This is a genomic window from Actinophytocola oryzae (assembly GCF_004364325.1).
Classification (GTDB): domain Bacteria; phylum Actinomycetota; class Actinomycetes; order Mycobacteriales; family Pseudonocardiaceae; genus Actinophytocola; species Actinophytocola oryzae.
In genome coordinates, this window is sequence record NZ_SOCP01000020.1 from 1 (window position 1) to 57671 (window position 57671).

The following is a 57671-nucleotide window of genomic DNA, read 5'->3' on the forward strand; positions in this document are numbered from 1 at the left end:
CTCAACGCGTTCGACCTCGCGTTCGACGGACGCCTGTCCACCGGCCGCAACTAACCAAATTCAAAATCCAGTTACACCGAAAACTTGACAGCCCCACCCGGTACTTGACAGTGTTCGGTGTGGGCGGCGGGTTGGTCGCCAGGTCGAGGTTGAGTCGGTCAGCGATGGGCTGGTAGCCGAGGCGCTCCTCCAGCCGCCACTTGAAGATCCGCTTGACGACCGGGGCCTCGGCCGGGTTGGGCTCGAGGAAGGTCTTCTTCTGGCCCTTGGCTCGCTTGGCCGGGACCGGGTGCGGCACGTGTTTGGCTTGGTACCCGTAACACGGCTTGCCGATGTTGAAGCCCTCCTCGGTGTGCACGGCGATGCCGTCCCAGGACTTCTCCAGCATCTCGACCACGTAGAACTCGGAGATGCCCTGCTTGACCCGTCGGGTGAGCAGTTGGGTGGCGACCTTGGCTTTGCGGCCGGTGCCGTTGTGGGCGAGGTTGAACGGTTCATCGGCGGCGAGCAGTCGAACCCCGGCGCTTTCGAGGCGGTTCTCGATGTCGGTGGCGATGTAGGTGCGGCGGGCGATGCGGTCGATGGACTCGCAGATGACGAAGTCGAAACGCCGGTCGACGCGTTCGGCTTCGGCAAGCAGGTCCTGGATGCCGCCGTCACGCGGGATGGGGATGCCGAACTGCTCGTGCGCGGTGCCTTTGCCGCGGGCGGCGAGTTCCTTGCGACCGGACTCGATGTCATAGAAGTGCGCCACGATCAGCGCGTCCTCAGGCAGCACGAGCTGCGACGCTCGGAGTTGCCGGGGCAATGACAGGGTCGGGTCCTGCTGGTCGTAGGTCGACGTGCGCCCCGCCCAAGCGAAGCGCAGCAGCCGGGGACGCGCTTCGGCGGCTCCGGTGTCGTCGTCGTGACGGCGATAGGGGCTGCGTGGGCGCCTACTGGTTGGTCGTCCGCCCACTTGCGGACGAGTTCTGGGCCAGCCATTCGGTCACCTCCCTCAGCACGCGCGCCTGCTGCTGCGCGAGCGCTTCGCCTTCGGGTCCGTCGAGGAGCTGGACGTCAAAGACCACTTCCGGCGCCTCGGGCTCGAACTGCTCCGCGGTCCTTTTTCGACGCCGACCAGCAGCGGACGACGGCCTTGTCGGATCGTCGCGGCCGGGCGGGCGTCGGTGGCCGTCGTGCTTCTTCGTCATCGCACCTCACCCCGTGTGCCCGCCGTCGGGCTGCAGATCAGTTGGCGCATCAGGTTGTGCACCTCGGCCGACTGGTCCGAGGCCCCGAACGGCCATGCGTGCGACGAAGAGGTGGGCGATGTCGAGAAGTCCTGTGGGACGGCGGTGGTGAGGGTGGCGACGCGCACTCCGCACTCCGCGAACTCCTGGAGAACTGCTTGGTGCTCGGATAGCCGCCGGGGCAGTCGTGACTCGTCGACACAGGCCACCACGTCGAACCCGCGATCGCGGTCATGTGCCCGCTGGAGCAGTTCGACAAGACCGCCGTGCACTCGACGCCCTGCCAACGACAGGACTCGCGGCGTGTGGTCGCCCCGCCGGTTCCACACGCCGATGTCAGCGAAACAGGCCGAGATCAAGGCGGGGTCGAGCAGGGCAGTTGTGACCGCGTGGAGTTGCCGCAACAGCGACAACGGAGCGCCCAAAACAAGCTTAATCGCAAGTGTGGTCAAGATCAGTTGCTCCCAATTTGCTCACACAACGCAGAAACGGCCTGTCGGTGATGATCATCAACAGGCCGTCTGACCAGTCTATATAACTGGTGGTCGATACTGGGATTGAACCAGTGACCCCTACCTTGTCAAAGTTGCGGCAGCGACCCGCTGACCTACGACGGCGGCTGCCGGTGCAGGTCGGAGCGCTCCGTTTCACCAGGTTGTTCCTTCTTCTGACGCTTCGAGACGCGTTGTCATCGCCATAATTTCGCCAGTTGAATCCGTTCTGGTAGGCGCTTGACCAGTCGAAGGCTTCACCCACCGCCGAGGATGTTCTCCGCAGAGTCCGAAAACCTATCGAACTGGCCAACGCGCTCCCCTCCGGCCTGGCCGAGCGTTACGGCACCTCCCCTCGCGCATGCCGCGTGGGCGCGTTCAAGTCTGTCCGCAGTGGATCAGTTGAGATGACTGGAGTCATTCCCGACCGGGGTCGCGGCCTCTCCGGCGCCGACGCGACCACGACGGGAGCGTCCGCACGCACCTTGTCCAGCGGCCGCGGGTCTGGATGGCCCAGCCCGCCGCACGTGTGTCACATTCCTTCGGCGATTTCTCTGACCAGGGCGATGTCCCGGACTCGTTGGGCCGGGTGCCGTGCGATGGGGGTGAGGTTGAGGGTGGTGACCCCGCTGGCCGCGTACGCGGCGATCCGTTCCGCGATGTGCTCGCGGGGGCCGATCAGGTTGGTCTCCGCGACCAGGCTGGCGGGGACGGCGGCCGCGGCCTCGGCCTTGCGGCCGGACAGGTAGAGGTCCTGGACCAGACCGGCCTGGCCCTCGTAGCCGTAGCGTACGGCGAGGTCGTGGTAGAAGTTGCGGCCGCGGGCGCCCATGCCGCCGAGGTAGAGGGCGAGCTGGTGGCGCGGGATGTCCATCAGCCCGTCGACGTCGTCGCCTATGGCCAGTTGCGCGCCGGCCACGATGTCGAGGGGTGGGAGCGTCGGGGAGCGGGCGGCGGCACCCGCGGCGAGGGCGTCGCCCCAGACGGTGTCCGCTTGTTCGGGGCGGTAGAACATGGGCTGCCAGCCTTCGGCGATCTCGGCCGCGAGTGCGACGTTCTTCGGGCCGATCGCGGCGAGCATGATCGGGATCTGCTCGCGTACCGGGTGGTTGATCAGCCGTAGTGGTTTGCCCAGGCCGGTGCCCAGGTCGGGGAGCATTGGGACCTGGTAGTGCCGGCCCACGTGGCTGACCTTCTCGCGTTGCCAGACCTGGCGGCAGATGTCCACGACCTCGCGGGTGCGGCCGAGCGGGTCGTCGTAGGCGACGCCGTGGAAGCCCTCGATCACCTGTGGGCCGGACGCGCCGAGCCCCAGGGTGAACCGTCCACCCGAGACGTAGTCCAGGCCCGCCGCGGTCATCGCGGTGAGCGTGGGGGTGCGGGTGTAGATCGGGAGGATGCCGCTGGCTATCTCCACGGTTCTGGTGTGGGCCGCGGCGTAGCCCAGCTGGCTGACCGCGTCGAAGGTGTACGCCTCCGGTACGAACAGGATCTGCAACCCGGCCGCCTCGTACTCGACGAGGTCGTCCACGGCCTCCAGAAACCCTCCGCTGTACGTCAGCGACATTCCCACTCGCACGTCAGCCTCCTGAGATCACGTAGTCGGCGAGCCGGAACCGGCGGGTGCGGAACCGGTACTCGATCATGTAGCCGGGCCAGTTGTTGGTGTTGCGGCGGCCGTCGAGGTACCAGCTGTCGCAGCCGCCCGTGTTCCACACCGTCGTGGTGAGCCGCCGCTGTGTCCGTTCGTCGAAGCGGTCGAGCACGTCCGCGCGTACGTCCAACGTGCGGGCGCCGTCCCGCAGGACCCGTGCGGCCCGGACGACGTAGGCGATCTGGCTCTCCAGCATGTGGACGATGGAGCCGGAACCGACGTTGGTGTTCGGGCCGTACATCAGGAAGAAGTTCGGGAAGCCGCTGACCGCGAGACCGAGGTAGGCACGTGCGCCGTCGCGCCACACCTCGTTCAGCTCCCGGCCGTCGGGGCCGGTGACGCGCATCGGCGCGACGAAGTCGTGTGAGCGGAACCCGGTGGCGAGGATGATCGTGTCCACGGGGTACTCGGCGCGGGCGGTCACCACCCCGGTCGGGCGTACCGCCACGATCGGGTCCTCTACCACGGAGACGTTGGGACGGTTGAGGGTCCGGTAGTAGTCGTTGGAGGTGAGCACCCGCTTGCAGCCCACCTCGTAGTGCGGACGCAGCCGGCGGCGCAGCGCGGGGTCACGCACCCAGCGCAGGGCCAGCAGGCACAGCAGTCGTATGTGGGCGGACAGGACGCGGCGGCCCCTCGGGGAGACGAGACCGGGGTTGAGCAACAGTTCGAACCACACGAACACGGCCAGCCGCGAGAGCCTCTGCAGGCCCGGTACGCGGCGGTTCAGCACCGCGCGCAGCCGGGGGTAGCTGCGGTCCGGCTTCACCGAGATCCAGTGCGGGGTGCGCTGGAAGACGTGCATCGCGGCGACGTCCCCGGCGATGCGGGGCACGAACTGGATGGCGCTGGCACCGTTGCCGACCACGGCCACGATCTGACCGCGCAGGTCCACGGTGTGGTCCCACTCCGCGGAGTGGAACGTCGCGCCCGCGAAGGTGTCGAGGCCGGGGAGCGCCGGGCGGGCTGGTCGGCTCAGCTGCCCGCACGCCGACACGAGGAGGTCGGCGGTGTGGGTGCGGCCGTCCCGGGTGCGGATCCGCCAGGCGCCGGCGTCGAAGTCGGCGTCGGTGACCTCCGCACCGAACACGATGTGTCCGGTGACCCCGTGCTCGTCGGCGCAGCAGCGCAGGTAGTCGAGGATCTCGGATTGCTCGGCGAAACGGCGCGACCAGTTCGGGTTGGGGGCGAACGAGTACGAGTAGAGCAGCGCGGGTGCGTCGCAGGCCGCGCCGGGGTAGGTGTTGTCGCGCCAGACACCGCCGAGATCACCGGCCTTCTCGAAGATGGTGATGTCGCTGAAACCGGCCTGCTTGAGCCTGATCGCCAGGCCGATGCCGGAAAAGCCGCTGCCGACGATGGCGATGGACGGCTGCCCCATTCGTTTGGTCTCCTGCTCGACGTGGATCCCGACGATGTGGCGAACGGTAGGAAGCGATGGTCGGTCGTGGCCATGCTCTGCGCGGACACGTCGGTGCGAATTGCGGCCAGGCACGGACCCGCGGGTTCGGACTCGGGCCCGGCGGCTTGACGCCGGACCGGCGGACGTCCCATTCTGCCCCTAGTCAACCGACACCAATGTCGGTTAGGTGCGGAGGTGTGGCGGGCGGATGATCACTGCGGAACAGGTGAGCGCCGCCGTCGGCGCGTGGACGCTGCCGCGCCTGCTGCGGCACAACGCCGTCCGGCACGGCGACCGACCCGCGTTGACCGGGACCGACGGGCGTACCCGAACCTGGCGGGACGTCGGGGAGGAGGTACGAGCCGTCGCGGGCGGGTTGGCAGCGCTGGGCCTGCGCCGCGGCGACCGCATGCTGATCGACATGTCGAGCCGCCCGGAGCACTGGGTCGTCGACTTCGCCGCGGTCTCGGTCGGCGCGATCCCGTGCACGACCTACGCCACGCTCAGCCCCGAGCAGATCCGGCAGGTGGCACTGCACAGCGGGGCCACCGTCGTGGTGCTGGAGGGACCGGCCCAACGGGCCCGCTGGGCCCGCGCGCTCGCCGAGATGCCCACGCTGACCGCGGTCGTGGTGCTCGACGGTGCGGGGCACGCGCGTTATGCCGACCTGGTCGCCGCGGGCCACGACGCGCCGCTCACCGAGCCCGGCCAGAACGACCCGGTCGCGATGATCTACACGTCGGGTACGACCGGCGACCCGAAGGGCGTGGTGCTGACCCACCGGAACGTGCTCTACCAGTGCGCGTTCACGAATCTCGCGCAGCCGACGCCGCCGCACCCCAGGACGGTGGCCTACCTGCCGCTGGCGCACATCGCCGAGCGTGTGCTCGGCATGTACCTTCCGGTGTACACGGCGGGGCATGTGACGATCTGCCCGGATCCCGGCCAGTTGCCCGCCACGCTGGCCGCGGTGCGGCCGCAGGGGTTCTTCGGCGTGCCACGGGTGTGGGAGAAGTTCGCCGCCGTCGCGCGACTGGCGCTGTCCGGCATGGACGAGGAGCGCCGGGCCGCGCTGGACAACGCGCGCGCCCTGGCCACGCGTGCGTACCGGATCCGTGCGAGCGGCGCCGCGCTGCCCGCGGAGTTGGCCATGGAGCTCGAGCGGGCCGACGCCGCGATGCTGCGGCCGCTGCGCGAACGGTTCGGGCTCGCCGAGGCGACCCGGCTGGGCAGTGGCGCCGCCCCGGTCCCGGCCGAGGTGCTGGAGTTCTTCGGCAGCCTGGGCATGCCGATCATGGAGGTGTGGGGTCTCTCCGAGACCACGGGCACGGCCACCAGCACGCTCCCCGACCACTACAGGGCCGGCACGGTCGGACTGCCCGTGCCGGGGATGGCGGTCCGGCTCGCGGCCGACGGGGAGATCGAGGTGCGCGGTCCGCTCGTGTTCCTCGGCTACCTGCGCGCCGACGGGCGGATCGAGCCGGCGGTGGACGCGGACGGCTGGCTGCCGACCGGCGACATCGGCACGTTCGACGACGACGGGCTCCTGCGGATCACCGACCGCAAGAAGGAGATCGTCATCACCGCGAGCGGGAAGAACATCGCGCCCAGCAAGGTGGAGTCGCTGCTGCGGGCACACCCGATGGTCGGCTACGCCGTCGTCGTGGGAGAACGCCGCCCGTACCTGACCGCACTGCTGGTGCTCGACGAGGAGGCCGCGCCGGCCTGGGCGGCGGCCAATGGTCTGTCCACTGTGGAGCTGAAGGACCTGGCGGCCGACCCACGGGTGCACGCGGAGCTCGCCGCCGCGGTCGCGCGGGCCAACGAGGCGTTGTCGCGGCCGGAACAGGTGAAGTCCTTCCGCGTGCTCGACCACGCGTGGGGCCCGGAGAGCGGTGAGCTCACCCCGACGCTGAAGCTGCGGCGACGAGTGATCGAGCAGCGCTACACCGACGTGATCGAGGAACTGTACACGGGAGGTTCGGCGACGTGACCCTGACCGACGAGCAGCGTGACTTCGTGACCGCGATCGACGACTTCTGCGGACGCGAGGTCGGCGCCCGCGAGCGGTGGCTCGAGCTCACCGACGGCGGCGAGACACTGCACAACGCCGAGCTGTACAAGAAGATGGCCGACCTGGGTTGGCTCGGTGTCGCGGTGCCGGAGGCCTACGGCGGTGCCGGGCAGAGCATGGTCGAACTGCTTCTGTTCCTGGAGACCACCGCCTACTGGCAGGCGCCGATCAACGGGTTCGGCACGTCCGCGATCACGGCCGCCTCCATCGAGAAGTTCGGCACCGAGGAACAGAAGCGCAGCGTCTTGGGCGACTTCCTCGCCGGCACGGTGCTGGCGGTGTCGATGTCGGAGCCCGGCGCCGGGTCCGACGTCGGCGCGCTCACGTGCAAGGCCGCACGGCACGACGGCGGGTGGGTGGTCAACGGCCAGAAGACCTGGTGCTCCAACGCGCATCTCGCCGACCACGTACTGCTCGTCGCACGCACCTCCACCGAGGGCGGCAAGCACGACGGGCTCACCATGTTCCTGGTGCCGGCCGGTGCCGAGGGCCTGGCGGTGCACGGCATCGACACGATGGGCGGCCGCGAGGTCAACGACCTGTACTTCACCGACTGCTTCCTGCCCGACGACGCGGTGGTCGGCGAGGTCGACAAGGGCTGGCGCCAGCTGATGGCCGGACTGAACATGGAGCGGATGATCCTGGCCGGCCTGATGCTCGGCACCGCACGCAGGGCGTTCGACGACACCGTGACCTACGTGCGGGAGCGGCACCAGTTCGGCCGCCCTGTCGGTACCTTCCAGGCGCTGCGGCACCGGCTCGCCGACCACGCGACGGAACTGGAGTGCACCCGCCTGCTGGTGCACGACGTGGCGCGCCGGATCGCGGCCGACCCGGCCCGGCTGCTGCCACGCGAGGCCTCGATGGCCAAGCTGAAGGCCACGGAGGTCGCGAAGGCCATGGCGCTGGACGGCATGCAGATGATGGGCGGCTACGGCTACGCGACGGAGTACGGCATGGAGCGCCTGTTGCGCGGTACGGTCGTGTCCACTGTGTACGGTGGGACCAGCGAGATCCAGCGCGACATCATCGGGAAGACCTACGGTCTGTAGTACCCCGAGGATTCAACAGCGCGGGTCGAGCCCGTGCCACAGCAGCCGCATCGCCGCCGTGACGAGCTCGTCCCGCGTCATCTCGCCGCGTCGCGCCCACCACTGGGCCAGTCCGTCGATACCGGTGATGAGCAGCTCGACGACGGCTTCCGTTGCGGAGGAGTCGGGGCCGAGCCCGATCCGCCGCAGGTCCGGGGACAGCAGCGCGGTCACCGCCCGGGTGCGGGCCTCCCGGATGCCCCACCGAACGGCCTGGATCTCCGCGTCGTCCTCGTCGGACCAGTCGAACAGCAGGTGCCGCGCGGCGGGTTGTGACTCGGCGAAGCTGAAGTACGCGTCGATCGTGGCACGCATGCGCTCCTCGGGCGCGCCGGTGCCGGTGATGCGCGCGCCGACGTACTCGATCAGCGCCGCGTTCTGCTCCTGGAGCACGGACAGCAGCAGGACCCGCTTGTTCGGGAAGTGGTCGTACAGCACGGATCGGGTGACTCCGGCGGCCTCGGCGATCGCGCTCATCGCCGTCGCGTGATAGCCCGTCGCCGCGAGCACGTCGAGCGCCGCTTCGAGGATCTTCGCCCGCCGCTGTGGCCCCCGCAGGCGAGACCGGCCCGGCCGTGTCGTGTCCGCCATGCCCCTCCCTCTGCCCGCTCACCAGCACCTTAGCCGACGTCGATGCCGGTATCGGCCGCCACGCGGACGGGCGGCGCGCCAGGGCGGTCCCCCGTCACCGGAGTTCGGCGACCTCGGGCAGGTCGTCGCCGAAGTACTGGTGCAGGATCCTCCGGAAGGACCGGTCGCCGCGGCGCTCGAGGTAGCGGCGGCCCGCGGCGCTACGGCCCAGGACGTGGTAGCGAAGAAAGTTGAGCGCGAGCAGCGGCGGGATGGCCCAGGGAAGCCGGTAAGGGAGCTCCAGGTCGTGCACGCCCTTGCGGCCGATGAAGTAGCCGAGCATGCTGAGCAGCCGTTCCCGGGCGTACGTTCCGCGCTGGCGGGCGAAGCGCCGGAAATGGAGGGAGCGCTGGGCGTCGACGGCGGCCCTCGCCAAGGGCGGCCCGGACGGCCCACCGTAGCTCTGGGTGAGCAGCAGGTGGTAGTTGAGCCGGTGTTGGCCACGTTCGCTGTGGTGGAGCCAGTCCTCGTCGATGCCCAGCAGCCAGCCCACGTATCGCCACATGTGCATCACGGCGCGGGACTCGGCCCGGGTGACGCGGACGCCAAGTAGCCGGACCCCCAGGAGTGGTACGGCGTTGAACAGACCCAGCGTCGCGGCGAGGTCGGAGCGGTTGATCGGCAGCCCCCACCGGCCGGTGTCCCACTCCCCTCGGGTTTCGAACCGGTAGTTGACCAGTGCGTGCATGAGACGGACGTGGACGGTGAGCCGGAAGCCCGCGCCGGTGCGCCGCATCGCGTCGTGCCCGGAGATCGTGGTGGCCCAGTGTTGGGTCTCGGCGAGCCTGCGGCGGGTCCTGGAGCCGGTCAGCGCCCCGGTCTGAACGAGCACGTCGGCCGCGCCGCCGAACCGGTAGGACCCGATCAGGGACAGCTGGAGCAGGACATCGGCGGCGTTGCGGCCGAAGCGCCGGAAGACCCGGCCGCCGTCGTTGACCAGGTCGAAGTCCACCCAGTCCGGGACGGTGTCGACCGCGGAGAAGAAGTCCCGCAGCGGCCGCGCCGCGTCGGGTACCCGCTCGATCCCCTCGGTGAGCGCCTGCGTGAACTGCGCCATCGAGACCTTGTCCGGATCGTCCGGGTTCCGGCTGGTGATCGCCCGGGCCAGCGCGGCACCGGGCTCGTCCCGGGCGTGGAGGCGCCTGCCGATCGTGTCCAGCAGCGCGGGGTCGGGGTCGTGCAGTCGGATCAGCCGCCGCAACGGGCGGCCGATCCGGCGGTTGACGGGCTCGGTCTCGCGGAACCGCTGTGGGTAGGTGCCGGTCATCGTGGCTTTGGTCCAATCGTGGGCATTCGCGTCGGCGAGACGAGCCTGGGTGACGCGCCACGGGTGCGGGCCCCTGCGCCTCGGCACCCGTGGCGCGCCTGATCAGGGGTTGGGCAGCGGCACGGTGTCGAAGGCGTTGGGCAGCCCCAGGTCGAACCGCCGGTCGTCGTCGTCGAAGATCCCCTGGAAACCCTCCGGCAGCCAGAGGTCGTACAGCGTGGCGTGGGTCATGCCGCCACCGGTGTTGTCCATGATCGCGTTGGCCGCCTTACGACCGGCCTCGTTCGCGCCCTCCATCGTCGCGAGGTTGATGTTGGCCTTGACGTAGTCGGAGGCGATGTAGAGGTTGGGAATCGCGGTGGTCGCCTCCGGCCTGCTGTTCCACGAGTCGGGCGAGTTGATCAGCAGGGGTTCGTCGTTGGCGACGCCCGGGGTGCCGGGCGCGGTGATCGCGGGGTCGATGAAGGTGGAATGGATCATGGCGTCCGGCAGGGCGAACGGACCGAAGGGGATCGACCGGCGCAGCTGTTCCTTGATCTCGGCGATGATCTCGGTCGGCGTGCAGTTCTTGGCCGCCTTGCCGTAGAGGACACCGGGCTTGTCCCAGGCGGACACGTCGATCGAGAGGCAGTCCTGGACAGAGCCGTCCCCGTAGGTGGTGGCGAACTTCCTCTTCCAGAACTGGTTCTGGTTGATGGAGGTCAGCGCCCACGGCTGGGCGGAGTAGGCGACGTGTCCCTTGCTCAGGTTCAGCGGGCTCCGCAGGTACATCATGACGCCGTTCATCCAGTCCCAGGTGAGGTTCCGGATCCTGGCAAGACTGGGGTCCGCGGCGAGGATGTCGTTGCTGAGCAGGGGAATGGCGCGCTCGACCGGGACGGCGAGCACGTAGTGGTCGGCGTCGACCACGGTGTCACCGGTGCTGGTCGAGACGCGGGCGCCGCTGATGGTGCGGTTGGTGACCTGGAGTTCGGTCAGGGTGGCGCCCATGGTGAACGTGACCCCGCGGGTGCGCAGGTAGTCCACCCATGGGTCGACGAGCGCCTCGTTCGTCGGCGCGTTGAGCACCCGGTCGGGTGCGCTGTAGCCGCCGAGACCGAGCGTGCTGTAAACCCATGCCTCGGCCATGAGCCCCATGGTCCTGGCGTTCGCCTTGTCCGGTTTCGCCGCGACGAGGGTGCTGGTGAACATGTCCACGAGGATGTCCCGGTAGTTCTGGGACATCCTCGCCGACTGGACGAACTCGGCGAAGCTCAGCTTCTCCCACTGCCCGAGGCGGCGCTTGGGACCGCTCGTGACGAACACGATCATCTTCTGCAGGAAGTAGAGGATCTCGTCGATCGGCACCAGCGTGCCGAGCGAGATCGCGGTCTGCAGGAAGGCGAGCAGGGAGTCGGGGGACAGCGTACCGATGAGGCTGCCCCGCGCGGGCAGCCGCAGCGTGGTGCCCCGGTAGAAGGCGACCTCCTCCTCGCCGGAGACGAGGTTGTCCTTCGCGGTGCCGCCGGGCACCGGGATCCTGCTCATCGTTTCCGGAAGGTTCTGGTAGAAGCCGGGGAAGAACCGGAACCCGTGCTCGGCGGGCAGGTCGAACCGGCCACCGGTACCGGTGCCCGGCACGGGCATGCTGCGGCACTTGCCGCCCCAGGCCTTCCGCTCGTAGACCGTCACCTGGAAGCCGCGTTCGGCGAGCTCGTGGGCGACGGTCAGGCCGCCCATGCCGCCGCCGAAGACCGCGACCCGACGACCGGCGGCGCGGCGTACCGACCGGGGCGCGGCGGCGGCCTCGGTCGCGGAGGTGATCCCGAGACCGGTGGCGCCGGCCACTGTCGCGCCGGCGGCGAGGGAGCCGAGGAACCGGCGCCGGCCGATGCGCGGATCGTGGCCGTTCGAGGGGCCGGTGTGGTTCGACGAGTGGACGTCATCCGACATTGGAGACTCCTTCGATACCCTAACCGACATCACTGTCGGTTCTTGTGGGAGCAGGATGGAACGTCGGTCACGCGTGCGTCAAGTCCTGACCGTCGCGTTCTGGTCACAGTGAGTACGTTTTCCCCCAACGGCTATCGAGATGGACATGAGGGTCGACGCACTCGGGTCCAGTCTCTTCCGTGGCGTCGTGTCGGCCGAGGCCAACAGCGATGTCGGTTAGTGGAAGGTGCCTGGGGTCGCGCCGGTCCAGCGCTTGAAGGCGTGGCTGAACCCGGACGTGCTCGCGTAGCCGAGGGCGTCGGCGACCGTCTCCACCGTGTGCCCGTCCGCCAGCATCGCGCGGGCGAGCGCCGTCGCCACCTCGGTGGCGAGCACGCTGAACGACGTTCCCTCGGCGTGCAGGGCGCGCCGCAACGAGCGCTCGCCGAGGTTGAGGTCGGCGGCGACCTGACGCGGGGTGGCGATCCCCTCGCCCCGCTCCACTCCCCGGTGCAGCCGGTCGCGGACGGTCTGGGCCAGGTCCACGGGTGCCGGACGACGCAGTTCGGTCCGGCGCCTCTCGCAGTGGCGACGGGACAGCGCCGCGGTGTGCGGTTCGGCCTGCAACAGTGGCGTGTTCAACGCCTCCGCCGTCAGGACGCCGCCGGTGACGGGCCTGCCGAAGGCGGGGCGCACGCCGAACAACCGCTGGTAGACGGCTCCGTAGGACGGTTCGGGGTGCTGGAAGTCCAGGTGGCTGATCGGACGGCAGGGACCGATCAGGTCACGGACGAACGTGACCGTCGCGGCCATCTCGCGCTCGGCCAGGAACCGGCAGACGTCCGGGTCGGCGTCCCCGGGCAGGGCGCGCTGGTCCAGCGTCGCGCGGAGGCCGTGCTCGGTGCGCTGGATCATGAACGGGGTGAACATGAAGGTGAGGTCGAGGTAGCTCAGGCCGACCTCCACCGCCTGGCCGAGCGTCGCGCTGCTGATGGCCGCGAGACCGAGCAGCCCGTAGGTCGTCAGGTGGTACCGCCGGCCTGCGGTGAGCCCGAGGGCGGGCACGTGCGCCAGTTCGCGGACGAGGTTGCCGATCAGCGCGTGCTCCTGCCCGGCGCTGATCTCGGCGTCCGGATCGGTCAGGTCCATGCTGCCCAGCCCGGTGCCGCGCAGGCAGCGTTCGATCGGCATGCCGTGTTCGCCGGCGAGTTCGGTCAGAAGCGCCGCGCTGGCAGTGCCACGCCTGCTGTTGGCCGTAAGTCGCACCGAAGTGTCCGCGTCGTGCATGGCCGCTCCCCGTTACCGCTCCCTACTGTGCGATCAAGTCACAGTCTCGGCGATCCGAGAACACTTCTACCAGGAGAGCACGCCAATGGTGGAGTGCGCCTCACAGCGGGATGTTGCCGTGTTTCTTGGCCGGCAGTACCTTTCGCTTGTTCCGCAACGCATCGAACGCGTTCCCGACCTGGAGCCGGGTCTCGGCGGGCACGATCACCGCGTCCACGTAGCCGCGGTCGGCCGCGGAGTACACGTCGGCGTGGTGTTCGCGGTACCGGTCGGCGAGGCGTCGTTCCGCGGCCGGGCGGTCCGCTTCGGCCAGCGCGGCGAGCTCACGGCGGTGCAGGATCCGCACGGCGCCCTCCGCACCCATGACCGCGATCTCCGCGGTGGGCCAGGCGAGATTGACGTCCGCTCCGAGGTGTTTGGACCCCATCACGGCGTAGCCACCGCCGTAGGCCTTCCTGGTCACGACCGTCACCTGCGGGACAGTGGCCTCCGCGTAGGCGTAGAGGAGCTTGGCGCCCCGGCGGATGATTCCGGCACGCTCCTGTGCGATGCCCGGCAGGTACCCCGGGACGTCGACGAGGGTGAGCAGCGGGATGCCGAAGGCGTCGCAGAACCGCACGAACCGCGCCGCCTTCTCGGACGCGTCGATGTCGATCACCCCGGCGTGGTGGCGCGGCTGGTTGGCGACGATGCCGACCGAACTGCCCCGGACCCGGCCGAAGGCGCAGATCATGTTGGGTGCGAACGCACCGTGCACCTGGGTGAACTCCCCTTCGTCGACGATCCTGGCGATCACCTCGGTCATGTCGTAGGCCCGCTGCGGGGAGTCGGGGACCAGCGCGTCGAGCTCCAGGTCACGTGCCGTCTGGCCGGGACTGCTCGGATCGGCGAACCGCGGAGCGGTGTCGAGGTTGTTCGAGGGCAGGTAACCCAGCAGGGTCTTGACCCAGTCGATCGCGTCGGCCTCGTCCGCGGCCCGGTGGTGCGCGTTGCCGGACACCGTCGTGTTGGTCGCGGCTCCGCCGAGGTCCTGGGGGCTCACCCGCTCGCCGGAGACGGCGTGCACGACCTGCGGACCAGTGATGTACATGTGCGAGATTTCCTCGACCATCACGGTGAAGTCCGTGATGGCCGGGGTGTAAACGGCGCCCCCCGCGCAGGGACCCATGATCATCGAGATCTGCGGGACGACACCCGAGAAGTGCACGTTCCGGCGTGCGAGCTCGGCGAAGTAGGCGAGGGAGACGACGCCTTCCTGGATCCGGGCGCCACCGGAGTCGTTGATGCCGACGACGGGACAGCCGATCGAGAGCGCCAGGTCCATCACCTTGAGGACCTTCGCGCCGAAGACTTCTCCCATACTGCCGCCGAACACGCTGAAGTCCTGGGAGAACAGGCAGATCTGCCGGCCGTCGACCCGTGCGTGCCCGGTGACCACCCCGTCGCCGTAGGGGCGGTCCGCGTCCAGGCCGAACTCCTTGTGGCGGTGCCGGGCGAGCTGGTCGAGCTCCACGAAGGACCCGGGATCGACGAGCAGGTCGATGCGCTCGCGGGCGGTGAGCTTGCCCTTGGCGTGCTGCCGGTCGGCCGCGTGCTTCTCGGCGGTCGACACCGCGTCGTTCCGGCGCGCGTTCAGGTCGCAGATCCGCGCGGCGGTGCTGGTCTCGGTGGGCGAATCGGCTTCGAACATGCCGCTCCTCCTTGCCGGCAGCGCCCATCGAACGGGTCGGCGCGGCTGGGATCCTGGGATTTTTTCGCGGGTTCGAAATTGTTGCCAAAGGCCGACGGAAAAGTCAAGTCCTCTTTGTCTTGGTCGTTAGTGGACTCTGAGTTTTCCTTGTGGCACGAAGACTTCGTGACGCTCCGGTGCCTGACGCCCGGTCATTGTCCATTGCTTTTGGCGGGTGAGCGCGAATATGCGTGGTGATCGCGCGGTTTTGGCGATCGTGGCCATGGTCGCGTTCGTGGCGGCCCTGGACACCACGGTCGTGGCGTCGGCCGGGCCGTCGATGGGCCGGGAGCTGGGGCTGGGGCTGGCCGTCCTGGGCTGGGCCGGGATCGCGTACCTGCTGCCGTACGGGGTGGTGATGCTGCCGGCCGGTGCGGTGATCGACCGGCTCGGCAGGCGCCGGGTCCTGTTCGCCGGCTGCGGACTGTTCGCTGCCGGTGCGCTGCTCGGCGGACTGGCCTGGTCCTCGGGTGCCCTCCTGGCGGCGCGGGGAGTCCAGGGCTTCGCGGCGGCGTTCCTGGTGCCGGGCACGCTCAGCCTCGTCCGGACCGGGTTGCCCGCGCGACGGCGAGCACTCGCCGTGGCGGTCTGGACGGCCGCGCTGGCCGGCGCGCTCGCGCTGGGGCCGTTGCTCGGCGGGGTGGTCGCGGAGCACCTGCACTGGCGCTGGATCTTCCTCGGCACCCTGCCGGTCTTCGCGGTCGTGGCGGCACTGGTCGCCCTGGCCGTGGGGCCGGAACCGGTCCGGGCCGGCACCACCGTACGGCGCCGCGCGGCCGCGTTGTTCCGGCCGCCCGCGCGCCGGACCTTTGCCGGCGCGAACGCGCTGATGGTGCTGTGGGGCCTCGGGATGAGCGGGATCGCGTTCTTCACTCCCCTGGTGCACCAGCGGTTCCTCGGACTGGCACCGCAGGCCGCCGGGGCGCCGCTCGTGCTGGTGGCGGTCGCGCTGGTCGGTACGACACCGTTCGTCGCGCCGGTCTCCCGCGCGCTGGGACCGGCGCGCGGCGTATGCCTCGGCTTTCTCGTGGTGGCCGCCGGGCTGCTGGCCGTCGCGCTGGTCGGCACAGAGCCCGCGGTGGCGCCCAGGTTCGCCGGACTCCTGCTGGTCGGCGTGGGTGCGGCGTTCACGGCCCCGGTCACCGCCCACGCCCTCGACGTGGTCGCCGAGGAGGACGCCGCGACCGCGTCCGGGGTGCTGCTGTCGGCCCAGGAGCTCGCGGGCGCGCTGGGGGTCGGGTTGACCGGGGTCGTTCTCACCACCGTCCGCGCGGGCGAGCTCGCGTCCGGCGCGGAGGACGGACCCGCCCTCGCGGCCGGGTACACGGCCGCGCTGCTGCTCGCCGCCGTGGTGCACCTGCTCGCGGCCGCGGTCGCGCTGGTGGTCCTCGCGCCGCGCGGGGTCGCGGCGCGAACCGACGTCCGGACAACGTCGTCCCAGGAATGCGAGAGACCATGAACACTGGATCGAGCGGCTACGGAGCGAACGCGCCGGAAGACGAGCGGCGGTGGCGAACCTGGCTCGCCGGGCGGCTCCGCGACCTCGTCGGAAGGCCGGTCGGTGAGCACGAGCTCGACCGGCCGCTGCACGAGTTCGGCGTGTCGTCGCGGGACGCGACCGCGCTTGCCGCGGAGATCGGCGAACTCCTCGGCCGCGAGCTGCCGAGCACCCTAGTGTGGACCGCGCCCACGATCGCGGAACTGGCCGGGTCGCTCGCCGCGCCGCCCGGGACGCCCGACTCCTCCTCGGAGCCGGTCGTCCCGCGGGACGAACCGGTCGCGGTGGTCGGTGTCGCCTGCCGGTTCCCCGGCGCATCCGGTCCCCGGACGTTCTGGTCGATGCTGACCGATGGCGGCGACGCCATCGGCACGGTGCCGGCCGGGCGGTGGGAACGGTTCGCCCCGCCGGCCGCCACGACGGATCTGCCGCGCCACGGCGCCTTCCTGGACGACGTGGCCGGATTCGACGCCGAGTTCTTCGGGATCGGTCCGCACGAGGCCGAGGTGATGGATCCGCAGCAGCGCCTGCTGCTGGAACTCACCTGGGAGGCGCTCGCCGACGCGGGTATTCCCGCGGAGTCGTTGCGCGGCAGCGACTGCGGAGTGTTCGCCGGCCTGTCCGCCACGGAGTACGGCCAGCTGACGATGTCCGATCCGGACCGTGTCGACGCCTGGTCGGGCACCGGTGCCGCCGCGTCGATAGCCGCCAACCGGGTGTCCTACGCGCTCGGTGCGCACGGCCCCAGCATCACCGTCGACACCGCGTGCTCGTCGTCGCTGGTCGCGGTGCACCTCGCCGTGCGTGCCCTGGCCGACGGCGAGGCGTCCGCCGCGATCGTCGGCGGTGTCAACGTGCTGTTGTCGCCGTCGGTCACCGCGAACTTCGCGCGTGCCGGTGTGCTCGCGGGCGACGGCCGGTGCAAGCCGTTCGACGCCGCCGCGGACGGGATCGTGCGCGGCGAGGGCTGCGGTGTCGTGGTCATGAAGCGCCTCGCCGACGCGCAGGAGGCCGGTGACCGGATCCTGGCGGTCGTCCTGGGCAGCGGGGTCAACTCCGACGGCCGGTCGAACGGGCTCACCGCCCCGCACCCCGACGCCCAGCGGAGGCTGCTCACCAGGGCGTACGCCAAGGCCGGGGTGTCGGTTCGCGCGCTGGACTACGTGGAGGCCCACGGCACCGGGACGCCGCTCGGCGACCCGATCGAGGCCGGGGCGCTGGCCACGGTGTTCGGCGCGGGACGAAAACCGGAGCGCCCGCTGCTGGTCGGCTCGGTGAAGGGCAACATCGGGCACCTGGAGGGCGCGGCGGGCATGGCCGGGTTCATCAAGGTCGTGCTGAGCCTGCGGAACGGGCGGATCCCGGCAAGCCGGCACCACACCACCCCCAGTCCGCACATCGACTTCGCGGCTGGCCGGCTCCGGGTCGTGACCGCGAACACCGACTGGCCGCGCTACGCGGGCGTCGCCAGGGCAGGGGTGTCGTCGTTCGGGTTCGGTGGGACGAACGCCCACGTCGTGCTGGAGGAGTGGCCGGACCTCCGCCACCGCGGCGGTCCGGCGCGCACGCGTCCGGAGCTGGTGACCCTTTCGGCGCGCTCGGAGCCCCGGCTGCGGGCCCGGGCCCGCGCGCTGGCGGAAGGCCTTGGCGACGGGCCGGGCGTCGGCGAGGTCGCGGCGGCACTGGCGCACGGCCAGGACCAGGCGCCGGTGCGCGCCGCGATCACCGCGCGCGACCTCACCGAGTTGCGGGACCGGCTGTCCGAACTGGGCTCGGGACGGCCGCACCCGTCGGTGCGGACGGGAGGCGGGGACGCAGCCGCTCCGGTGTTCGTGTTCTCCGGTCACGGTTCCCAGTGGCAGGCGATGGGTGAGCGGCTGATCGAGGAGGAGCCCGCGTTCGCCGGGGCGGTGTCGGAGCTGGATCCCCCCTTCGCGGCGGTCGCAGGCGTCGAGCTGTCCGCGCTGCTCGACGGCACGGCGGACACCGGTGCGCTGGCCACCCGTCAGCTGGCCCTCTTCGGCACGCAGGTCGCGCTCACGGAGCTGTGGCGCGGTTACGGCGTGCGGCCCGCCGCGGTCATCGGGCACTCGATGGGCGAGGTCGCCGCCGCCGTCGCGGTCGGGGCGCTGGCGCCCGAGGACGGTCTGCGCGTGATGGCGGCCCGCGCCGCACTGCTCGGCGAACTCGACACGGCCGGGGCGGGTGCCATGGCCGCGGTGGACCTCGCGCCGGACGAGCTGCGCGACCTCGGCCGCCGATTCCCCGCCGTGACCGTCGCGGTGTACGCGTCGCCGTCCCAGTGCACCGTCTGCGGCCCTCCCGACCAGGTGGCGGCGCTCGTGGCACACGTCGCGGCGGGCGGCGGACTGGCCAGGGTCCTGCCGGTCGGCGGCGCCGGGCATTCGGCCGCGGTGGAGCCGCTGCTCGACCGCTTCCGGGAGTCGGTGGGCCTGCTGGCGGCCGGTACGCCCACCACGGCCTGGTACTCGACGGTGCTGGACGATCCGCGGGCGACACCGGCGTTCGACACCGCGTACTGGGCCGGGAACCTGCGCCGTCCGGTGCGGTTCACGCACGCCGTCGCCGCGGCCCTCGGCGACGGGCACCGCTTGTTCGTCGAGATCTCGCCGCACCCGATCACGGGCGTCGCGATCGAGCAGACCGCCGCCTCGCTGGGCAGCACCGGCGTCGCCGTGGTGCCCAGCCTGCGCCGTGACCCGGACGGCACCTCCGACGGCTTCGCCACCGCCCTGGCCGCACTGCACGTCTGCGGTCACCCCGAGATCGTGCGGCGCCGGTACCCGGACCGGGTTGTCGTCGACCTGCCGCCGCCCGTGTGGGAACACCGGACGTACTGGGCGCCGCCCGTCGCCGCCGGTCGGTCCGGACACCACCCGTTCCTCGGCGGGCGAACCGAGGTCCCTGGCACCGCCCTCTGGCTGTGGCACGGCGACGTCGGCCTTGCCGCGCACCCGTGGCTCGCGGACCACCCCGTGCACGGCGTCCCGGTCCTACCCGCCGCGGGCACTCTCGAGCTGCTGCTCGCGGCGGCCACGGAAATCCTGCCGCACCGGCGAAATCCGGAGCTCAGGGACGTGGTGCTGCACGAGGCCCTGCCACTGGCGGAGCGCACCCCGGTCTGCGTGTCGGCGGACCGCGGTCCTGGCGAGGAGGTCAGGCTGTCCGTGCTGGCCAACCGCGGCGGGGAATGGGTGCCGCACGCGACGGCCACGGCGGTCGTCCTCCGGGCCGCACCGTCCGAAGTGGACGCCGCCGCGATCGTCGCCGGCGTCGTGTCACCCGCCGGCGCAGGCCACCCGCGGTTCGTCCTGCACCCGGCTCTCGGTGACGCCGGCCTACGGCTGCTGACGTCGGTGGCCGGCGATCCAGGTGACGGGGTCTGGCTCCCGGAGCGGTTCGGCCGGGTCCGCGTCACCGGAGACCCCCGCCTGGCCACGCGGGCGGCCGCCTCGGCGACCGGCGGGTCCGGCGTCCTCCACCTGCTCGACGACACCGGCGTGGTCCTCGCCGAACTCGACGGGGTCCGGGTGGCGAGCGTGCGCCGGGCCGACCTGCCGTTCACCCCGGAACGGGTGGCCTACCAGGCCGAATGGGTTCCTCGCGAACCGCCGGTCACGGCGGTCACGGCGGGGACGTGGGTTCTGGTGCACGACGCCGAGGCCCGGGCCGCCGCGGTCGCGGGCCGGCTCGCCGAGCTGGGACACGAGGCACTGCCGGTCCCGCTCGGCCGTCGCGCCGAGCTCGCCTCGCTCGTCGCGGCCCGCGACGTGAGCGGCGTCGTGCTCCTGGCGGGAGACGGTCCGGCCGGGCCACGCGAGTCGATGGACCTCGTGCTCGCCGCCGCGGACGTCGTCCGCGAGCTGGTCGGGCTCGGCGGCACCCCGCCTCGCCTGTGGCTCGCGACCCGGGACGCCGCCGTGATCACCGCCGAGCCGGGCCGGCCCGGCGGCGCGGCGTTGCGCGGGCTGGTCCGGGTGCTGGCCTACGAACATCCCGAACTACGGGCGAGCTGGATCGACGTCGACGCCGACGAGGACCTGGTCCGTGAGCTGCTGGCGGACGCGCCCGACGACGAGTGCGCGTGGCGGGCACACCGGCGTCACACCCGCGAGCTGACCCGTGCCGTCCTGTCCGCGGCCGAGGACCCGGTGCCGGTCGTCCGCGACGGCGCCTACCTGATCTCCGGCGGCCTCGGCGGGCTGGGCCTGCTCGCGGCGCGGTGGCTGGCCGAGCGCGGCGCCACCCGGATCGTCCTGCTGGGCCGCGGGGGACCGCTGGCCGCGGCGGAAGAGGTGATCGGTGAGCTCAGCGACGGCGGCACCGAGGTGGTCGTGGTGCTGGGCGACGTAGCCACGCCCGGTGTCGCGGAGCGTGCCGTGCGGGGAGCCGTCGCGGACGGTGTCCCACTGCGTGGCGTCCTGCACGCCGCCGGGGTCCTCGCGGACGGCGCGGTGCTCGCACTGGAACCGGGCGACCTGGCCACCGTGTGGCGTCCGAAGACCGAGGGCGCCCTTCGCCTGCACGAGGCGTGCGCGGGGCAGGAGCTGGACTGGTGGCTGGCGTTCTCCTCCGCGGCGGCCTTGTTCGGGTCGCCCGGCCAGGCCGCCTACGCGACCGCGAACGCGTGGCTCGACGCGTTCACCGCGTGGCGGCGCGCACGGGGACTGCCCGGGACGACGATCCAGTGGGGTCCCTGGGGCGCGGTCGGCGGTGCCGTGGGACGGCGCAACCCGATCCTCGAACCGATGCCGCCGGGCGAGGGGCTCGCCGCCTTGTCCGCGGTGCTCGCCTCGGGGCGCGGCGAGACGTCGATCACCAGGATGAACGCGGAGACCGTGCTCGAACTCTTCCCCGGGCTGTCCGCACGTCCGTTCTTCACCTCGCTCGTCGGCCCCGACCGCACCAGCCGGCCCGCGTTCGACGCCGCCGCCCTGCACGCACTCACCACGCGGGATCCGGAGCACGCGCGGGCCGTCGTCCTCGACCACCTGCGCTCGGTGGTGGCCGAGATGATGTGGCGGGACGCCGGGCTGCTCGACCCGCACACCCCGTTGACGGCGCTCGGGCTCGACTCACTGCTGGCGATGCGGGCCCGTGCCGCGATCGAGCGCGACTTCGGCACGTCGCTCCCGCTGCCGGCGCTGCTGCGGGGTGCCAGCCTGGCCGACCTCGCCGACCAGCTCGTCGGCCGGCTGCTCCCGCGTGCCGTGGACACTCGCGGCGAGAGGCGGGGACCCCACCCCCGCGACCTCGCCGAACGCTGGGTCGCCCTGCGGTGGCGCGCCGTGCTCGGTGAAGGTGCGGACGTCGCGGTCGACGTGCCCTTCTCCGCGACCGGCGCGGACGACACGACGGCCGGGCGGCTGTGTGCCGAGGTCGCCGCGGAGCTGGGGCGTGACGTCGCGGCCGGGGAGCTGTTCGCCGAACCGACCATCGCCGGGATGGCGAATGTCGTCCGGGCGGAGCTGGAAGGCCGCGGCGACGGGCCGGTGCGGGTGCTCGCCGGAGACGGGAGCGGCCCGGCGCTGTTCCTGTTCCACGCCGCGGGCAGCCCCACCGCGGCCTACCGGCCGCTGGTCCGGTCGTTGCGCGCGGGCGTGACCGTCTACGGCATGGAACGCGTCGACGAGCTCGGGACGGTGGAGGCGAAGGCCGCCTGGTACGCCGAGATGATCCGCCTGCGGCAACCCGAAGGCCCCTACCGGCTCGGTGGCTGGTCCTTCGGAGGGCTACTGGCCCTCGAGACCGCCCGGCAGCTCACCGCGGCCGGCGGCGAGGTCGCCCTGCTGTTCCTGATCGACACGATAATCCCGCTGCCCGTGGCGGATCGTGCGCACGACGAGGTCCTGCACACCCGCCTGCGCCGGTTCGTCGACTACGTCGAGGAGACCTACCAGATCGGGCTCGGGCTGACGGCGGACGAGCTGGCCGGGATGTCCGAGGCCGAGCGCGACGACGTCGTCCTGCGGCGGCTGCGGGAGCGGGTGGCGACGATGGGCGATGCGGTGCTCGAACACCAGCGGACGTCCTATGTGGACGCCCGGATCGCGGAAAGCCACACCCCCACGACGTACCCCGGACCGGTGCTGCTCTTCCGCGCGAAGGACCCGCACCCGCTGACCACCACGCTCGACCCGCGCTACCTGCGCACCGACGACACGCTCGGCTGGCACGAGTTCTGCCCCGACCTGGAAGTCGTGCGCGTGCACGGCGACCACATCACGGTGATCGACCCGCCCCACGTCGCGGTGATCGCGGACCGCGTCTCCGCCGCGCTTTTCGAACCGAGGAGTTGAGGACCGATGAGCCGACACGGAACACTGCGCCGCCGCACGGCGGGAGCACTCGTCGCGGCCCTGCTGGCCGGCGCCGTGCTGCCCGTTCCCGGTGCGGGCGCGACGCCCCGCGCGGACGCGACGGCCGACGACGGCGCGTGGGTGGTGCGGGAGACACGGATCGACGCACGGACGATCGACCTGGAGATCCGGTCACCCGCACTCGGCATCACCCCCGGCCTCGTCCGGTTGCTGACGCCACAGGGCTGGTCGAAGGGCGACGGCCGGACGTGGCCGGTGCTGTACCTGCTGCATGGCTGCTGTGACATCGCGGACTACAAGGCCTGGACGGAGTACACCGACGTCGAACAGTTCACCGAGGACAAGCCGGCGCTGATCGTGATGCCGACCGCCGGCCGGATCGGCATGTACAGCGACTGGTGGAACTTCGGGCTGTACGGCAGCCCGAGTTGGGCGACGTTTCACATGACCGAGGTGAGGCAGATCCTGGAACGGGGCTACGGCGCCGGTACCCGCCGCGCGATCGCCGGGCTCTCGATGGGCGCCTACGGGGCGATGGAGTACGCGAGCCGCTATCCCGGGATGTTCGGCGCCGCCGCGGCCTACAGCGGTGCGATCGACGTCCTCGCCCCGGGCATCCCCGAGGTGACGCAGGCGAACCTGGTCGCACAGGGGTTCCCGCTCTGGGGCGGGCTCTGGGGTGACCCACTCCTGCAGCGGGCACGCTGGGAGGACCACAACCCGGCGCTCAAAGTGGACAGTCTGCGGGGAACGCAGCTCTACGTCTCGTGCGGCAACGGGGTGCCCGGCCCGCTGGACACCGGCTTGATACCACCGGCCGTCGGCGCCCTGATCGAAAGCAACGCGCTGGTGAACACGCTGTTGTTCGTCGACAGGCTTCGCGCGCGGAACATCCCCGCCACGATCGACCTCTACGGGGCCGGCACACACACCTGGCCGTACTGGCAGTTCGCCCTCCACCGGTCGTGGCCGGTGCTGGCGAGCGGCATGGGCATCTAGGAGGACGCCATGACAACGAGTCCCGAGACATCCGAACCCACCCGGCGAGCCGACGTCACCGAGGACGCCGGCCACCCGACCCTGTCCGACGCGCTTCGCCACTGGGCGCGCACGCAGGGCGACAGGTGCGCGGTGACCTTCGTGGACTACCGCGTCCGCGACGCCGGCATGGCGACGTCGATGACGTGGCGAACGCTGGACGCGCGGGTGGACGCGGTCGCCGCCTGGTGCCAGCGGCGCGCGGTCCGCGGCGACCGCGTCGCGGTGCTGGTCGACCAGTCGCTCGACTACGTCGTCGCCTTCCTGGGGGCACTGCGTGCCGGTCTGGTCGCCGTCCCGTTGTTCGAACCGACTCCCCTGCCAGGACACGACGAACGGCTCGCCGCGGTGCTCACCGACTGCGCGCCGTCGCTCGTGCTCACCGCCCGGCGGCACGGGGACGCGATCGAGCGCTTCCTGACGCGCCGGGGGCTGTCCGGGCCCCGGATCGTCGCGGTCGACGTGGTGCCACTGGTGTCCGGCCACGACTACGACCCGGTCCCGCTGCGGCCGGACGACATCGCCTACCTTCAGTACACGTCGGGATCGACCCGCGCACCGGCCGGGGTGATGATCACGCACGCGAACGTCGTCGCGAACGCCCGTCAGGGCATGGCTTCCTACGGGTGTGAGCAGGCACTGACCACGTCCGTCAGCTGGCTGCCGCTCTTCCACGACATGGGACTCGTCCTCGGCCTCGTCTCCCCGGTCCACGGCGGGTTCCCGGCAACCCTGATGGACCCGCTCGCGTTCCTGGCCCGGCCACGGCGGTGGCTCGAGCGGCTGGCCGCGACGCGGGGGCCGGTGGTCACCGCCGCACCCAACTTCGCTTACGGCTACACCGCCTCCCGGACCACCGAGGCGGAACGTGCGGCACTGCGGCTGGACCACGTCGTCGCCCTCGGCGACGGCAGCGAGCCGGTCCTGCCGTCCACACTGGACACTTTCTATGAAGCGTTCGCCGACTGCGGGCTCCACCCGAGGATGCACCGGCACACCTACGGGCTGGCCGAGGCCGTCGTGCTGGTCTCGGTGTCCTCCGCGGGGTCCCCACCCGCCAGGGTGAGTCTCGACCGGACCGCCCTGGCCGCGGGCCGGGCCGAGGTGGTGGCACCCGGCGTCGGCTCCGCGTTGACGCTGGTGTCCGCCGGGCAGGCCGTCGGGCAGGAGATCCGGATCGTCGACCCGAAGACCGCAACCACGGTGCCGAGCGGTCACGTCGGCGAGATCTGGGTGAGCGGCCCGAACGTCGGCGTCGGCTACTGGGGCAGGGAGGAGGACACCAGGCACGTGTTCGCCGCGCAGCTCCGCGACGCCGAGGGCGGCATCGTCGAGCCGTGGCCGGAGCGGCCCGGCTGGCTGCGCACCGGTGACCTCGGTGTGCTGGTGGACGGGGACCTGTACATCACCGGCAGGCAGAAGGACCTGATCATCGTCGACGGGCACAACCACTACCCGCAGGACCTCGAGTACACCGTCGAGCAGGCGCACCCCGCCGTCCGCAGGCACGCGGTCGCGGCGTTCTCCGTCCCCGGCGACGAGGGCGAGCAGGTCGTGGTCGTGGCGGAACGGGCCAGACAGCTGGCGGCCGGGGACCTCGACGTGGCCGACGTCGCGGCGGTGGTCCGGGCATCGGTCTCGCAGCGGCACGGCTTGGCGCTGCGGGACGTGGTCCTCATCGGACCCGGTGGGCTACCACGCACGTCCAGCGGCAAGATCCAGCGGTCGGCGTGCCGGATCCGCTATGTCGAAAGGAGTTTCTGACATGCGGGAACCGATCGGCGTGCTGTCCCCGGCGGCTCCGGCCACCACGGACGGCACGCCGCCGCGACGGTTCGCGCGCCTGCCCGTGCTGGGCGTCGCGGCCGCGACCGGCGCGGTCCTGCTCGCGGTGAGCGGCAAGTTCGGCTACTTCGGTGACGAGCTCTACTTCCTGGCCTCGGCGAAGTACCACCCCGCCTGGGGTTACGCCGACAACCCGTGGCTGCTCCCGTTGCTGGCCCGGCTGTCGGACACCGTCGCGCCGGGTTCGGTAGTGGCGCTCCGGGTACTGCCCATGCTGCTCACGGTCGCCGGGGTCGTGCTCGCGGCGGCGATCGCGAGGGAGTTCGGCGGCGGCGCGCGGGCACAGGTCATGACCGCCGCGGCGTACGCCCTGTCCTTTCAATTGCTGGCCTCCGGTCACCTGCTCGCCACGTCCACTGTGGATCCTTTCTGCTGGGTGCTCGTCTGCTGGCTCGCGGCCCGGTGGGTGCGGACCCGTGCCGACCGGCTGCTGCTGTGCGCCTGCCTGGTCACCGCCGTCGCCATGCAGGGCAAGTTCCTGATCGCCTTCCTGTGGATCGGTCTGGTCGCCGGAGCCCTGCTCGCCGGTCCCCGGACGCTGTGGCGCCGCCCGGCGCTGTGGGTGGGCGGCGCGGTGACCGTTCTCGTCACCCTGCCGACCCTGGTCTGGCAGGCCCGGCACGACTGGCCCTACCTGCTCATGAACGCGGTCGTCGCCGAGCAGAACGACCGGCTCCTCGGCGGCACGGCCGGGATGGTGCCGCTCGCGGTGCTGATGGCCGGGCTGCCCGTCGGCGCGTTCCTGTGCTGCCACGGGCTGGTGGTGCTGCTGCGCGATCCCGAACTGCGTGCGTTCCGGCTCTTCGGCTGGGCGACCGTCGTGGTGACCCTGTTCTTCCTGCTCACGGCGAGCCGCTACTACTACGTCGCCGGGCTGTACGCGGTCCTGTTCGCCGCCTCGGCCGTCCGCCTCGAACGACGACCGCCGGCACGCTGGTGGCGCTGGGTGCCGACATGGCCGGTGTACGCGCTGTCCGTACCGCTGGCGGTATACCTGGCCCTGCCGGTCCGGCCGGCCACCGGCTTCACCGGCGTCGGGTTGGTGGACTTCGTCGGCAGCGGCAGCTACGGGTGGCCGAGCCTGGCGGACACCGTGGCGGAGTCCTATCGGGAGCTGCGCCCGGAGGACCGCGCGCACACGGTGGTGGTGGGCGACAATTACTGGCAGGCCAGCGCGCTGGCCGTGTACGGGGCGGACCGGGGACTGCCCGCGGCCTACGGCCCCGAACGCGGGTACTGGTACGCGGGCGCGCCGCCCGAGGACACCCGCCTTGTGCTGTACGCGGGCGGCGACCGGGGCACCCTGGCGCGGTTCTTCGGCGAGGTGCGGCAGGTGAACACCGTCCGCCTCGACATCAACGCGACCGTCGCGAACCAGGGCGTACCGGTGTGGTTGTGCGGTGCGCCCAAGGAGCCGTGGCCCCAGCTGTGGCAGCACATGCACCGGCCGTGACGGCAGCGGTCCGATCCGCTCAGCCGTAGATGGTCAGCCAGATCGAGCGTGCCAGCGCCTTCGCCACCGCCGGATCCGCCTCTGGGCCGGAGGCGGCGCAGTGCAGGGAGATCGTGCGCTCCACCATGGCCGCGAGGAGGCGGGCCGTGTTGGCGCAGTCGAGATCCACGCTGACGGTACCCGCGCGCTGCTCCTTCTCCAGCCTGCGCTGCTCGGTGTCGACGAACGCACCGACCTTGCCGAGCCAGTAGGACGCGACCTCGTAGTCGTAGCAGGAGACCTCGGCCAGTGCGGGCAGCACCTTCGGATGGGCGCGGTACACCCGCAGCATCGCCGTCATGGCACGCTCCACACCGGCCGGGCCGTCCGCGTGATCGGCCGCCCACCACGCGGTCGCCGCGTCGAACAGTCCCTGCAGCGCCTCGTCGGCCACTGTGATCAGCAGCCGGCTCTTGTCGGGAAAGTGCAGGTAGAACGTGGATCGCGCAATCCTGGCCTGCTCGGCGATGCGCTGCACGGAGATCTCCGTGTAGGGCGTGCCCGTGCTCAGCTCGTTCTCCACGGCCTCGACGAGCCGGCGCACGATTTCCTCGCGCGTGGGGCGGTTGCGCCTTGCTCTCGTCACCGACGCCATGACTGGATGATACGGCGCCCCGGAGGTCAATGGACACGTTGCCGACAGTCTGTCCACTCGATCTCGGCGGCTCGGCACTGCTTGGCCGTCGATGCTTCGCAAATCCAGTCCTACCAGGAGCTCCCCGCCCACATCTCACCGGCTCCCAACACCAACAGAGCCAACCCCGCCACCGACGCGCTTCACGCCGCGCGCACCCGAGACGATCTTGCTGAGATCACCTCATTGTGGCCGTGGCCATTCATGCAACTCGCTCAGCTGCTTTCGGAGACAGATGCTCCGCTCCGCAAGGTCGACCACAGCGGTGAACGCAAAGACGTGCCGGCACTTCTCGCACAGGCGGCACGGCTCGCGATCGAGACCCAGGAGTTCCGACAGAAGGTCCTGGGTGGACGGTCGGAGACGTTCGTGCTGGACGACCCGCATCGGCTTATGTCCGCCACGTTGGTGCTGAAGCCCACGACTCGCGCGGACGCCGCCATCGAACGCCAGCGGACCACCTCGTTGAAGAGGCATCTGGCCGCAACGCGTGCACCGGACTGGATGGTGGTGCCGGAGTCTCTCACCGAGGTGCCACTGGTCGCTCCCGGCGACGCGGACACGGTATACGTGACCAGACGCGCCAAAGGAACAAGTCTCGCCGAGTTCGCCGCGCAATTCCCGGAGAAAGTGACGCGGCACGTACCCAGGGTTGTCCGCTATCTCGCACGGATCCACGGCTGGTTGGAGACCGAGACCGCTCGAGCGCGCGGTGACCACTGGGCCGCGGTGCAATCCGTCGTCACCGAGTACGGCGATCGGATCGGCGTGCCGGACCCGAATCACCTCGGTGCCATGGTGGTGAGCGCCGTGCCGCACATCTTGCCGGCGGTCGCACGCAGGGACGCCCACGCAGAGAACTGGCTGGTAACGCCTACGAGCCAAATCGTAGCCCTGGACCTCGAAGGTGAAGAGGACCTTCCCCTGCTCTACGAAGTCGCTCAGTTCATCGAAGATCACGCACTGGTGCCGCTCGGGCCGGACGCCTGGTCGCTGCGGGCCGGGTTGTGCCAGGCATATCTACAGGAGTTTGGTCACACCTCGCTTGATGCGGCAGACGTCGAGTCCGCGTATCAGGCGTTCGCACTGACCCGTGCTGTCTTCGTCGCCGGCCACGTGCCGAGAAAGGTCGATCGGTCCTCGCCCAGCGGATCGCGCAGGTTCGCCGCCGATCGCGTACGTCATGCGGTCAAAGTCGCGGAGTGGGTGGCGACGACCGCGGCGCATCCCCTCGCTGAGTGCGCCGGGGAACTGTCCGGTCCATTGCGTGCTGCAAGCGATCTGGTCCTGGCTGAACTCGGCTGAAGTGCCGGTGATCAACCCCGACTAGAACGCGATCCAGCAGGAGCCGCTACCGCGAATTCGGCCTTCACAACCAACGTGCCCCCCGAAAAGCGCTGGCCAGCCCAGGTCCCATCCTTTGGTGATCCTGCCGGGGGCACCAACACGTCTGACCAGCAGCAACGCCCGCCAGTCGGCGCCGTTCGTTAGCGCATCGCCCAGTGACACACCAACTGTTGCATGCGCCCACTATCACCACCCCCGACATCCGGCGTGTCTAATCCCCCAACTCCATCCGCATCTACCTCACCGCCGTCAACCATCTCCGCACCTGCCTCGACTGCCACCAGCCCGACCCCGTCGAACTCGGCGACGTCCCCCGACCACATCCGGGCCTTCATCGCCGACGTCATCGAACGCACCAGCGCAGGCAACGCGCACACCCACACCGATCCTTGCGCGCCTGCTTCGGCCGACTCGTCCGCGAGGACGAGATCACCGTCAATCCGATGGCCAAGATCACCGCGCGATCGTCCCCGAACAGCCCGTCCCAAATCGTCCGCGACGACCTCATTGGCTCGCTCCTCGACACCTGCAACGGCCGTGACGCCCCGATCATCCGCCTGCTCCTCGACACCGGCGGCCGCCTGGGCGAGATCGCCGCCCTCACGGTCGACGACGTCGACTTCGACCTGCCCGTCGGCAACGTGGTCGGCAAGGGTCGCCGCGGCCGGGCGATCCCGTTCGGTGCGAAGACCACGCAGGCGCTCGCCCGGCACCTGCGGGTGCTCGCCAAGGAAAGCGGGGCACCAGAGAAGCTGCGCCTGTCGGACGCAACTGCGGCCCGACCCAGCCGGACGGCAACGCGATCGGGCTCATGCTCGGCCGACGCGCCCGCTCGCTGGGACGCACGTGCACGCGCACCGGTGGCGGCACACCCTCGCCCACATGTGGATGACCGAAGACGGAGACCCACCGGGCTGATGTGGATCATGGGCTGGAAGCCGAGCCCAGATATTGCACCGATCCGAGCACAGATCGCCCCGCGCCAAGCGGTCCTACACCGACGACCCGGCCGCATGCACCGCAGCCGCCCTAAGAACTCCTAACAATATTGATCTTGGAACAAGTTGGTCTCCCTGCACGTTGATCATGGTCGTGAGGAAGGGTGAGCAGCCGCCGTGGATCGTGTCCGACGAGCTTTGGGCGCGGGTCGAGCCGTTGTTGCCGGTCGTCGTGCCTCGACGTAGTGACCGGCCGGGTCGTCCTCGGTTGGATGACCGCAAAGCTCTGTGCGGCATCTTGTTCGTCCTCTACACCGGGATTCCGTGGGAGTTCCTGCCGCAGGAGCTGGGTTTCGGTCGGGTATGACCTGCTGGCGGCGGCTGCGGGACTGGAACGAGGCCGGAGTCTGGCAACGCCTGCACGAGAACCTGTTGGCCGAGCTGAACGCCGCGGGACAGTTGGACTGGTCGAGGGCGGTGATCGACGGCTCGCACCTGCGGGCCATGAAGGGCGGCCCAAAACCGGGCCGAGCCCGGTCGACCGTGCCCGACCCGGCTCGAAACACCACCTGATCACCGAAGGGCACGGCATCCCGCTACAGGTCTCGCTGACCGGCGGCAACCGCAACGACGTCACCCAACTCATGCCCTTGATCGAAGCCGTTCCGCCGGTACGCGGCCGTCGTGGCCGGCCGCGACGACGACCAGACACGGTGTTCGCCGACCGCGCCTACGACCACGACAAGTACCGCAAACAGGTCCAAGCGGTCGGTGTCACACCGGTCATCGCCCGCCGAGGTGTCGCACACGGCTCCGGGCTGGGCAAATACCGCTGGGTCGTCGAGCAAACGTTCGCCCTGCTGCACTGGTTCCGACGGTTACGCATCCGATGGGAGATCCGCGACGACATCCACGAAGCATTCCTCCGCCTCGGATGCGCCATCATCTGCTTCCGCCGAATGATCAACCTGCAACTCTGTTAGGAGCTCTAAGTGCAACCTCGGATGATATTGCTGATCACGACATGGAAAAATTGGCCGGGCTCGATGATGTCGACATCTCTGATAGAGATATTTGGATCAAGGTTGGCGGTCAGGATGTCGGCCCGCAGGCAGTAACGCTCCATGCGGACTGTCTCGGCGTCGTGGACCAAACCTTCCATGCCTGCTGATCGCGTGTCGACTACTTCCCGTGCTACCGCCTCGACGCGGTCCATGAGTAAGCGGCCGATACGAGCGACCAACTCTGTGTGTCGGTTGGCGCGCATACGCACGTCGATGACAGCCTGCTCGACGTAGTCGGCCACGGAATCGCGGTTGACAGGAGTGGCGGTCTGTTCGCCATAGACGAGGTAGTCGAGACTGACACCGAAGAAGTCCGCGAGGGCCAAGAGCTTGTCGAAGCCAGGTCTGGTCCGGCCGCGGCTGTACTGGGACAGCGCGGCCGCCGTTACGCTAATGGAATCAAGAATGGGCTGACGATTCCGGCTATACCCACCGCGTTCGATCAGGCTGTTGAGCATTGTCTCCAGCTTGACTTCTCTCTTGATCACTTCACCGCCTCCTGTCGCACGTGTTTTACTTGTCGGCGCATGCGCCTCGCGTGTTAAGTCTGACTCGACATCCTTTAAGTAGTGCTAGGCGTAGCTGCTGGACGTCGATGCTAACTCTCTTAATATGGGTTGTACACAGAAGTGGTGGCGGACGTCGTCGAGGCAGTTGTCGGGAATTTTAGTACAGATGTATGACAATGTTCGGAAACGTGTCGGGAGGGCGGCGCTATGCAGGCAATTGGCGGTACGGGGAACGAATGGGCGTCGACAATCCCCGCCGAAGCGCGGCCCTGTCGGGTGTTCGTGTCCTACGCGAGGGTCGACGAGCGGTACCGGAAACGGCTCGACGTTCACCTGGCGCCGCTCGTGCGTGCCGGGCTGATCGAGGTCTGGAGTGACCGGACCATCGCGGCGGGTGCGGACTGGGAGCGGGACATCCAGCGGGAGCTGGCGACCGCCGACATCGTGATCCTCCTCGTCACGCCGAACTTCGTCGCGTCGGCGCACTGCTTCGAACGTGAGCTGCCCGTGGCCATGCGGCGCCACGCGGACGACGGGCTCCGCATCCTCCCCGTGCACGTCAAGTCCGTCGACCACGCCAACCTGCCCATCGGGAGGTTCCAGGGACTGCCAACAGACCTGCGCCCGATCAGCGCGTGGCGGGACGCCGACGACGCGTGGCTCCAAGTGGCGACAGGGGTGCGCCGTGCGACGGAGGAGATCCTGTCCGGCCACGTCACCAAGCCGTCGGTAGCGGGTTGACACCGGGTGCCTAGCCTGAGGCGTGATCGACTACCAGTGGCGAGGCGCCTTCGACAACGCCGAGGTCAACGTCCTGCACGCCGAGGGCTTCGCGCACGACGTCCTCGACGACGACTGGTGGACGCGGGTCAACCGCCACAGTCTCGGCTGGGTCTGCGCGCGGCGATCGGGCGTGCTCGTCGGTTTCGTGAACGTGGCGTGGGACGGCGCCGTCCACGCGTTCATCCTCGACACCGTGGTCGCCGCCACGGCGCGGCGGCAGGGAGTCGGGCAACAGCTCGTCACGCACGCCGCGAGAAACGCGAGCGCCGCCGGATGCGACTGGCTCCACGTCGACTTCGAGGAGCGCCTGCGGCCGTTCTATCTCGACAGCTGTGGATTCCGGCCTACAGAGGCGGGTCTGCTCGCCCTGTGACGACCCGACCACCCCGAACGGGGACCCTCGTTGCAGCTTTAGCAGTCCCGTGGGTAGAGTGCCAACAGCACGGCACCGACACCGCCCCGACCCCCGCGACGGCGGGGTGGCAGGAGCCGCAAGCAACACAGGTAACTGCCAACGCTTTCGAAACGACCCGTGGAGGTCATCGCGGTGAGCGTGAACATCAAGCCGCTCGAGGACAAGATCGTTGTCCAGGCGAGCGAGGCCGAGGCCACTACTGCCTCCGGTCTCGTGATCCCGGACACCGCCAAGGAGAAGCCCCAGGAGGGCAAGGTTCTGGCCGTTGGCCCGGGCCGGGTGGACGACAACGGCAACCGCGTCCCGCTGGACGTGAGTGTGGGTGACGTCGTCATCTACTCCAAGTACGGCGGCACCGAGGTCAAGTACAACGGCGAGGACTACTTGATCCTCTCCGCCCGCGACGTGCTGGCTGTCGTCAACTGACGCGTTCCGGCTAACTCACAGCGCCCCGGTACCCCGAAACGGGGCGGCCGGGGCGCTGTGTGCAAGAAAGGTAGAACATGCCCAAGCAGATCAGCTACGACGAGGACGCTCGTCGTGCGCTCGAGCGGGGGGTGAACAAGCTCGCCGACGCGGTGAAGGTCACGCTCGGCCCACGCGGCCGGCACGTCGTCCTCGCCAAGAAGTTCGGTGGGCCGACCGTCACCAACGATGGTGTCACCATCGCTCGGGAGATCGAGCTGGACGACCCCTTCGAGAACCTCGGCGCGCAGTTCGCCAAGAACGTCGCCACCAAGACCAACGACATCGCCGGTGACGGCACGACGACCGCCACCGTTCTCGCTCAGGCGATGGTTCGGGTCGGCGTCCGGAACGTCGCCGCGGGCGCCAACCCGATGGCGCTCGGCCAGGGCATCCAGCTCGCCGCCGACGCGGTCGTCGAGGCCCTCAAGGCCAAGGCCACGCCCGTCAAGGGGCGCGACAACATCGCCCAGGTCGGCACCGTCGCCTCGCGTGACGCCTCGATCGGCGCGCTGCTCGGCGAGGCCATCGAGAAGGTCGGTGACGACGGCGTGATCACCGTGGAGGAGTCCTCCACGATGGCCACCGAGCTCGTCATCACCGAGGGCGTCCAGTTCGACAAGGGCTTCGTCTCGGCGTACTTCGTCACCGACCCCGAGGCCCAGGAGGCCGTGCTCGAGGACACCTACGTCCTCCTGTACCGGGAGAAGATCTCCTCCCTCAACGACCTGCTGCCCATCCTCGAGAAGATCGTGGGGGCCTCCAAGCCCGTGCTGATCGTCGCCGAGGACGTCGACGGCGAGGCGCTGTCCACGCTCGCGGTCAACGCGATGCGCAAGACGATCCGCGCGGTCGCCGTCAAGGCGCCGTACTTCGGCGACCGCCGCAAGGCGTTCCTCGACGACCTCGCGACCGTCACCGGTGGCACCGTGATCTCCTCGGACGTCGGCATGAAGCTGTCCGAGGCCGACCTCGACGTGCTGGGCACCGCTCGGCGCGTGGTCGTCACCAAGGACGAGACCACCCTCGTCGACGGTGGCGGCACGAAGGACGCCGTGGCCGCGCGTGCGGAGCAGATCCGCCGCGAGATCGACGCGACCGACTCCGACTGGGACCGCGAGAAGCTGCAGGAGCGGCTGGCCAAGCTGTCCGGCGGCGTCGCGGTGATCAAGGTCGGTGCCGCAACCGAGACCGAGCTGTCGGAGCGCAAGCACCGCATCGAGGACGCGGTCGCCGCCACCAAGGCCGCGGTCGAGGAGGGCATCGTCCCCGGCGGCGGCTCGTCGCTGATCCACGTGGCCAAGGAGCTGACCGCCCTGGCCGACGAGCACTCCGGTGACGTCGCCACGGGTATCCGGCTGGTCCACGAGGCGCTGGCCGCGCCGCTCGTGTGGATCGCGAACAACGCCGGGCTCGAGGGCCCGGTCGTCGTGTCCAAGGTCCGCGAGCTGGATTGGGGCCACGGCCTCAACGCGGCGAAGCTGACCTACGGCGACCTCGCCGCCGACGGCGTCGTCGACCCGGTCAAGGTCACGCGCTCGGCGGTCACCAACGCGGCGTCCATCGCACGCATGGTGCTCACGACCGAGGCCTCGGTCGTGGAGAAGAAGGAAGAGGAGCCCGAGGCCGCCGGTCACGGCCACGGACATGGCCACGGCCACGGTCCTGGTTTCTGACCCCGCCTACGACGAACGCCGCGTCCCCCACCGGACGCGGCGTTCGTTCGTTCCTGGCCGTCCTGTCTACGTGGCCACGGCTAGCGTGCGCTTCTCCACCTTGATGATGGCCTCCCGCTCACCCTCGGAGAGGCCACCCCAGATCCCGTACGGCTCGTGCACCGCGAGCGCGTGACGACGGCACATCTCCAACACGGGACACGCCTGGCAGATCGCCTTCGCTCGTGCCTCGCGCCGGGCCCGCGCCGGGCCGCGCTCACCGTCGGGGTGGAAAAAGAACGCACTGTCCATGCCGCGGCAGGACCCATCGAGCTGCCAGTCCCACACGTCCGCGTTGGGCCCGGGGAGCCTCCGAGTGTCTGCCATGGTGACCGCCTCCCTCGCCGGCTGTTCGCACTGACCGGCTACTCCATTCGGTGCAGCGGGACCAACGCTAGAACCGCGCCAAAGCTTGTTCAAGAGTGATCGACTCATTGGTCAGGGGATTCAACCGATCGGTGAACCGCCTCCACGCTGCGTGTTCGTCGATCCAGTTGCCGCAGCCCCGTGATCACCCGACGATGGGAGGGTGGCGACGAAAGAGAGATCAGTGGGCGATCACTTCCGAGTCCCCCTGATCGACGCTGAGGACGAGACGCTGCCGGTCGCGGCCGTGGCACGCAGGCTGGGGGTGGCGCCGGCGACTTTGCGCACGTGGGACCGCAGATACGGCATGGGGCCGCGCGCTCACACGACCGGTCGGCACCGCCGGTACACCCACGACGACATCGCGCGGCTCGAGGTGATGCAGCAGGTCCTCCTGCGTGGCGCGACACCGGCCGAGGCGGCAGGGTACGCGCTGCGCACGTCCGCGCCACCCGAACCGGCGATCGTCGCGCCGAGTGACGGCGGCGCGTCCCTGTTCCGCGAGTTCAGCACCCGGTCGTCCTCGGTGCTCGGTCTTTCCCGTGCCGCGATGGCCATGGACGCGGTCGCCGCCCAGCGGCTCATCAGCGACGGCATCGAGGCGCTCGGCGTCGTGGCGGTGTGGGACGGCGTGGTCCGACCGGTCCTCGCCGCGCTCGCCAGCAGGTGGGAACTGGCCGGCGAGTGCGTCGAGATCGAGCACTTCGTCCACGAGTGCGCGCTGGCGGCCATGATCGGCGCGACCCCGGTGGTGGCCACGCCACGCAACCCACGCCCGGTGCTGCTGTGCTGCGCGCCGGACGAGCAGCACTCGCTGCCCCTCTATGTACTGCGTGCGGCGCTGGCCAGGGACGGGATCGGCACGCAGATGCTCGGCGCCGCCCTGCCGACCGCGGCGCTCGCCTCCGCGGTCCGCAGGACCGGGCCCGCCGCCGTCGCCGTCTGGGCACAGCTTCCCCGGCACGCCGACGCGGAGGTGTTCGAGGAGGTGCCGAGGACCCGGCAGCGCGTGCGCCTCTTCGCGTGCGGGCCGGGCTGGTTCGCGACCGAGCTGCCGGACCGCGTCGACCGCCTCGACGACCTGTCCGACGCACTGCACCGGATAGAGACCCTGGTCGGCGTCACGCGCTGAGCGTCACGGCACGGTCGTCGTGGTGGCCGTCCCGTCGGTGGTCGTCGTGGTCGTCGTGGTCGTCGTGGTCGTCGTCGAGCCGGTCGTGGTCGTGGTGGTGGGGGACGTCGACGTCGTGGTGGTCACGGTCGTGGTGGTCGTCGTCTCGTCGGACTCGCCCGGCGCGGCCTTCGCCCTGCCGGACACGCACGAGTCGACGAAGAACTCGCGGATCTGGTCCGCCCACTCCTTCGACACGCCGCCGTCGGGCTCGTCGCTCGGGTAGTCGTCCGGTCGGGTGAGGCCCGCGAACGCCCTGCCGCACCGCTCCTTGTCGATCCGGGGAGCGTCCTGGTCGCGGAGCAGCTGTCCGGTCTCGGCGCCCTGCTGGGCGACCTGTCTGAGGTAGACGAGGCGCTCCTCCGTGGTCGGCACCGAGGAGGTGCAGGCGGCGACCGGCAGGACCGCCAGGAGCGCGAGGGTGGGGATCGCATGTCGGGGTCGCATGGCGCGGAACCGTAACGCGCCGAAACTGTCGGTGGGCGTCGGTAGGCTTGACACCGGGGGCCGGAGGCGTTCCCCAACCAGCATCGGGGGAGCTGTGACCACGCTCGAAGACGCGGCGTTCGGGAGTCGTCCCGACCTGGCCGTGACCGCCGACCCGGTCGAACCGGAGCCGAGGTGGCTCGCCGCCGTCGTGCTCGGGGCCCAGGGCCGGTACGCGCGTGCCGCCACGCTCCTCACCCCTCTCCTCCGGCGCACCGACGACCTCGGCGCACTGGCCGCCGCCACACTCGCCGCCCACCGCCGCCAGCTCGGCGGCCACGCGGCGGCCAGGCCGCTCGACGCGCGTGCCCTCGCGCACGCCACCGGTGACGACGCCCGCGCCGACGCGCTGCTCGGGCTCGCCGCCGACGCCGTCGGCGTGGGCAGGCTCGACGAGGCGAGGCGCCTCAGGGACCGGGCACCCCGCACGACCTGGCGGGCGCGGGTACGTGGCTGCTGGGTCGCCGCGGAGATCGAGCTGTGCGCAGGCAGGCCCGGCGCCGCCCTGCCGCACGCCGAGCGGGCCGCGGAGGACGCCGTCGGCACACGGCACCGGATCAAGTCGGACATCGTCCTGGCGGCGGCACTCGCCGGAGCCGACCGTCCCATGGCCCGAAAGCTGGTCACCCGGGCGCGGGACGACGCTACTGATCTGAACGTGTTGTCGCTGGTCTGGCCTGCGTCACTGCTCCTGGCCGATATTGACCCGGACGAGGCACCCTCACATCGTCGGCGCGCGGACGATGTCCTACACAGTGTGTTACTGAGAACGGACCCACGTGGGCGCGCTCTCGCCCAACGCTCTCCGTGGGTACCCGACACGACTGGCCCAACCGGGTGAACACGGACGCTCGGACATCTGGGCGAACTGGTCAGCAGATTTACCACCAGATCGTGTCAAGGTTCGCCCCGAAGCGTCCGATAGGGAGTAGTACGTCACTCGGCTGCAGGAAGGAGTCCCCGTGACGACGGTCTTGATTTGCGACGATCGCCGCGGCGTGCGGGAAGGACTGACCCGTGTCATGTCCGCGGTCCCAGGTGTGAGTCGCATCGACTGCGTAGCGCACGGTGACGAGCTGCTCGCCCGATTCTCCCGCGCTCCGGTCGACGTGGTGCTGGTCGGCACTCAACGCGCGGTACCCACCGGTGTTGAGGCCACTCGGCGCCTGGTGTCGGCGAACCCGACGGCGAACGTCATCGTGTTCGGTGCCCCGGACGACGCGAGCAGCATCGCGGCGGCCATCGCGGGCGGTGCTCGTGGCTATCTCCGGTGGGACGCGTCCCGCCCGGAGCTGGTCGCGGCGCTGGCCCACACGCTGGCCAGCACCTCGGTACCGGCGCCTCGTCAACCGTCCGACCCAGGCGTCCAGCTCACCGACCGCGAGCTGCAGGTGCTTCGCGGGATGGCGATGGGCAAGAGCAACGGACAGATCGGGCGCGAGCTCTACCTGTCCGAGGACACGGTGAAGACGCACGCGCGGCGTCTGTTCCGCAAGCTCGGTGTGCGGGATCGTGCTCAGGCCGTGGCGCACGGCTTCCGCAGAGGGCTCGTCTCCTAGGCTCTCCCGTGTGACTGGTTCCGAGCTGGCTGAGTCTGGCGACAGGGATGGGTCTGCCAGGCTGGGTGAGTCCGGGACGCCTGAGGGCGGGGAGCATGGAGAGTCGACCGGCTCCACCCCCGTCCTCGAGTCGGACGAGGACCTGAACGAACACGACGGTATCGACGGCGAGTATCGGGGCCGGCCCTTCTGGGCCCGGACCTCGACGCTCGTCGTCTTTGTCGTGGCGCTCCTCGTGCTCTCCGGTGCCGTCACCGCGTGGTTGCGGATCTCGGACCTGCAGGACCGCCTCGACACGCTGGAGGCGCAAACGCTTGCGGCCGAAGAGGCCAAGCAGGCGGCCATACCCCTCGCCGAGGATCTCGCGTCCTATGACTACCGGGATCTTGGTGGTAACTTCCGGCTGGTCAAGGCCAGTGCCACGCCGCACTTCTCCGGTCAGCTCACGCAGCTGACCGAGGAGCTGGGGCCGGAGCTGCAGCAGACCCGGGCTGTGGCGACGGCAACCGTTCGGTCCGCGGGCGTGGTGCGTGCCTCCGCCAGGGAGGTCGTCGTCGCTGTGTTCGTCGATCAGACAGTCACCAACACGCGGTCGTCGACGCCCCGCGTCGAGCCGAGCCGCATGGAGCTCACCCTGGTCAAACGGGGTGACACGTGGTGGTTGGACCAGGCGGGGGAACTCTGATGGGTCACGTTCCGGTCAAGGCTGGGTCGTTTGTGTTGCGCGGTACGGTGGGTGACATCTCCGTCCGGGAATGCACAGCCCCCGCCGGAGCGTGGCACACAACTGACCGTACCTGCACGTAACATTGAGGCTGCTCGCTGCGATGACCACATTGGGGGACGGACTGGACGCTTCTGTAGGCGCTGCCGTCGACGGCGACCCACGCGCCATTGACCGGGTGCTTGCGTCTGTTCGGCCCTTGGTCGTGCGGTACTGCCGCGCGCGAGTAGGGAGGCAGGAGCGATCCTTCGCCTCCGCGGACGACGTCGCACAGGAGGTGTGTCTGGCGGTGCTGACGGCATTGCCCGGCTACCGCGACCAGGGACGACCGTTCCTGGCGTTCGTGTACGGCATCGCCGCGCACAAGGTGGCCGACGCTCACCGTGCCGCCGGACGTAATCGATCCGAGCCCGTGGCCGATGTACCTGACGAGCCCGAGACCGACGCCGGGCCCGAACAGCGTGCCATGCAGCAGGACCTGTCGCGCCGGATGAAGGAGCTGCTCGACGTGTTGCCCGACAAGCAGCGGGACATCGTCCTGTTGCGGGTGGTCGTAGGCCTCTCGGCGGAGGAGACCGCGGAGGCCATCGGTTCGACCCCGGGCGCGGTGCGGGTGGCCCAGCACCGGGCACTTGCCCGGTTGCGGAAGACTCTGTCAGCGGAGGAGGTGGTCTGAGTTGAGTGATCGAAGAGATCGCGCCGAGCCGGACGTCCCCGACATCGAGGACGAGGCCATCGACCTCGCACTAGTGCACGCCGATGACGAGTATCTCGACATGCTCGCCGGCGTCGGGCTCGATGACCAGGACCGGGGGCTCGGCGGTTTCGGCGACGACCAACTGACCGAACTTCTCATCGCCTGGCGCCGCGACGTCGACGCCGCACCCATCGACGAGGGCCTCGTCGACACCAAGCTCGCGACCGTCACGGTCCACGCCGCCCGCATGCGCCGCAAGAGCAGGCCCCGTCTGCTCGTGCCGGTCGCCGCGGCGGCTGCCGTGCTCGCCATCGCGTTCGCCGGCTTCGGCATGGCCGCCAGGGACGCCCAGCCCGGCGACACCCTCTGGGCACTCACCAAGGTCCTCTACGCCGACCACGCCCGCTCCGTCGAGGCCGCCCAGGCGGTCAAGGACGACCTGCGCGAGGCCAAGGCCGCGCTGACCGAGGGCAACATCGACGTGGCCAAGTCCAAGCTCGAGGACGCGCACGCCGCGCTGCCGACCGTCCTGCCGGACGACGGCAAGAACGACCTCCTCGCCCAGCACGCCTCGCTGATGGCGCAGCTGCCGGGCAGCCCGTCCGACCAGGCAGGCTCGCCGCCGTCGCCGGACCCGTCGACCCAGCCGAACTCGGGCAGCTCCAGCGACTCGAGCGACAACAGCGGCAGCTCGACGGACACCCAGCCGACCGACCCGTCGACGGACCCGCAGACCCAGACCAGCTCGCCGGACACCAGCACCACGACGCCGCCGCCGACCAGTGAGAGTTCCCGCAACGACCCCGGTACCAGCGGGGAGACGACCGGCGAGCCTCGCATCGAGTCGACCAGCACGGCGGACGTGCCCGAGACCGAAAGCCCCTAGAGAACGGGGTGAGCCCACGGCGTGGGTCGGACCTCCTGGTCCGGCCCACGAGTAGGGTCGTTGACCATGACCGCGGCGCATGTCTACAGCCAGGCGCCCCGCTGTGCGCACTGCGACGGTCGGGCGTTGCTGGTGAAGGAAGCCGCCCAGGCGCTCGCCGAGGAGTCGCTCGGCAAGCTGACCGCGAGCCAGTGCCCGAACGACGACGAGGGCTGGCACGTGCACGCGCCGGCCCTCGACCGCAAGTAACCCCTACGAGGACTTCGCCGTCTGCCTGGCCGCGGCCGTGATGCCGTCGGTGTACCCGCGGCAGTACTCCCAGCTGACGTACGCCGCCGGGTTCGGGTCGTACGCGGGTTCGTGCGGGCGCATGCGGCCGTCGGCGAGCAACTGCTCCAGCGAGGCACGCAGCAGCGCCCAGTCGTGGTAGTGCGGTTCCTGGCACTCGGCGCAGTCGACCACCACCCCACGGACCGACCGCTGCTCCAGCAACGCCTGGTAAACGGCCAGGTCACGCAGGTCGGCGAGCAGCTCGTCGCGCTCCTGGGCCGAGACCGGCTCGGGGGCGTCCGAGTCCGCGGCGTCGAGTGCCCAGACGGGGTCATTGGGGTCACCCGCGAAGGGGTCGGGTGGCAGTGCGTCGTCCCTCACGCCCCGCACGGTACCGGGCGGGGCCGTCGTATGGTCCAGATACCATGGGTCAACTGCGGAAACCCCGTTACAAGAAGGGCCACGATGACCACCGCTGAGGGGCTCCCGGCAAAGTTCGCCACACTCGGCCTCACGTTCGACGACGTGCTGCTGCTGCCGTCGGAGTCCGACGTCGTGCCAAGCGAGGTGGACACGAGCACCCGGCTGACCCGCAACGTCTCCTTGCGCATCCCGCTGGTGTCCGCCGCCATGGACACCGTCACCGAGGCCCGCATGGCCATCGCCATGGCACGGCAGGGCGGCATCGGCATCCTGCAGCGCAACCTCTCCATCGAGGAGCACGCGCGCCAGGCCGAGACCGTCAAGCGGTCCGAGGCCGGCATGGTCACCGACCCGGTCACCTGCCTGCCGACCGCGACGCTCGCCGAGGTCGACGCGCTCTGCGCCCGCTACCGCATCTCCGGCCTGCCGGTCACCGACGGCGAGGGCACCCTCGTCGGCATCATCACCAACCGCGACATGCGCTTCGAGGTGGACCACACGAAGCCGGTCAGCGAGGTCATGACCAAGGGCCCGCTGGTCACCGCGCAGGTCGGCGTGTCGGCCGACTCCGCGCTCGGGTTGCTGCGCAGGCACAAGGTCGAGAAACTGCCGATCATCGACGGCGCCGGCAAGCTGCGTGGCCTGATCACCGTCAAGGACTTCGTCAAGACCGAGCAGTACCCCAACGCCACCAAGGACCCGGACGGCCGCCTGGTGTGCGGTGCCGCGGTCGGCGTCGGTGAGGACTCCTACAAGCGCGCGATGACGCTGGCCGAGGCCGGTGTGGACGTCCTCATGGTCGACACCGCCCACGGCCACTCCCGCAGCGTCGTCGAGATGGTCCACAAGCTCAAGCAGGAGCTGGGTGACACGGTCGACGTCGTCGGCGGCAACGTCGCCACCCGTGCGGGCGCCCAGGCGCTGGTCGACGCTGGTGCAGACGGCGTCAAGGTCGGTGTCGGCCCGGGCTCGATCTGCACGACACGGGTCGTCGCGGGCGTCGGTGTGCCGCAGATCACCGCCATCTACAACGCCGACCAGGCGTGCAGGCCCGCGGGTATCCCGGTCATCGGCGACGGCGGCATCCAGTACTCCGGCGACATCGCGAAGGCCATCGCGTCCGGCGCGTCCGCGGTCATGCTCGGCAGCCTGCTCGCGGGCACCGCCGAGGCACCCGGCGACGTGATCCTCGTGAACGGCAAGCAGTTCAAGACCTACCGTGGCATGGGCTCGCTGGCCGCCATGCAGTCCAGGGGCGAGGCCAAGTCCTACTCCAAGGACCGCTACTTCCAGGACGACGTCCTCAGCGAGGACAAGCTCGTGCCGGAGGGCGTCGAGGGGCGGATCCCGTTCCGCGGCCCGCTGTCCCAGGTCGTGCACCAGCTCGTCGGCGGGCTGCGCTCCGGCATGGGCTACACCGGTTCACGCACCATCGCCGCACTGCAGGACGCCCAGCTGGTCCGGATCACCGCGGCGGGGCTCAAGGAGAGCCACCCGCACGACGTGACCATGACCGTCGAGGCCCCGAACTACACCACCCGCTGACAGCGACACACTCGCTCCGCGAGAGGACCAGACAAAGTGCCTGACCTCGTTGAGATCGGCATGGGCCGCACGGCCCGCCGAGGGTACGCGCTCCACGAGGTGGAGATCGTGCCTTCCCGCCGGACCCGCTCGTCCCAGGACGTGTCGACCGCTTGGCAGATCGACGCCTACCGCTTCGACATCCCCTTACTCACCCACCCGACCGACGCCGTGGTGTCACCGGCCGTCGCGGTCGAGGTCGGCAAGCTCGGCGGCCTCGGCGTGCTCAACGCCGAGGGCCTCTGGGCCAGGCACCCGAACGTGGAGCAGGAGCTGGCGAAGGTCGTCGACGCCATCGACGACCAGGATTCCACCACGCTCACCAGGGTGCTGCAGGAGCTGCACGCCGCGCCGATCCGGCCGGAGCTGATCTCCGAGGCGGTCAAGCAGGTGGCGGCGAGCGGCGTGACGGTCGCCGCGCGGGTGAGCCCGCAGCGTGCCGCCGAGGTGACCCCATCGCTGCTGGCCGCGGGAGTGGAGATCCTGGTCGTGCAGGGCACGATCGTGTCGGCGGAGCACGTGTCGCGTGACGGTGAGCCACTGAACCTGAAGTCGTTCATCCAGGAGTTGGACGTCCCGGTGATCGCGGGCGGCGTGCACGACTACCGCACGGCCATGCACCTGATGCGGACCGGCGCGGCGGGCGTGATAGTCGGCTACGGCGCCAGCCTCGCGACCACCAGCGACCGCGTGCTGGGCATCGGCGTGCCGATGGCGACGGCGATCGTGGACGCGGCCGCCGCCCGCCGCGACTACCTCGACGAGACCGGCGGCCGGTACGTCCACGTGATCGCCGACGGCGAGGTGGACGCGAGCGGCGACGTCGCGAAGTCCATCGCCTGCGGCGCGGACGCCGTGATGCTCGGCGAGCCGCTGGCGTCGGCCAAGGAGGCACCCGGCCGGGGTCTGTACTGGACCGCGGCGGCCGCGCACCCGTCGATGCCGCGCAGCCGGGTGATCTCGACGGCCGAGGAGGACGAGCTGGTCGACCTCCGCACGTTGCTGTTCGGCCCGTCGGCCGACCCGGACGGCATGATCAACCTGTTCGGCGCGCTGCGGCGTGCCATGGCGAAGACCGGCTACTCGGACCTGAAGGAGTTCCAGAAGGTCGGCCTAGTGGTGCGCGGCTGACCATGGAGAGACCCAGGTTTCGGCGTGTCCCGAATCTATTGCTCGGTGGAGGCGGGGAATGAAGGCTGGCGGCATGATCGGGACGACCACGTCGTGAGCGGCAACATCATCGCCCCGGGGGACGGGGTGGCACTGACCGACCTGACCGAGGAGGACCGCGCGTCGCTCGCCGAGCGCGGCGACCATGCCTACGACGTCGACCAGGACGACCGGCCCGTGCTGCACATGGGCTTCGAGGTCTTCCGTGCCGGGGTGGTCGACACCGAGACGGGCACGCTGGTCGGCGAGGTCAACTGGCACGCCGTCGGCTACGGCCGCAGCGCGGCCTGCACGGCGTGGAACGTCGGCATCTCGCTCCTTCCTGACCGGCGTGGCAAGGGCACGGGCGCGAAGGCGCTGCGCCTGCTGGTGGAGCACCTGTTCGCCACCACGGAGGTCGACCGGATCGAGGCGAGCACCGACCGGGCGAACATCCCGTCGCAGCGGGCGCTCGTCAAGGCAGGCTTCCGCCGCGAGGGTGTTCTGCGCGGTGCCCAGCTCCGGGGCGGGCAGCGTCGCGACATGCTCGGCTTCAGCATCCTGCGCGACGAGCTGCGCCCCGTACGGACCGTCCTGACCAGCGGTGACGGCGTCACGCTCGCCACCGCCCTGCCCGAGGACCGCGCACGGCTGTCCGAGGGGACCGACCACGCCTTCGACCCGGACCCCGACGACCGGCCGGTGCGGCACGGCGGGTACGAGATCCACCGCGCCGCGATCCTGGACGAGGAGACGGACACGCTCGTCGGCCAGATGAGCTGGCATCCGGTCGGCTACGGCCACACCGCAGGCTGCACGGCGTGGAACTTCGGCATCACGCTGCTGCCGCACGCGCGTGGCAGGGGTTTCGGCGCCACCGCGATCCGGCTGCTGGTGGCGCACCTGTTCGCCACGACGGACGTCGACCGCGTCGAGGCGAGCACCGACCGCGAGAACACCGCGTCACGCAAGGCACTGGAGAAGGCCGGGCTCAGGCGCGAGGGCGTCCTGCGTGGCGCCCAGCTCCGGCTGGGTGAGCGGCGCGACATGATCTCCTACAGCATCCTGCGTGACGACCTGCCCGCCGACGACGCCGAACGCGAGATCGTGGCCAGCGGCGAGGGCATAGAGCTAGGTGACCTGCTGCCCGGCGAGCGTGAGCTGCTGAAGGGTCAGGACGACGACGCGTTCGGCCTCGACCCCGACGACCGGCCGCTGCGCCACGAGCCGGACGTGTCGCGGCTCGCCGTGCTGGACCAGCACACCGGCGAGCTGCTCGGCGCGGTCAGCTGGCACGCCGTCGGCTACGGCGCGACGGCGGCCTGCGAGGCGTGGAACATCGGCATCGGGCTGCTGCCGCAGAGCCGGGGCCGGGGCGCGGGCACGGTCGCCACCCGCCTGGTCGCGGAGTTCCTGTTCGCGACCACCGACGTCGACCGCGTCGAGGCTGGTACCGACCGGGAGAACATCCCGGCCCAGCGGGCACTCGCCAAGGCAGGCTTCCGGCCGGAGGGGCTGCTCCGCGGCGCGCAGCTGCGGGGTGGGCGGCGGCGCGACATGCTGGCGTTCAGCCTGCTCCGCACGGATGTCGTCGAGGCCATCACGCCGGGCGTTCGCGAGGTCGTGGTCAGCCGCGACGGGATCTCACTCGCCGAGCCCGCACCGGGCGACCGGGAGAAGTTCTACATCGCGGGTGCGGGCGACTTCGCCATCGACCCGGACGACCGGCCGAGGGTGACCGGCCCGACCCGCAGCTTCCTGCTGAGTGTGATCGACAGTGAGACCGGCGAGCTGCTCGGCGGCGTCAGCTGGCACGCGGTCGACTACGGCGGCACGGTGTCGTCGTCGGCGTGGAACATCGGCATCGGTCTGCTTCCCGAGGCCCGTGGCCGGGGCGTCGGCACGATCGCGCAGCGGATGCTGGTCGACCACCTGCTCGCCTCGACGGACCTGGACCGCATCGAGGCGAGCACCGATGTCGACAACGTCGCCGAGCGCAAGGCCCTCGAGAAGGCCGGTTTCCTGCGCGAGGGTGTGCTGCGTGGTGCCCAGCTCCGGGGCGGGATCCGCCGGGACCTCGTGCACTACGGGCTGGTCCGGGGCGACGTCTCGAACTAGCCTCGGGAACATGAGTGAACTCGCGAGTAGGTTCGACTACGACGTCGTGGTCGTCGGCTCCGGTTTCGGCGGCAGCGTGGCCGCACTGCGGCTGACGGAGAAGGGCTACCGCGTCGCCGTGGTCGAGGCGGGCCGCCGCTTCGCGGACGACGAGTTCGCGAAGACGTCCTGGGACCTGCGCAGGTACCTGTGGGCGCCGGCGCTGGGGTGCTTCGGCATCCAGCGCATCCACCTGCTGAAGGACGTCATGATCCTGGCGGGCTCCGGGGTCGGCGGTGGGTCGCTGGTGTACGCGAACACGCTCTACCGGCCGCTGAAGCCGTTCTACAGCGACCGGCAGTGGGCGCACATCACCGACTGGGAGTCGGAGCTGGCGCCGCACTACGACCAGGCGGCACGCATGTTCGGCGTGGTCGACAACCCGACGATCACCCCGGCCGACGAGGTCATGCAGAAGGTCGCCGCCGACATGGGCGTGGCGGACTCGTTCCACCCGACACCCGTCGGTGTGTTCTTCGGCACGCCGGGAGTCGGTGTCCCCGACCCGTACTTCGGTGGCGCGGGCCCGGCGCGGACGGGCTGCACCGAGTGCGGTTCGTGCATGACCGGCTGCCGCGTCGGCGCGAAGAACACGCTGGTCAAGAACTACCTGTACCTGGCGGAGCAGAACGGCGCGAAGGTGCTGCCGCTGACGACCGTGACCGCCGTGCGGCCGCGGTCGCGGGGCTTCGCCGTCGACCTGCGCCGCACCGGGGGTCGCGCCACGGCCACCGTCACCGCTGGTCAGGTCGTGCTGGCGGCGGGCACCTGGGGCACGCAGCGGCTGCTGCACGCGATGAAGGACCGTGGCGTGCTGCCCGGCCTTTCGCCACGGCTGGGCGAGCTGACCCGCACGAACTCCGAGGCGATCATCGGCGCCGGCCGCCCGTCGGTCGACCCGGCGCGGGACTTCAGTCGGGGTGTCGCGATCACGTCCTCGATCCACCCCGACGCGACCACGCACATCGAGCCGGTCCGGTACGGCAAGGGCAGCAACGCGATGGGCCTGCTGCAGACGATCGCGACCGACGGCGCCGCGGACCTGCCGCGCTGGCTGCAGGCGGTGCGGTTCGTGGTGCGCCATCCCGTGCGCACCGCCGGGCTGCTGCGCACGCACCGGTGGAGCGAGCGGACCGTGATCCTGCTGGTGATGCAGAGCCTGGACAACTCGATCACGACGTACACGCGGAAGGGCCTGTTCGGCAGGCGCAGGTACACGTCCCGTCAGGGCCACGGCGAGCCGAACCCGGCGTTCATCCCGGCGGGCTACGAGGCGAACCAGTTGGCGGCCAAGCACATCGAGGGCACCGCGGGTGGCACGTGGGGCGAGATCTTCAACATCCCGCTGACGGCCCACTTCATCGGCGGCTGCGCGATCGGGTCGACGGCGGACGAGGGTGTGCTCGACCCGTACCACCGCGTGCACGGCTACCCCGGACTGTCCGTTGTGGACGGTTCGGCGATCTCCGCGAACCTCGGCGTCAACCCGTCACTGACGATCGCCGCGCAGGCCGAACGCGCGTTCTCCTTCTGGCCCAACAAAGGCGAGCCCGACCCGCGACCGTCCACCGGCTACGAGCGCCTCGATCCGGTGGCGCCACGAAGTCCCGCGGTCCCGGCCGAGGCCCCGGCGGCACTGCGATGACCTTCGCGTCGAGCGGTGACCTCACCGCCAAGGAGGAGACGTTCACCGAGCTGGCGCCCGGCGTCTACGCCCTGACGGCGGAAGGCGACCCGAACGTCTGCGCGGTCGAGGCCGAGGACTTCGTGGTGTGCTTCGAGGCGCGGGCCACGCCCGTCGCGGCAGGGCGGTGGCTCGCGATGCTGCGGGAGCGGACGACGAAACCCGTGCGGTACCTGGTATTGAGCCACTACCACGCCGTGCGGGTGCTCGGCGCGAGCGCGTTCGACGCCGCGGAGATCGTCACGCACACGCAGACGCGTCGGCTGATCGCCGAACGCGGCCGGGAGGACTGGGCGTCGGAGCTGGCGCGGATGCCGCGCCTGTTCGAGGACCCGTCGTCGATCCCCGGGCTGACGTGGCCGACGCTGACGTTCACCGACCGCATGGTGATCCCCCTTGGCGGGTCACGGGCACTCGTGCTGGCGTACTGCGGCCGGGGACACACCGCGGGCGACATCGTGGCGTGGCTGCCGGAGGAACGAATCCTGCTCGCGGGCGCCCTCGTCGAGGCGGCGGCCGCGCTGTACACGGGAGACGCGTTCCACGACGACTGGGCGACGTCCACTTTGGACAACGTGGCCGCCTTCGGTGCGACGGCACTGGTGGGCGGCCGGGGTGCGGTGGCCGTCGGCGCCGACGCGGTGTCGGCGGCGATCGCGCAGAGCCGCCACTTCCTCGACGAGCTGCGTCGGACGGTCGGCACCGCACACGCGAAGGGTGGCACGCTGGCGGAGGCGTTCTCGTCCGCGCACGCCGCACTGGCCCCCGCGTACGGCCGCTGGCCGATCTTCGAGCACTGCATGCCGTTCAACGTGGCGCGGTACTGGGACGAGTGCGACGGTGTCGACTGGCCGAAGGTGTGGACGGCCGAGCGCGATCAGCAGGTGTGGACAGCTCTGGTAGCTTCCGCGCCGTGAGCAAGATGCCCACCGAGGCCGACGTGGCCCGCTTCTGGAGTCTGATCGAGACGGCGTGGGACCAGGTCGCCGGGGTGCCGCCCACGCGAAGGAAGTCGTTGATCGAGCGCGACAGCGACCACGAGGCGTACGCGATGGACGCGTACCTCGGCGAGTTCCTCGCGAACCTGCGCTCGCTGTGCGAGGACCTGTCGTCGGCCGAGGTGTCCGACATGGACCGCGTGCTGGAGCGCAAGCTCCACGACATCGACCGTGCCGACATCCGCGAGGTGACGGATGGATCGGACGACGGATTCCTCTACTGCCGGAGTTTCGCCGTGGCCATGGGCCGCGACTTCTACGAGGCCGTGGTGACCGACCCGTCGGTTGCCGTGCTGGACGCCGAGTGCGAGAGCATGGCCTACTTCTTCGCGAACGTGTACTACGAGCGCAGGGGCACCTTCCCGGACACGGACTCGGGTATCTCCCGCGAGACGAGGTCCGACAAGTTCCGCTGGGCCTGACTATCCTCGACCGGTGCGAGTAGTGGTGGTGGGCGCGGGCCCGGTGGGCATGACGGCCGCCCTGCTACTGGCCCGCCACGGCGTCCCGACGACGGTCCTGGAGGCTGCGCCTGCCCGTGAGCTGGTGGGCAGCCGCTCGATCTGCGTGCAGGGGGATGTACTCGACATCCTGGCGCGGGCGGGTGTCGGTGCCCAGGTGGCCGAGGTCGGCGTGACGTGGACGCGGGGCAGGACGTACTACCGCTCCCACCAGGTGGGTGAAATCCGCTTCCCGGAAGTGGGATCCGCGGCGTTCCCGCCATTCGTGAACACGCCACAGACGGTCGTTGAGCTGCTGCTGGAACAGGCGGTGGCGGAGGAACCACTGGTGGAGCTGCGGTACGACCAGCCGGTGGAGGCACTGACGCAGGACGCGGACTCGGTGACGGTGGCCACCCCGCACGGCACGGTCACCGGCACCCACTGCGTGGCGGCGGACGGTGCCCGCTCGACGGTCCGCGACCTGCTGGGGCTTCCGTTCGACGGCATGTCCTACGAGGACCGCTTCCTGATCGCGGACATCCGGGCGGACCTGGGTTTCACCGCGGAGCGCCGGTTCTACTTCGATCCACCGTGGAACCCGGGTCGTCAGGTGCTGGTGCATCCGCAGCCGGGCGGGGTGTGGCGGGTCGACTGGCAGGTCCCGGCGGACTTCGACCTGGCGACCGAGGACCTGGACTCGAGAATCCGCCGGATAACGGGTGACGCGCCCTACGAGATCGTGTGGCTGTCGCTCTACCGGTTCCACCAGCGGCGGATTCCGGAGATGCGCGTGGGCAGGGTCCTGCTGGCGGGCGACGCGGCACACGTGATGAGCCCGTTCGGGGCGCGTGGGTTGAACTCGGGAATAGCGGACGCGGACAACCTGGCGTGGAAGGTAGCGCTGGACCGCGAGGCCCTGGCCGGTCCGTCGCTGCTGTCCTCGTACGACGTGGAACGAGGCGCGGCGGCCGAGGAGAACCTCCGGGTGACCTCGGAGACGATGCGTTTCCTGGTCCCGCGAACCCCGGAGGAGAAGTCCCACCGAGAGGATGTCCTGACCCGTTCGATCACGGACGAGTCGGCCAGGGCGGAGATCAACGCGGGGCGTCTTGCCGAGCCGTACTCGTACGAGGCGTCACCGCTGACGACGTCCAGTGGCGCACTGTGCCCGGACGCCCAGCTGATGCGGGGCGGGCGGCTGCGGGAGCTGGGCGTGTTCACGGTGCTGACCAACTGGTCCGACTGGCGCCCGTCGGACCCGTGGGAGCGTGCCGTGGTCGGCGAGGTGATCCCGTTGGACCAGGAAGACGACACGACCCTGGCCGACGCACTGAACCTGAAACCCCGCCAGGCGGTGGTGGTCCGCCCGGACGGCCACGTAGCCGCCGTCCTGACCGAGCCCCGAGGCGGGATCGGCGCCCCCATCAACGCCGCCCTCCGCCGCGCCACCGGCTGGGTGCACTGAAGGACGCCTTCGTAACGCTGGGCGTAACGAAGGACGCCTTCAGTGCGTTCGGCCGGGCGCGCCAGTGGGCCGGGAACCGACTCGAGTGGCCGTGCCACCAGGCAGAGACGATGATCTCGCCTGTGGACAAGTCGGTCGGTTGTGGACAACTCCGGAGGTCCGGACAACCCCCGACGGCGCCACACGTCTGACTATGCGGGAGGTGTCGGGGGATGGGTATCAGTAGGCGGCGGTTCCTCGGAGTCGCTGCGATGGGGGCGGTGGTCACGGCCTGTTCGGAAGAGCAGGCCGTGACCCCGGCTACCTCGGTGGGCGTGTCCACCCCGCCACCCGCGACCAGCCAGGCACCCGTGCCACCCGACTGGAACGCACTCCGGTCACAGCTCCCCGGCGGCCTCATGCTCCCCGGCGACAGCGGGTACGAGCAGGCCGCACAGTCCTACAACCCTCGCTTCGACAACCACCGCCCCGCGGCCATCGCGCACTGCACGTCCGTCGAGGACGTCCAACGCTGTGTCGAGATCGCACGCAACGCACGCATGCCCATCGCGGCGCGGTCGGGTGGCCACAGCTATGCCGGCTACTCCACGCCGGACAACGGCCTCGTCGTCGACCTTCGCGGGATGGCGGGTGTCCAGGTCAGCGGGGACACCGCCACCATTGGCGGCGGCGCCCGGATCATGGAGGTCTACGCGGGCCTCGCCCAGGCCGGGAAGGCACTCCCGGCAGGCTCCTGCCCCACGGTCGGCATCGGGGGTCTCACCCTCGGCGGCGGGATCGGCGTGACCGCGCGCAAGTTCGGCCTCACCTGCGACAAGCTCACCTCGGCCCAGATCGTCACCGCGGACGGCAAGCAGCAGACCGTCGACGGCGGCGACCTCCTCTGGGCGCTCAAGGGCGGGGGCGGCGGCAACTTCGGCATCGTCACCTCGTTCACCTTCGCCACCGAGCCCGCACCCGACATCGCCGTGTTCGCGCTCAAGTACCCCGCCGGGTCGACCGCCGGCACGGTCGGCGCCTGGCAGGACTGGATCGTCCAGCAGCCCGACGAGCTGTGGTCGACCTGCGTGGTCTCCGCGGGCTCGCCGCCGAGCTGCCGGATCAGCGGCGCGGTCGTCGGGGACGAGAACCTCGCGAAGCAGCTGCTGAAGACCCTGCCGCCCGCGTCGTCGGTCTCCATCACCGGCATGGGCTACCTCAACGCCATGCAGTACTTCGCCGGCTGCACCGGGCGCAGCGCCGCCCAGTGCAGGCCCAAGTCCGAGGGCGGACAGCTCGACCGCGAGTCCTTCACCGCGTCCTCGCGTGTGCTCAACCAGGCCATCGACCCCGACGCGCTCGTCAACCTGCTCACCGGACGCGCGAATCTCGACGTCCTGATCGACTCCCTCGGCGGCGCGGTCGGCCGCGTCGCTCCCGGCGACACCGCCTTCCCGCACCGCAAGGCCCTCGCCAGCGCCCAGATCTACTCGTCGGGCAACGCGCAGGACGTCGCCGAGGTCCGGGACGGGATGCCCACCGGCAACACCGGCTACGTCAACTACATCGACCCGTCGATGCCCGACTGGGCCACCGCGTACTACGGCGACAACCTCCCGCGCCTGCGGAAGGTCGCCGCCCTGTACGACCCGGACAAGGTCTTCAACTTCGCCCAGGCCGTGTAGCTACAGCTCCAAGCCCGTCAGCACCATCACGCGTTCCTCGGTGAAGTCCGCCATCGCCGAGCGGAGGCCCTCGCGGCCGACGCCGGAGCCCTTCGAGCCGCCGTAGGGCATCTGGTCGGCGCGGAACGACGGCACGTCGCCCACGATCACGCCGCCCACGTCCAGCTCGGCGCGGGCGCGGAACGCCACCTGGACGTCACGCGTGAACACGCCGGCCTGCAGGCCGTAGTCCGAGTCGTTGACCTGCGCGAACGCCTCGTCCACGTCCGAGACCACCGAGATCGCCAGCACGGGCCCGAAGACCTCGTCACGCCACACCTTCGAGTCGAGCGGCACGTCCGAGAGGACCGTCGGCTCGACCGTCGCGCGGTCCCGCTTGCCGCCGGCCAGCAGTGACGCGCCCGAGGCCACCGCCTCCTCGACCCACGCGACCACCCGCTCGGCCGCCGACTCGTCGACCAGCGGGCCCACTTCGACGTCGGGGTCGTGCGGGTCACCCGTCCTCAGCGCGCCGACCTTGTCGAGCAGCTTCGGCACGAACTCGTCCGCGACCGCGCGTTCGACGATCACCCGCTGCACGGCGATGCAGGACTGCCCGGCCTGGTAGTTGCCGAAGGTCGCGATCCGCGAGGCCGCGAAGTCCAGGTCCGGCCAGTCCGCGCACACGACCGCCGCGCCGTTCCCACCCAGCTCGAGCACGACCTGCTTGCGTGGCGCGGCGTCCATCAGCGACCAGCCCACCGGGCCGGACCCGGTGAACGACACGATCGGCAGGCGCGGGTCACCCACCAGCGCGGCCGTCTCCTCGTTGCCGAGCACCAGCACGGAGATCGCGCCGGCAGGCAGGTCCGTCTCCGCGAACAGCTCGCCGAGCAGCAGCGCCGACAGCGGCGTGCGCGGCGCGGGCTTGACGATGATCGGCGCGCCGACCGCGACGGCGGGCGCGACCTTGTGCGCCACCAGGTTGAGTGGGAAGTTGAACGGCGCGATGCCCAGCACCGGCCCGCGCGGCACCCTGCGCGTCACGGCCATCCTGCCGACGCCGTTCGGGTCGGTGTCCAGCCGCTGCAGTTCGCCGGAGAAGCGCCGCGCCTCCTCGGCCGCGAACCGGAACGTCGACACCGCGCGGCTGACCTCGACGGTCGCCCAACGGAGTGGTTTGCCGTTCTCCGCGGTGATCATCTCGGCGACCTCGTCCGCACGCTCGGCCAGCGAGCGGGAGACGTGGTCGAGCGCCGCCGCACGCACGTGCGCGGGGGTGGTCCGCAACTCGTGTGCCACCTCGACCGCGGCCGTGACGGCGCGTTCCACCTGGTCGGCGTTCGGCACGCAGACCGTGGCGACCTCGTCGCCGTCGTAGGGGTGGTTGACGGGGAGGGTCTGGGCACTCTGCTCGGCGCGGCCCGCGATCCAGGCTGGCCGCGGCGTCGGCAGGTGTTCCTCGGACGCGTTCATGCCCCAACGTTAGTTCTGACCGCCGTGGGATGCTGTGGCGGTGACCGACAACTCTCACCGGCCGGTGCTCGTCATCGACTTCGGCGCGCAGTACGCCCAGCTCATCGCCCGCAGGGTGCGCGAGGCGCAGGTGTACTCCGAGGTGGTGCCGCACACCACTTCCGTCGCCGAGCTGATGGACCGGGAGCCGCTCGCGATCGTGCTGTCCGGTGGTCCGTCCAGTGTGTACGCCGAGGGCGCGCCCTCGGTCGACCCGAAGCTGTTCGAGGCGGGCGTGCCGGTCTTCGGGATCTGCTACGGCTTCCAGGCGATGGCACAGGCGCTCGGCGGCACCGTCGAGCACACCGGGTCGCGTGAGTTCGGCCGCACCCGGCTGACGGCCGACGGCGGCGTCCTGCACACGGACCTGCCCGGCAGGCACCCGGTGTGGATGTCACACGGCGACTCGGTCACCGCTGCGCCACCCGGGTTCACGGTCACGGCATCGTCGGAGAAGACGCCGGTGGCGGGCTTCGAGGACGTCGAGCGGCGGATGGCCGGGGTCCAGTACCACCCCGAGGTCGCGCACTCGCCGCACGGGCAGGAGGTGCTGCGCCGGTTCCTGCACGACGTGGCCGGACTGCGTCCGAGGTGGACGATCGCGTCCATCGTGGACGAGCAGGTCGAGCGGATCCGCGAGCAGATCGGCGACGGCCGGGCGATCTGCGGGCTGTCCGGCGGCGTGGACTCCGCGGTCGCGGCGGCGCTGGTGCAGCGGGCCATCGGCGACCGGCTGACCTGCGTGTTCGTGGACCACGGCCTGCTGCGTGCCGGTGAGCGCGGTCAGGTGGAACGCGACTACGTGGCCGCGACCGGCGTGAAGCTCGTGACGGTCGACGCCCGCGACCGGTTCCTGTCGGCACTCGCGGACGTCACCGATCCCGAGCACAAGCGCAAGATCATCGGCCGCGAGTTCATCCGCGTGTTCGAGGCGGCCGAGCGCGACCTGAAGGCCCAGGGCGACTACCGGTTCCTCGTGCAGGGCACGCTCTACCCGGACGTCGTGGAGTCCGGCGGCGGCACGGGTGCCGCGAACATCAAGAGCCACCACAACGTCGGCGGCCTGCCGGACGACCTGGCGTTCGAGCTGGTCGAACCGCTGCGCGACCTGTTCAAGGACGAGGTCCGTCGCGTCGGCCTCGAGCTTGGGCTGCCGGAGACGATCGTGCACCGCCAGCCGTTCCCCGGTCCCGGCCTCGGCATCCGGATCATCGGCGCGGTGACGGCCGAGCGCCTGGAGATCCTGCGTGCGGCCGACGCCATCGCCCGCGAGGAGCTGACCGCGGCCGGGCTGGACCGCGACATCTGGCAGTGCCCGGTGGTGCTGCTCGCGGACGTCCACAGCGTCGGCGTCCAGGGCGACTTCCGGACCTACGGCCACCCGGTGGTGCTGCGGCCGGTGTCGTCCGAGGACGCCATGACGGCCGACTGGACCCGCCTGCCGTACGACGTCCTCGAACGCATCTCGACCCGCATCACCAACGAGGTCGCGGAGGTCAACCGGGTGGTGCTGGACGTGACCTCCAAGCCCCCGGGCACCATCGAGTGGGAGTGACCCCTACGGCAGGTGGGCAGCACGAAGTTGAAGCTGTTCGCCTGTTGACGTGCTGACCGCCGCCCGCCAGTCCGGCTGCTGGCCGCCCAGGACACCGGCGGTGTCGGCGGAGGCGGTGGAAACGGCAACAGCGCCGAGGCCGAGGGCCGCGACGCCAGCTGCCGCCGTGGTGAGGAACGAGCGTCTCGTGGTGGTCATGGCACCAGGAGAGCAAATCGCCCCTCACACAATGCTGTCAGCGCTTTCGCAGTGAGGACCCCAGCAGGAGCATGCCCACCAGGAGCGCGCCGCCCGCCAGGAGCCAGGTCGGGTTGGGGATGCGGAACGCGCCGTCGGTGAGTACGTAGGCCGACACCAGGAGAGTGCCGATCCCCGCGATGAGCGTCAGGACGTCGGGGAACCGCTTGGTCTCGTTCTGCTCGCGGTCAGCCACGGCGCACCTCCACGTTTCCCGCATCGGTCGAGACATGCAGGTTGATCGTCAGTCCACCGGGACCGCCGGGGTCGGTCGTCTGCGCGTGCTGGTCGATGCCGTCCTGCTGCTTGCCGAGGCAGTCGATGTTGCCAGCCCTGGCCTCGCACGTGAGCGTCACGTCGGCGCTCTCCGGCACGATCACCGTCACGTTGCCGATGTCCGTGTGGGCGTCGGTCGAGATCACGCCCGTCTCGGGCAGGCCGGTCAGGTCCAGCTCGACGTCGCCGATCGACCGCGCGTAGGAGTCCTGCACGGACGTGATCGTCACCGGCCGGACGTTCAGGTCGCCGAGGCCGTTGTAGCCCTCGGGGCTGATCGTGCTCATCGCCATCCCGGCCACCGAGAGCGGCACGGCCAGTGCGATCAGGCCGCGGCCCGCCCTGGCGAAGGCACCGGCCACCAGGCCGAGCCCGACGATCGCCAGCACGATGCCGACCGCGTGCTGCGGGGTGATCCACCCCGACGCCCACGGCGCGTTCGCGGCGATCGCGAGGCCTGCGACGGCCAGCAGCACCAGGCCCAGCGTCGCCGTGCCGATCCTCGGCTTGCGCCGCTTCACGGGCGGTGCGGGCTCCTCCGGCTCCGGCACGGCGGGCTCCGGCAGGTCCCACGCGAACGGCGCGGCACCCAGCGGGTCCCATGACGGCGGGGAGGTCCTCGGCTCCGGCTCCGGCGCGTACGGCGGCGGCACGTCGGCGGGCCGTCCCACCGGCGGCTCCACGGGCATGGTGGCCGACGGGGTCGGCGCGGGCGTCGCCATGGGTGTCGTCAGCGGCATGGTCGGCATGGGCACGGGCGGCGGCTCCGGCGTCGGCGCGGCCGGACCGGACGTCATCGGCACCTGGTTCCCCCTCGCGTGGTGCAGCAGGTACACCAGCCCGCCGACCACCAGCAGGCTCATCCAGCTGGAGAACTCGCCGGTGAACGACCCGCTGAGGAACCACCCGGAGACCGGCACCGTGATGATGCCGAGCAGGATGGTGAACCCGGACGACGTCGAGCTGCGCCCCTTGCCGAACAGGGCCTCGATCGGCGACGCCTCGTCGTCCTGCTCCGGCAGGAACAGCCAGCCGAGCAGGTAGACGAGGACGCCGGCACCCCCGTAGATGGCCGCGACCGCCAACCCGACCCGCACCAGCACCGGGTCGATCCGGTACCGGTTGGCGATGCCAGCCGCGACGCCCGCGATCTTGCGTCCCCGCCGCGGCCGGCGGGGACGCGTCGCCCAGAAGTCCTTGACCGTGTCCTCGATGCGTGTCGCACCAGACGGCCCCTGTGTCGCACTCACGGTGAGAAGCATGCGTCCACACCAGGGCTCGGCACATCCGGGAATCACCCTGACCCGCACGCTCCGGGTATTTCCCTGATGGGCGCGGACCCGGTAGATGTGACCATGTACGAGTGAGCATTCCGGTCGACATACGAGAGCCGGTGGTGGACGCGGACCTGGAGCGAGTGGTGCGTGACCAGACCGACGACGACGTGAAGCTGCGTCGCCGGCGGTCCGGGCGTGCCGTCGCCGGGGTCGCGGGCGGCCTGTCCGACCACCTCGGCATGAGCGTGCTGTGG

At 70.5% G+C, this 57671-nt stretch carries 49 protein-coding genes and 1 pseudogene (1 of these 50 running past the window's edge); 31 read left to right on the forward strand and 19 right to left on the reverse strand.

Translation table 11 applies throughout. The features are described from left to right. Position 1: 1 nt before the first annotated feature. The 5 genes from CLV71_RS37590 to CLV71_RS37610 form a co-directional block, all read right to left on the reverse strand. Positions 2 to 778: a recombinase family protein gene (locus CLV71_RS37590; RefSeq protein WP_243867150.1), complete on the reverse strand. Its 777-nt coding sequence runs from the start codon at positions 776 to 778 to the stop codon at positions 2 to 4. Positions 779 to 935: 157 nt separating this feature from the next. Next, a complete protein-coding gene (locus CLV71_RS37595; protein WP_133907688.1) occupies positions 936 to 1193 on the reverse strand; it encodes a hypothetical protein in 258 nt (85 codons plus the stop codon). After that, positions 1190 to 1684 (reverse strand): recombinase family protein, encoded by a 495-nt coding sequence (locus tag CLV71_RS37600; RefSeq protein WP_133907689.1) that lies wholly within the window; start codon positions 1682 to 1684, stop codon positions 1190 to 1192. The genes CLV71_RS37595 and CLV71_RS37600 overlap by 4 nt, the downstream gene beginning before the upstream one ends. A gap of 571 nt (positions 1685 to 2255) precedes the next feature. After that, positions 2256 to 3302 carry an LLM class F420-dependent oxidoreductase gene (locus tag CLV71_RS37605; RefSeq protein WP_133907690.1) on the reverse strand — a complete coding sequence of 349 codons (1047 nt, stop codon included), beginning with the start codon at positions 3300 to 3302 and terminating at the stop codon, positions 2256 to 2258. A 1-nt stretch (position 3303) separates the two neighbouring features. Next, the gene (locus tag CLV71_RS37610) at positions 3304 to 4758 is read right to left on the reverse strand and encodes a flavin-containing monooxygenase (protein WP_133907691.1); all 1455 of its coding nucleotides are present in this window, start codon (positions 4756 to 4758) and stop codon (positions 3304 to 3306) included. Between the two features lie 229 nt (positions 4759 to 4987). Between CLV71_RS37610 and CLV71_RS37615 the strand changes: the two genes are divergently transcribed. Beyond that, the gene (locus CLV71_RS37615) at positions 4988 to 6772 is read left to right on the forward strand and encodes an AMP-dependent synthetase/ligase (protein ID WP_133907692.1); all 1785 of its coding nucleotides are present in this window, start codon (positions 4988 to 4990) and stop codon (positions 6770 to 6772) included. Further along, a complete protein-coding gene (locus tag CLV71_RS37620) occupies positions 6769 to 7905 on the forward strand; it encodes an acyl-CoA dehydrogenase family protein (RefSeq protein WP_133907693.1) in 1137 nt (378 codons plus the stop codon). Before CLV71_RS37615 ends, CLV71_RS37620 begins: the two co-directional genes overlap by 4 nt. A gap of 12 nt (positions 7906 to 7917) precedes the next feature. Here the strand turns inward: CLV71_RS37620 and CLV71_RS37625 are convergent, their stop codons facing one another. From CLV71_RS37625 to CLV71_RS37645, 5 genes are all read right to left on the reverse strand, one after another. After that, positions 7918 to 8535: a TetR/AcrR family transcriptional regulator gene (locus tag CLV71_RS37625; RefSeq protein WP_133907694.1), complete on the reverse strand. Its 618-nt coding sequence runs from the start codon at positions 8533 to 8535 to the stop codon at positions 7918 to 7920. A gap of 94 nt (positions 8536 to 8629) precedes the next feature. Beyond that, the gene (locus CLV71_RS37630) at positions 8630 to 9841 is read right to left on the reverse strand and encodes an oxygenase MpaB family protein (RefSeq protein WP_133907695.1); all 1212 of its coding nucleotides are present in this window, start codon (positions 9839 to 9841) and stop codon (positions 8630 to 8632) included. A 102-nt stretch (positions 9842 to 9943) separates the two neighbouring features. Continuing rightward, a complete protein-coding gene (locus CLV71_RS37635; RefSeq protein WP_133907696.1) occupies positions 9944 to 11773 on the reverse strand; it encodes a hydroxysqualene dehydroxylase in 1830 nt (609 codons plus the stop codon). 216 nt (positions 11774 to 11989) lie between these two features. Beyond that, positions 11990 to 13039 (reverse strand): AraC family transcriptional regulator, encoded by a 1050-nt coding sequence (locus CLV71_RS37640; RefSeq protein WP_133907697.1) that lies wholly within the window; start codon positions 13037 to 13039, stop codon positions 11990 to 11992. Positions 13040 to 13139: 100 nt separating this feature from the next. After that, positions 13140 to 14729, reverse strand: coding sequence for an acyl-CoA carboxylase subunit beta (locus tag CLV71_RS37645; RefSeq protein ID WP_133907698.1), 1590 nt, complete (start codon positions 14727 to 14729; stop codon positions 13140 to 13142). A gap of 226 nt (positions 14730 to 14955) precedes the next feature. Here CLV71_RS37645 and CLV71_RS37650 point away from each other — a divergent pair, with 226 nt between their 5' ends. From CLV71_RS37650 to CLV71_RS37670, 5 genes are read left to right on the forward strand one after another with little or no spacing between them, the layout of a single operon-like run. Further along, positions 14956 to 16227 (forward strand): MFS transporter, encoded by a 1272-nt coding sequence (locus CLV71_RS37650; RefSeq protein ID WP_133907699.1) that lies wholly within the window; start codon positions 14956 to 14958, stop codon positions 16225 to 16227. Next, entirely contained in the window at positions 16224 to 22586 is a 6363-nt protein-coding gene (locus CLV71_RS37655) for a type I polyketide synthase (RefSeq protein ID WP_133907700.1), read from the forward strand. The genes CLV71_RS37650 and CLV71_RS37655 overlap by 4 nt, the downstream gene beginning before the upstream one ends. A gap of 6 nt (positions 22587 to 22592) precedes the next feature. Then, complete coding sequence (locus tag CLV71_RS37660; RefSeq protein ID WP_133907701.1) at positions 22593 to 23606, forward strand: alpha/beta hydrolase; 1014 nt, start codon at positions 22593 to 22595, stop codon at positions 23604 to 23606. A 9-nt stretch (positions 23607 to 23615) separates the two neighbouring features. Continuing rightward, on the forward strand, positions 23616 to 25409 hold the full coding sequence (locus CLV71_RS37665) for a fatty acyl-AMP ligase (protein WP_133907702.1): 1794 nt from the start codon (positions 23616 to 23618) through the stop codon (positions 25407 to 25409). Between the two features lies 1 nt (position 25410). Then, positions 25411 to 26943, forward strand: coding sequence for an ArnT family glycosyltransferase (locus CLV71_RS37670; RefSeq protein WP_166664416.1), 1533 nt, complete (start codon positions 25411 to 25413; stop codon positions 26941 to 26943). Between the two features lie 19 nt (positions 26944 to 26962). Here CLV71_RS37670 and CLV71_RS37675 read toward each other — a convergent pair whose 3' ends face one another. Beyond that, complete coding sequence (locus tag CLV71_RS37675; RefSeq protein WP_133907704.1) at positions 26963 to 27577, reverse strand: TetR/AcrR family transcriptional regulator; 615 nt, start codon at positions 27575 to 27577, stop codon at positions 26963 to 26965. A gap of 81 nt (positions 27578 to 27658) precedes the next feature. Here CLV71_RS37675 and CLV71_RS37680 point away from each other — a divergent pair, with 81 nt between their 5' ends. The 3 genes and pseudogenes from CLV71_RS37680 to CLV71_RS37690 all read left to right on the forward strand — a co-directional run bounded on the left by CLV71_RS37680 (position 27659) and on the right by CLV71_RS37690 (position 30884). Continuing rightward, positions 27659 to 28921, forward strand: a complete 1263-nt coding sequence (locus CLV71_RS37680) for a hypothetical protein (RefSeq protein WP_133907705.1) — start codon at positions 27659 to 27661, stop codon at positions 28919 to 28921. A gap of 485 nt (positions 28922 to 29406) precedes the next feature. Continuing rightward, entirely contained in the window at positions 29407 to 30006 is a 600-nt protein-coding gene (locus CLV71_RS50800; RefSeq protein WP_133907706.1) for a site-specific integrase, read from the forward strand. 43 nt (positions 30007 to 30049) lie between these two features. Continuing rightward, positions 30050 to 30884: pseudogene (locus tag CLV71_RS37690) on the forward strand (IS5 family transposase). Between the two features lie 5 nt (positions 30885 to 30889). Here the strand turns inward: CLV71_RS37690 and CLV71_RS37695 are convergent. Further along, on the reverse strand, positions 30890 to 31453 hold the full coding sequence (locus CLV71_RS37695; protein ID WP_208297951.1) for a helix-turn-helix domain-containing protein: 564 nt from the start codon (positions 31451 to 31453) through the stop codon (positions 30890 to 30892). Between the two features lie 303 nt (positions 31454 to 31756). Between CLV71_RS37695 and CLV71_RS37700 the strand changes: the two genes are divergently transcribed. From CLV71_RS37700 to groL, 4 genes are all read left to right on the forward strand, one after another. Beyond that, positions 31757 to 32215: a toll/interleukin-1 receptor domain-containing protein gene (locus CLV71_RS37700; RefSeq protein WP_166664417.1), complete on the forward strand. Its 459-nt coding sequence runs from the start codon at positions 31757 to 31759 to the stop codon at positions 32213 to 32215. Between the two features lie 22 nt (positions 32216 to 32237). Next, complete coding sequence (locus CLV71_RS37705) at positions 32238 to 32630, forward strand: GNAT family N-acetyltransferase (protein ID WP_133907708.1); 393 nt, start codon at positions 32238 to 32240, stop codon at positions 32628 to 32630. Positions 32631 to 32804: 174 nt separating this feature from the next. Then, the gene (gene groES / locus CLV71_RS37710; protein ID WP_133907709.1) at positions 32805 to 33098 is read left to right on the forward strand and encodes a co-chaperone GroES; all 294 of its coding nucleotides are present in this window, start codon (positions 32805 to 32807) and stop codon (positions 33096 to 33098) included. Positions 33099 to 33175: 77 nt separating this feature from the next. Further along, positions 33176 to 34813 carry a chaperonin GroEL gene (gene groL / locus CLV71_RS37715; protein WP_133907710.1) on the forward strand — a complete coding sequence of 546 codons (1638 nt, stop codon included), beginning with the start codon at positions 33176 to 33178 and terminating at the stop codon, positions 34811 to 34813. A gap of 66 nt (positions 34814 to 34879) precedes the next feature. On the opposite strand, the gene CLV71_RS37720 is transcribed toward groL, so the two are convergent. Continuing rightward, the gene (locus CLV71_RS37720; RefSeq protein WP_133907711.1) at positions 34880 to 35179 is read right to left on the reverse strand and encodes a WhiB family transcriptional regulator; all 300 of its coding nucleotides are present in this window, start codon (positions 35177 to 35179) and stop codon (positions 34880 to 34882) included. A gap of 223 nt (positions 35180 to 35402) precedes the next feature. On the opposite strand from CLV71_RS37720, the gene CLV71_RS37725 reads away from it, so the two are divergent. Continuing rightward, a complete protein-coding gene (locus CLV71_RS37725) occupies positions 35403 to 36350 on the forward strand; it encodes a MerR family transcriptional regulator (RefSeq protein WP_243867154.1) in 948 nt (315 codons plus the stop codon). Between the two features lie 3 nt (positions 36351 to 36353). On the opposite strand, the gene CLV71_RS37730 is transcribed toward CLV71_RS37725, so the two are convergent. Then, the gene (locus CLV71_RS37730) at positions 36354 to 36836 is read right to left on the reverse strand and encodes a hypothetical protein (protein ID WP_166664418.1); all 483 of its coding nucleotides are present in this window, start codon (positions 36834 to 36836) and stop codon (positions 36354 to 36356) included. Positions 36837 to 36930: 94 nt separating this feature from the next. On the opposite strand from CLV71_RS37730, the gene CLV71_RS37735 reads away from it, so the two are divergent. The 6 genes from CLV71_RS37735 (at position 36931) to CLV71_RS37760 (ending at position 40990) form a co-directional block, all read left to right on the forward strand. Continuing rightward, complete coding sequence (locus CLV71_RS37735) at positions 36931 to 37716, forward strand: tetratricopeptide repeat protein (protein ID WP_133907712.1); 786 nt, start codon at positions 36931 to 36933, stop codon at positions 37714 to 37716. Between the two features lie 121 nt (positions 37717 to 37837). Next, positions 37838 to 38434 (forward strand): response regulator transcription factor, encoded by a 597-nt coding sequence (locus CLV71_RS37740; RefSeq protein ID WP_133907713.1) that lies wholly within the window; start codon positions 37838 to 37840, stop codon positions 38432 to 38434. 10 nt (positions 38435 to 38444) lie between these two features. Further along, complete coding sequence (locus CLV71_RS37745; protein WP_133907714.1) at positions 38445 to 39119, forward strand: hypothetical protein; 675 nt, start codon at positions 38445 to 38447, stop codon at positions 39117 to 39119. Between the two features lie 142 nt (positions 39120 to 39261). After that, positions 39262 to 39834 carry a sigma-70 family RNA polymerase sigma factor gene (locus CLV71_RS37750; RefSeq protein ID WP_133907715.1) on the forward strand — a complete coding sequence of 191 codons (573 nt, stop codon included), beginning with the start codon at positions 39262 to 39264 and terminating at the stop codon, positions 39832 to 39834. Position 39835: 1 nt separating this feature from the next. Beyond that, positions 39836 to 40741 (forward strand): anti-sigma-D factor RsdA, encoded by a 906-nt coding sequence (locus CLV71_RS37755; RefSeq protein WP_133907716.1) that lies wholly within the window; start codon positions 39836 to 39838, stop codon positions 40739 to 40741. A 66-nt stretch (positions 40742 to 40807) separates the two neighbouring features. Then, positions 40808 to 40990, forward strand: a complete 183-nt coding sequence (locus CLV71_RS37760) for a hypothetical protein (RefSeq protein WP_133907717.1) — start codon at positions 40808 to 40810, stop codon at positions 40988 to 40990. A gap of 3 nt (positions 40991 to 40993) precedes the next feature. Here the strand turns inward: CLV71_RS37760 and CLV71_RS37765 are convergent, their stop codons facing one another. Next, entirely contained in the window at positions 40994 to 41392 is a 399-nt protein-coding gene (locus CLV71_RS37765; RefSeq protein ID WP_133907718.1) for a DUF5319 domain-containing protein, read from the reverse strand. Between the two features lie 84 nt (positions 41393 to 41476). Here CLV71_RS37765 and guaB point away from each other — a divergent pair, with 84 nt between their 5' ends. The 8 genes from guaB (at position 41477) to CLV71_RS37815 (ending at position 52578) form a co-directional block, all read left to right on the forward strand. Further along, positions 41477 to 42979 (forward strand): IMP dehydrogenase, encoded by a 1503-nt coding sequence (gene guaB / locus CLV71_RS37770; protein WP_133907719.1) that lies wholly within the window; start codon positions 41477 to 41479, stop codon positions 42977 to 42979. 36 nt (positions 42980 to 43015) lie between these two features. After that, the gene (locus CLV71_RS37775) at positions 43016 to 44149 is read left to right on the forward strand and encodes a GuaB3 family IMP dehydrogenase-related protein (protein ID WP_133907720.1); all 1134 of its coding nucleotides are present in this window, start codon (positions 43016 to 43018) and stop codon (positions 44147 to 44149) included. 93 nt (positions 44150 to 44242) lie between these two features. Continuing rightward, positions 44243 to 46285, forward strand: coding sequence for a GNAT family N-acetyltransferase (locus tag CLV71_RS48905; protein WP_208297952.1), 2043 nt, complete (start codon positions 44243 to 44245; stop codon positions 46283 to 46285). Positions 46286 to 46295: 10 nt separating this feature from the next. Then, a complete protein-coding gene (locus CLV71_RS37795) occupies positions 46296 to 47969 on the forward strand; it encodes a GMC family oxidoreductase (protein WP_133907721.1) in 1674 nt (557 codons plus the stop codon). Next, positions 47966 to 48925 (forward strand): MBL fold metallo-hydrolase, encoded by a 960-nt coding sequence (locus CLV71_RS37800; protein ID WP_133907722.1) that lies wholly within the window; start codon positions 47966 to 47968, stop codon positions 48923 to 48925. The genes CLV71_RS37795 and CLV71_RS37800 overlap by 4 nt, the downstream gene beginning before the upstream one ends. 5 nt (positions 48926 to 48930) lie before the next feature. After that, positions 48931 to 49428 carry a DUF4240 domain-containing protein gene (locus tag CLV71_RS37805; protein ID WP_133907863.1) on the forward strand — a complete coding sequence of 166 codons (498 nt, stop codon included), beginning with the start codon at positions 48931 to 48933 and terminating at the stop codon, positions 49426 to 49428. 13 nt (positions 49429 to 49441) lie between these two features. Further along, on the forward strand, positions 49442 to 50914 hold the full coding sequence (locus tag CLV71_RS37810; RefSeq protein ID WP_133907723.1) for an FAD-dependent monooxygenase: 1473 nt from the start codon (positions 49442 to 49444) through the stop codon (positions 50912 to 50914). Positions 50915 to 51126: 212 nt separating this feature from the next. Beyond that, entirely contained in the window at positions 51127 to 52578 is a 1452-nt protein-coding gene (locus CLV71_RS37815) for an FAD-binding oxidoreductase (RefSeq protein ID WP_133907724.1), read from the forward strand. On the opposite strand, the gene CLV71_RS37820 is transcribed toward CLV71_RS37815, so the two are convergent. Then, the gene (locus tag CLV71_RS37820; protein WP_133907725.1) at positions 52579 to 54033 is read right to left on the reverse strand and encodes an aldehyde dehydrogenase family protein; all 1455 of its coding nucleotides are present in this window, start codon (positions 54031 to 54033) and stop codon (positions 52579 to 52581) included. 40 nt (positions 54034 to 54073) lie between these two features. Here CLV71_RS37820 and guaA point away from each other — a divergent pair, with 40 nt between their 5' ends. Beyond that, the gene (gene guaA / locus CLV71_RS37825) at positions 54074 to 55627 is read left to right on the forward strand and encodes a glutamine-hydrolyzing GMP synthase (RefSeq protein ID WP_133907726.1); all 1554 of its coding nucleotides are present in this window, start codon (positions 54074 to 54076) and stop codon (positions 55625 to 55627) included. A gap of 3 nt (positions 55628 to 55630) precedes the next feature. Here the strand turns inward: guaA and CLV71_RS37830 are convergent, their stop codons facing one another. The 3 genes from CLV71_RS37830 to CLV71_RS37840 are packed head-to-tail and all read right to left on the reverse strand — an operon-like array spanning position 55631 to position 57390. Then, the gene (locus CLV71_RS37830; protein WP_133907727.1) at positions 55631 to 55825 is read right to left on the reverse strand and encodes a twin-arginine translocation signal domain-containing protein; all 195 of its coding nucleotides are present in this window, start codon (positions 55823 to 55825) and stop codon (positions 55631 to 55633) included. Between the two features lie 37 nt (positions 55826 to 55862). Then, a complete protein-coding gene (locus CLV71_RS37835; protein WP_133907728.1) occupies positions 55863 to 56084 on the reverse strand; it encodes a hypothetical protein in 222 nt (73 codons plus the stop codon). Further along, positions 56053 to 57390, reverse strand: coding sequence for a PspC domain-containing protein (locus CLV71_RS37840; RefSeq protein WP_166664420.1), 1338 nt, complete (start codon positions 57388 to 57390; stop codon positions 56053 to 56055). Before CLV71_RS37840 ends, CLV71_RS37835 begins: the two co-directional genes overlap by 32 nt. 143 nt (positions 57391 to 57533) lie before the next feature. Here CLV71_RS37840 and CLV71_RS37845 point away from each other — a divergent pair, with 143 nt between their 5' ends. Further along, positions 57534 to 57671, forward strand: the 5' portion of a protein-coding gene (locus CLV71_RS37845; protein ID WP_133907864.1) for an ATP-binding protein. Its footprint extends 1143 nt past the window's final position; the window shows 138 of its 1281 coding nt (coding positions 1-138); the start codon lies at positions 57534 to 57536; the stop codon falls past the right edge of the window.

Excerpts from the sequence above, each read along its gene's own strand:
- CLV71_RS37595 (WP_133907688.1), bottom strand. The coding sequence starts at position 1,193 with ATGACGAAGAAGCACGACGGCCACCGACGCCCGCCCGGCCGCGACGAT.
- CLV71_RS37610 (WP_133907691.1), bottom strand. The coding sequence starts at position 4,758 with ATGGGGCAGCCGTCCATCGCCATCGTCGGCAGCGGCTTTTCCGGCATC.
- CLV71_RS37615 (WP_133907692.1), top strand. The coding sequence starts at position 4,988 with ATGATCACTGCGGAACAGGTGAGCGCCGCCGTCGGCGCGTGGACGCTG.
- CLV71_RS37625 (WP_133907694.1), bottom strand. The coding sequence starts at position 8,535 with ATGGCGGACACGACACGGCCGGGCCGGTCTCGCCTGCGGGGGCCACAG.
- CLV71_RS37630 (WP_133907695.1), bottom strand. The coding sequence starts at position 9,841 with ATGACCGGCACCTACCCACAGCGGTTCCGCGAGACCGAGCCCGTCAAC.
- CLV71_RS37635 (WP_133907696.1), bottom strand. The coding sequence starts at position 11,773 with ATGTCGGATGACGTCCACTCGTCGAACCACACCGGCCCCTCGAACGGC.
- CLV71_RS37640 (WP_133907697.1), bottom strand. The coding sequence starts at position 13,039 with ATGCACGACGCGGACACTTCGGTGCGACTTACGGCCAACAGCAGGCGT.
- CLV71_RS37645 (WP_133907698.1), bottom strand. The coding sequence starts at position 14,729 with ATGTTCGAAGCCGATTCGCCCACCGAGACCAGCACCGCCGCGCGGATC.
- CLV71_RS37650 (WP_133907699.1), top strand. The coding sequence starts at position 14,956 with ATGCGTGGTGATCGCGCGGTTTTGGCGATCGTGGCCATGGTCGCGTTC.
- CLV71_RS37655 (WP_133907700.1), top strand. The coding sequence starts at position 16,224 with ATGAACACTGGATCGAGCGGCTACGGAGCGAACGCGCCGGAAGACGAG.
- CLV71_RS37660 (WP_133907701.1), top strand. The coding sequence starts at position 22,593 with ATGAGCCGACACGGAACACTGCGCCGCCGCACGGCGGGAGCACTCGTC.
- CLV71_RS37665 (WP_133907702.1), top strand. The coding sequence starts at position 23,616 with ATGACAACGAGTCCCGAGACATCCGAACCCACCCGGCGAGCCGACGTC.
- CLV71_RS37670 (WP_166664416.1), top strand. The coding sequence starts at position 25,411 with ATGCGGGAACCGATCGGCGTGCTGTCCCCGGCGGCTCCGGCCACCACG.
- CLV71_RS37675 (WP_133907704.1), bottom strand. The coding sequence starts at position 27,577 with ATGGCGTCGGTGACGAGAGCAAGGCGCAACCGCCCCACGCGCGAGGAA.
- CLV71_RS50800 (WP_133907706.1), top strand. The coding sequence starts at position 29,407 with ATGGCCAAGATCACCGCGCGATCGTCCCCGAACAGCCCGTCCCAAATC.
- groL (WP_133907710.1), top strand. The coding sequence starts at position 33,176 with ATGCCCAAGCAGATCAGCTACGACGAGGACGCTCGTCGTGCGCTCGAG.
- CLV71_RS37720 (WP_133907711.1), bottom strand. The coding sequence starts at position 35,179 with ATGGCAGACACTCGGAGGCTCCCCGGGCCCAACGCGGACGTGTGGGAC.
- CLV71_RS37730 (WP_166664418.1), bottom strand. The coding sequence starts at position 36,836 with ATGCGACCCCGACATGCGATCCCCACCCTCGCGCTCCTGGCGGTCCTG.
- CLV71_RS37750 (WP_133907715.1), top strand. The coding sequence starts at position 39,262 with ATGACCACATTGGGGGACGGACTGGACGCTTCTGTAGGCGCTGCCGTC.
- CLV71_RS37760 (WP_133907717.1), top strand. The coding sequence starts at position 40,808 with ATGACCGCGGCGCATGTCTACAGCCAGGCGCCCCGCTGTGCGCACTGC.
- guaB (WP_133907719.1), top strand. The coding sequence starts at position 41,477 with ATGACCACCGCTGAGGGGCTCCCGGCAAAGTTCGCCACACTCGGCCTC.
- CLV71_RS37795 (WP_133907721.1), top strand. The coding sequence starts at position 46,296 with ATGAGTGAACTCGCGAGTAGGTTCGACTACGACGTCGTGGTCGTCGGC.
- CLV71_RS37800 (WP_133907722.1), top strand. The coding sequence starts at position 47,966 with ATGACCTTCGCGTCGAGCGGTGACCTCACCGCCAAGGAGGAGACGTTC.
- CLV71_RS37805 (WP_133907863.1), top strand. The coding sequence starts at position 48,931 with ATGCCCACCGAGGCCGACGTGGCCCGCTTCTGGAGTCTGATCGAGACG.
- CLV71_RS37815 (WP_133907724.1), top strand. The coding sequence starts at position 51,127 with ATGGGTATCAGTAGGCGGCGGTTCCTCGGAGTCGCTGCGATGGGGGCG.
- CLV71_RS37820 (WP_133907725.1), bottom strand. The coding sequence starts at position 54,033 with ATGAACGCGTCCGAGGAACACCTGCCGACGCCGCGGCCAGCCTGGATC.
- CLV71_RS37830 (WP_133907727.1), bottom strand. The coding sequence starts at position 55,825 with ATGACCACCACGAGACGCTCGTTCCTCACCACGGCGGCAGCTGGCGTC.
- CLV71_RS37835 (WP_133907728.1), bottom strand. The coding sequence starts at position 56,084 with ATGCGGGAAACGTGGAGGTGCGCCGTGGCTGACCGCGAGCAGAACGAG.